The organism is Vibrio sp. 779(2023), from assembly GCF_033344285.1.
GTDB lineage: Bacteria > Pseudomonadota > Gammaproteobacteria > Enterobacterales > Vibrionaceae > Vibrio > Vibrio alginolyticus.
In genome coordinates this window covers 1-57,671 of sequence record NZ_JAWPOM010000016.1, presented here as the reverse complement: position 1 = coordinate 57,671, position 57,671 = coordinate 1, and the positions used below count along the sequence as shown (strand labels likewise).

The following is a 57,671-nucleotide window of genomic DNA, read 5'->3' as shown; positions in this document are numbered from 1 at the left end:
CTGGTGGTATGGCATTAACAACAGTGACGGATGTGATTGGTTTATCTGTCTTCTTAGGGCTTGCCACAATACTGATTACCTAACAGAAAAAACGAAAAAGCCTGATGAACACATCAGGCTTTTTTGATTCTGAATTGCTAGAAAAGCTTATTCACCCGCCACTTTCATGCTATCCAGTAGGATAGAGCCCGTTTGGATTTGTGAGCGCGTTTCAATATCACTACCAACCGCCACAATCTTGGTGAACATGTCTTTTAGATTACCTGCGATGGTAATTTCTGATACTGGGTATTGGATTTCGCCATTCTCAACCCAGAAGCCTGCGGCACCGCGAGAGTAATCACCCGTTACCACGTTCACACCTTGTCCCATGACTTCTGTCACTAGAAGACCAGTACCGAGCTCTTTAAGCATTTGCTCGAAGTTTTGGCCTGTCGACTTCACGTACCAGTTATGAATCCCACCAGCGTGACCTGTCGGCGTCATCTTCATTTTACGTGCGGCATAACTGGTTAACAGATAAGTTGCTAGCACACCGTCGGTAATGATCTCACGGTCTTGAGTGTACACACCTTCACTATCGAATGGACTTGATGCCAAACCACGCAATACATGCGGACGTTCTGAGATATTGAACCATTCAGGAAGCACTTGTTTGCCTAGATGGTCAAGTAAGAAAGAAGATTTTCGGTACAGGTTACCACCGCTGATCGCCATAACGAGATGGCCAATCAAGCCTGTCGCAACATCAGCCGCAAACATGATTGGGTATTGACCTGTTTTTAGACGCTGCGCATCTAGGCGGTTAACCGTATTCTCTGCCGCCTTACGACCCACCGTTTCTGGGGTCCATAAGTCATCACGATGACGTGCCACGGTGTAGCTGTAATCACGTTCCATCTCGCCGTTTTGACCAACGCCAATTACACAACAGCTAGTACTATGTCGGCTAGACGCATAACTAGCTAATAAGCCATGGCTATTGCCATACACTTTCACGCCGTAATGACTATCATAACTCGCGCCATCACTTTGTTTGATTGCACTATTATAATTTAGCGCCTCTTTTTCTGCTGCAATCGCCACATTGGCAGCATAGTCTGGATCGGGTGCGTCAGGGTGGAAAAGATCAAGCTCAGGGATCTCTTGCACCATGTATTCTTTCGCTGCAGGGCCTGCAAATGGGTCTTCAGATGTGTAATGTGCAATATCTAGCGCCGCTATAACGGTTTGCTCGATTGCAGCTTCACTTAAATCAGACGTGGAAGCACTGCCTTTGCGTTGACCTCGGTAAACGGTAATGCCCAGCGCACCATCGCTGTTGAACTCGACATTTTCTACTTCACCCATACGAGTTGAAACACTTAAACCAGTGCTTTTAGTAATTGCGACTTCGGCGGCGTCAGATTTTGCCGATGCAAGCTTTAAGGCTCTTGCGACGGCTTGCTCTAGCTCGGTACGTTGCTCAGCAACCTGCTGTTTAATATCCATTGTCTTTCACATCTTGTCTTTGATGAACAATAGGATAACAAGAATTTCGCTTTCTCCCCATGATTCTTGTTAAAATAGTCATAATATTAATCAAAACACAGGCAACTGAAATGGCACGTAAGAATCAAAAAGCGCCATGGGAACCAGAAGAAGAGATCATCTGGGTAAGTAAATCCGAGATGAAGCGAGACATGGAAGAACTGCAAAAGCTAGGTGAGGAGCTTGTCGGCCTCAAACCTTCAGTTCTAGAAAAGTTTCCATTGAGCGAAGATTTGCGAGAAGCAATTGCTGACGCGCAACGCTTTAAAAATGAAGCGCGTCGTCGCCAATTGCAACGTATCGGTAAATTGATGCGTTACGAAGATCCAGAGCCAATCCAAGCCGCACTGGATAAAATTCGTAATAAGCACTCTCAATTAACGGCTGTATTCCACAAACTTGAAGCGTTGCGTGATCGCGTAGTGGAAGAAGGTGACAAAGCCATTGATGACGTAATGGAAATGTACCCAGAAGCGGATCGTCAGCGTCTACGCCAACTTGCTCGCCAAGCAGCGAAAGAGAAAAAAGCTGGGAAACCAGCAAAAGCGTACCGCGAAATCTTTCAGATCCTTAAAGGTCTAAACGAAGAAGAGTTTTAATTCGAGGGCTCACGCAATGAGCATTCGATTTAAACGCAAAAAGCAGACGTCAATGTCTGCTTTTTTTATCTTTGGTTTTACAGTCAGCGTTACACTAAGCGATTAACGCGGTCTCCGCGCTCGAAAGCGTTAATGTTCTCAATCAGGATTTCCGCTAAACGTTGGATAGATGAGTCGCTGCCCCATGCAACATGCGGTGTCAGTAACAAATTAGGTAAACTCATATTGGCAATCAGCGGATTGCTCTCATCAGCCGGTTCTTGTGTAAAAACATCAAAACCAGCCGCTGCAATTTCTTGCTGTTTTAAGGCATCCACCAGTGCGCTCTCATCCACCAAACCTCCACGCCCTGTATTAATCAAAATGGCGTTGGACTTCATTTGTTGCAACTCTGCTTGACCAATTAAATTCTGAGTATGATCGTTGAGCGGGCAATGCAAAGTCAGCGCATCGGAGCGTTTTAATACTTCCTCAAACGACACATAACCTGGTCTACATTCTGCCGCCCCTTTACGCTCAGAAAACAAGACGGTCATTCCTAACGCTTGAGCCAGATTCGCCGTCGCTTGCCCTAGTGCCCCACTACCAACAACACCTAACGTGCTACCACCAATATCCCCGATTGGGTGAGTAAAAAAACAAAACTGCTGGTTACGCTGCCACTCACCTGCGGCAATATCTTGGTGGTACCCAAATAAATTCCGTCTTAAAGCGAATAACATTGCCATCACGTGCTCGGGCACCGAACGCGTCGCGTAACCACGTACATTAGCAACCGCAATATCATGATTAGCACAGTAGTTCACATCGACGTTGTTAAAACCAGTTGCGGCAACCGCGATCATCCGTAATTTTGGTAGTTGCTCTAATACATGTTGGTCAAGCAGGACTTTATTGCTAATCACGATATCGGCATCGGCTAACCTTTCTATTACCTGCCCAGGCGCAGTTAGGTCGTACTCACGCCAGTGGTGCGGAAAGCTAGGTCGTGGGATCTCAATATGTTCTGGGATGGTCGCTCGATCTAAAAATACGATGCTTGGCAAAGACATAACAACTCCTTGTTCACGGCTGAAAGACAGGATACATCAACCACAGTAACGAAATAGCCAAAAATAGCGAACTAGAAAGAACCGCTGTTAGTGCAATTGGCATTAAGGGTGTGGCAACGTTTTATAATCAGGCAATGTACGCTCTGGCGAAAAATAGTTAAAGATCATCGCCTCGGCTTCAGAATAAAAGTCACAGGGTACAAAAATACTGCTCAGCTGATCCGTAGCTGGATGATAAAAACTTAGCTCCGCAGCGTGCAACTCTAAACGTTCTGAAAACTGATACGCCTCTTCGCTTGCATAAAACTCATCACCCACAATCGCATGACCAATCGCCATCAAATGCACGCGTAACTGATGCGATCGACCAGTAATGGGGAGTAACCGCACAACGGTCGTATGGGCGCCATCTGGGTGCACTTCACGCTTCACCACTTGGAATAAAGTTTGAGATGGCTTGCCGTCGTCGAAGCATACTTTTTGTCGTGGACGATTTGGCCAATCACAAATTAATGGAAGATCAATATTCCCTTCTTGCGGCTCAACATGCCCCCAAACACGTGCGTAATACACCTTGTGAGTGAGGCGATATTGGAACTGCTTTTTTAATGCTCGCTCCGCGGGTTTGTTTTTCGCCAGCAACATCAACCCTGATGTCGACATATCCAAGCGATGCACAACTTGAATTTCTGGATGCAACTCTTTGAGGCGGCTCCACATGCTGTCGTAATGCTCTGCAAGGCGACCAGGGACAGACAGCAGCCCTGATGGCTTATTCACTGCCAGAATGTCGTCATCCTCAAAAACGATATCAACCCAAGGGTCGGTGGGAGGGGTATATTCAAGCATTGCCATGGGAGATCTCTACAAAATAAAAACGCCGCGATTATATACCCAAATAGCACCCAGATGCAGGATTCTGAAGAAAAGTTCAACCCAATAAAACAAAGTCAATCCTTTAGCATAAAAACTAAAAATAGCACGTTGTAAATTTAGTTTGACAACAAGACGCATAACTGAATAGAGTGCTAGATGCACACAGCATGATATTCGCAAAGAATACTTAAAATAAATACATCAAAACACAGCATTTAAAAGACATTACCGTTGCGCAGTATAGGGCGATCGCTCAGCTTGTCATGTACTGCGGTATGTATCTCTTTAGAAAGATACATAAGATAAAAAGGACAATAAGCAATGGACTCCGCCGTTATAGATAAACCCCAATCCAAACTTTCCTTATTTTTTCGTTCGCTAGGCCCCGGCATATTAATGGCATCTGCTGCGGTCGGTGGCTCTCACCTCGTGGCATCAACCAAGGCTGGTGCGATTTATGGTTGGCAATTGGCTGCACTGATTCTGCTCGTAAACCTGTTTAAATACCCTTTTTTCCGAGCGGGCGTACAGTACACCATGGGGACAGGGCTGACCTTGGTTGAGGGCTACGCGAAATTAGGTCGGCCTTATCTATGGCTATTTCTATTTCTGAGCGTGGTATCGGCCGTCATCAATACCGCCGCTTTGTTGATGTTTAGCGCTAGCTTGCTGGGCTACTTCATTCCGTTTTCACTATCAATGGCATCACTCAGCATCATTGTGATTGTCACCTGCCTGATCATATTATTTGCTGGCCATTACAAAGCGCTCGATACGCTATCTAAAGTGATAATGTCGGTGTTAACCATCGCGACTTTACTCGCTGTTTCTATCGCCGTTGGTAACCCTGTTGAGCAAGTAGCCAACTTCGAGCCGCCATCACCTTGGTCTATTGCGGCTATTGGTTTTATCGTCGTGACAATGGGGTGGATGCCTGCACCGATAGAGATCTCCTGTTTAACCTCAGCGTGGCTAAAACGCCAATCAAGCCAGCAAGAAGTAACATACCGCTCTGCTCTATTTGACTTTAATGTCGGTTATATTGGCACGGCGTTTCTTGCCATTATCTTTGTATCGCTAGGCTCTTTGATGCTTTATGGATCTGGCGTTGCGCTTGAAAGCTCTGGCGTTGGCTTCTCCCACCAATTGGTTGGCTTATATGCGGCAACGATTGGCGAATGGTCTCGTTACTTGATCGCGGTAATTGCGTTTTTCTGTATCTTTGGCAGCACGATTACCGTTATTGATGGCTACTCGCGCGTTATTTCGGATTCTCAACGCCTACTGCGCTCGCAACCAGACACTAACCCTAAAACCACTTCAGCGATCATGCTGGTAGTCTCCTTACTTGCATTGGGTATTGTGGTTTTCTGGGCTTCTGCGTTATTGCCTATGCTGAACTTTGCGATGATCCTCGCCTTTATGACCACGCCGTTCTTTGCTCTGCTAAATTACACCTTAGTGAGCAAAACTGAGTTACCTGAGCCTTTGGCTGTTGGACCTAAACTAAAGTGGTTGTCGATTGCAGGCCTGATTTACTTGTTTGGCTTCTTGGCTGTATTTATCTGGTGGAAGTGGTTGATGTAAATGAGATAGCTATCAGTGATTAATGCATTCCGCATAAAGAAACTAAACCGTAAATAAAGAAAAAGGTCTTCAACTGAAGACCTTTTTTTAATGAGCAATAAATACTTACTTAGTTGTGGCTCACCACAATCAAACGCAGCGAGTCGAGCTGAACCTGAGCTTGGTTGATATAACCAGTAAGCTCTTTAATTTGTGCGTCGATAGCTTCAATTTCTTCGTCACGAATATTTGGGTTCACCGCTTTCAGTGCTTGCAAACGCTCAAGCTCTGCATTCAAACTGTGCTGCATATCTTGATGAGCTTGTTTGCGTACTTCTTCAACCTTCTCTTCAATAAGAACATCACCGGCTTCAATTAAGCGGTGTACATCTTTCTGTACCGACGTAACCAACTTGCTACCTAAGTGACGGTTTACAGGGCTGAGCTGGCGGTTAAAGCTTTCAAACTCCACTTGAGCAGACAAATCATTACCACGCGAGTCCATCATTAAACGGATTGGCGTTTTCGGTAAGAAGCGCGCGATACCACTGCGTTTTGGCGCTTGCGCATCTACCGCGTAAATCAACTCAAGAAGAATAGTCCCGACTGGTAACGCTTTGTTTTTCAATAGAGATACCGCAGACGTCCCCACCCCTTCACTCATAAGAAGATCGATACCACCCTGGATCATTGGGTGTTCCCAACTGATAAAGTGCATATCTTCACGAGATAAAGCCGTATCACGATCAAACGTGATCGTCGCTCCTTCGTATGGCAGACCTGGGTAGCTTGGCACCATCATGTGCTCAGATGGGGTCACAATCAGGGCGTTTTCACCTTTATCGTCTTGATTCAAGCCAATCGTGTCAAAAAGAGAAAGTGCGAAGGTGACCAGATTGGTATCGCCGTCAGTTGATTCAATTTTCTCAACGATTTGTTGTGCTTTTTCCCCGCCATTTGAATGCATTTCTAATAGGCGATCACGGCCTTGCTCCAATTGGGATTTCAGCTCTTTATTCATTTTTGCTGACGCTTCAATGATCTCATCTAGCGTGCTGGTATCACCAGAGGCAAGAATTTCAATCAGATCATCGGAGTACTTATCGTAAACAGCACGGCCTGTTGGGCAGGTTTCCGCAAAAGCGTTCAGGCCTTCATCGAACCAACGTGCTAGGATCGCTTGCGATGTGCCTTTCAGGTAAGGAACATGAATGTCGATATCGCGATTTTGACCGATACGGTCCAAACGACCAATACGTTGCTCAAGCAAGTCTGGGTTGAATGGCAAGTCAAACATGACAAGTTGGTTGGCAAACTGGAAGTTACGACCTTCAGAGCCGATTTCGCTACAGATAAGAACTTGTGCTCCACCTTCTTCTTGCGCAAAGTAAGCCGCCGCTTTGTCACGTTCAAGAATCGACATACCTTCGTGGAAAACGGTGGCGCGGATACCTTCACGCTCACGCAGTGCTTGCTCCAATTGCAGTGCGGTACTCGCACGAGAAGCAATCACGAGGATTTTCTCGCTGCGCTTCTCTTTTACTTTTTCAAGCAACCAATTCACACGCGAGTCAAACTGCCACCAGCTCGCGTCATCGCCTTCAAATTCTTGGAAAATTTCTTCCGGGTAAAGGTTCTTCATCGCACGTGCTTCAGAACTCATCTTACCGCCAATCATTCCAGCAACACGCATTGATGTAGTGTATTGCGGTGGAATATCCATTGGCATCAGATGCACGTTACGCTTAGGGAAGCCTTTGATGGCCGCGCGCGTGTTACGGAACAGAACACGCCCTGTACCATGACGATCCATCAAGTTATCGATCAGCTCTTGGCGTGCCGACGCTTTAGCTTCTTCGTCCGCTTCACTTTCGATAATACGGAAAAGTGGTTCTACGTCTTGTTCAGACAACAACTCAGTGATCTGGTTTTTTGCTTGATTAGGTAGCTTTTCACCGGAAAAGAGTGAAGTAATCGCATCTGCTACGGGCGCGTATTGCTCTTCTTCCTCAACGAACGCTTCGTAATCATAGAAGCGGTCTGGATCCAACAAACGCAGACGAGCAAAGTGACTCTCACGACCAAGCTGCTCTGGCGTTGCAGTCAGTAGCAACACACCTGGAGTACGTTCAGCCAAGCCTTCTACCACTTGGTATTCACGGCTCGGTTTATCTTGGCTCCATTCAAGGTGATGCGCTTCATCGACAACCAGTAGGTCCCATTCACCTTCCAGTGCTTGTTCAAAACGCTTGCGGCTCTTGCGTAGGAAATCCAAAGAACACAGCACATATTGCTGAGTATCAAATGGGTTTTCTGCATCCGCAAACGCTTCGATACAGCGCTCTTCGTCAAAGATAGAGAAATGCAGATTGAAACGACGCATCATCTCAACCAGCCATTGATGCTGCAGTGTTTCAGGCACCACAATCAAAATGCGTTCGGCACGACCAGACAGAACTTGTTGGTGGATGATCATGCCCGCTTCGATGGTTTTACCCAAACCTACCTCATCCGCCAACAAGACGCGTGGCGCGTGACGACGGCCAACTTCGTGCGCGATGTAAAGCTGATGAGGGATCAAACCTGCACGCATACCACATAGGCCACGCATTGGGCTCTTATGCTGCTCAAACTGGTTGGTTAGCGCACGGTAACGCAGAACAAAGTTGTCCATACGGTCGATTTGACCGGCGTACAACTTATCTTGAGGTTTGTTAAAACGAATTTGGTTGCTAAGGAAAATCTCACGCAGAACAACAGCGGTTTCTTGCGTGTCTTCGCGAGTACCGAAATAGGTGTAAAGACCTTCATCTTCCAGTACTTCTTCTACTTTTAGAGACCAACCTTCTTGGCAATCGATGACATCCCCAACATTAAAGGTGACTCGGGTAACAGGTGCATCGTTACGTGCGTAAACTCGGTTTTCCTCTGACGCTGCAAACATCAATGTCACAGTACGAGCATCCATTGCTACAACGGTACCTAAACCTAAATCGCTTTCCGTATCGCTAATCCAGCGCTGCCCCAAAGCAAATGTCATGAATTGACTACCTCGTTATTAGTTCTTGATTCGTATTTCTTGTTGGTCTACTCATGCCCGTGGGCATGGATAATAGTTTAGATCTGATTCTGGCTTCTGCTATGCCGATAGCATTCGTCATTTCAGTATGAACTGAGTATTTTTTAAGCCAGCTCAACATGATAAATCGGACGTAGCCTATACGCAGAAAAAGGTCGCTAATCTTACTTGAAGCTGTGATTTAGGTCACGCCGAAACCGCACCAAGCAGAAACTTTTTTTCCCAAACTCTAAATGCAATCAAATTGTAAAATACTCATGCCAATTATTAAGTTGTAGAACGTAAATATTACGTATACTTCTAATGAGGGGCGTTTAAAACCATTGCATATGATTTAAGCGCGTTAGTACACGATTAGGATCAACACGGGTTTGCAGTAAGTTGTCTTGCTACTCGGTTGCACACTAGCCGACATCAGCCCGACAACCTCTATTGCAAGCAATCAGAGTTAGGTCACTTCACACCTATTTGGAAACGACCTAACAACTCGCATGCAGAGCCGTACTACGGCAAGGAGACGCTATGGGCGATACCGATCGGAAACTGTTTGTACTCGATACCAACATTCTTCTTCATGAACCCTTTGCCATCTTCTCTTTCCAAGAACACGATGTCGTTATCCCCATGACCGTGTTGGAAGAACTCGACCGAATCAAAGACAGTAAGCGCGACGTTGCAAGAGATGCGCGCGTGGCTATTCGCACCTTGGAAGATTTGTTTAAAGAAGCAACGCCAGATGAAATCTCTGAAGGCATTCCTGTTTCTAAAGACAACCCCGACCAGGGTACTATTTCCATTTTGGCGGATTTTGAACTGCAGGAAACCGTCAAAGCCTTCGCCGACAAAGCCGGTGACAACCGTATTCTCAACGCGGTGCTTTATCTGCAAAATAAACGTGCACCACGTGAAGTGGTACTGATCACGAAAGACATCAACATGCGTCTGCGAGCCAAAGGGGCTGGTGTACGCTTTGTTGAGGACTATAGAACCGACCAACTGATTGACGACATTCAATACCTAACCAAAGGCTTTCAATTACGTGAAGGTGATTTCTGGAGCGGTATTGAGGAAGTAGAAAGCTATGCACTGGGCGGAAAAACTTACCACAAACTCAGTCGCGAACCCTTCGACCCAACCTTTATCAACCAATACGTTATTGATGAAGACAGTGACTTTGCTGGTCGCGTAGAAACCATCAATGAAGACAAGCTAACGCTTCTCGACCTGAGCCGCGAACGTCTAATGCATCGTAAGGCTTGGGACATCACACCTAAAAATATCTACCAGGGAATGGCGTTAGATGCCTTACTCGATCCAGAAATTGACTTGGTGATTCTAACGGGTGCGGCGGGTAGTGGTAAGACATTACTGGCAATGGCAGCAGCATTGGAGCAAACAATTGAAAAAAGCATGTTCGATAAAATTATCGTAACACGTAACACGCCAGATATCGGTGAATCCATCGGCTTCTTACCCGGCTCCGAAGAGGAGAAAATGATGCCGTGGTTAGCGGCGGTGACCGATACCTTGGAAGCGCTACATAAACACGATCACTGCACTGAAGGCTCATTGAAGTACATCTGCGATAAAGCCAACATTCAATTTAAATCGATCAACTTTATGCGTGGCCGTTCGATTCAAAATGCGTTTGTACTGCTTGATGAGTGTCAAAACCTCACTGCATCACAAATCAAAACCATCATTACCCGCTGTGGCGAAGGAACCAAAATCGTCTGCTCCGGTAACTTGGCGCAGATTGACTCTCATTACCTCACCCCAGTGACATCAGGATTGACGTACATGGTTGAGCGCTTCAAGAACTTTGAAGGCAGCGCAAATATTCACCTCAACGGCGTGGTTCGTAGCCGCTTGGCGGAATTTGCTGAAGAAAACCTGTAATTGACACCGACTCACAAAGCAAAAGAGCGCCTAATGAGCGCTCTTTTTATAACGATTCGACTGAGTTACTCAGTGCCACCCACTGTCAGTGAGTCCAGCTTCAAGGTCGGCTGACCAACACCAACCGGCACACTTTGACCTGCTTTACCACATACGCCAACGCCCTTGTCGATACTTAAGTCGTTACCGACCATAGACACTTGCTGCATTGCTTCGATACCTGAGCCAATCAACGTCGCACCTTTAACAGGGCGCGTAATTTTACCGTTTTCAATCAAGTACGCTTCCGATGCAGAGAACACAAACTTACCCGAAGTAATGTCCACCTGGCCGCCACCAAAGTTTGGCGCATACAACCCTTTCTCGACCGTCGAGATAATTTCTTCTGGCGTATGTTCACCTGGAAGCATGTAGGTGTTGGTCATACGAGGCATTGGCAAGTGTGCATACGATTCACGACGACCATTACCTGTTGGGTTCACACCCATTAACCGCGCGTTTAGCTTGTCTTGCATGTAACCTTTCAGCACACCATTTTCGATAAGCGTGTTGTACTGGCCGTTTACCCCTTCATCATCCACATTCAATGAACCACGAAGGTCTTTTAACGTGCCATCATCGACGATGGTACATAGTGAAGACGTCACTTGTTGACCCATTTTTCCAGAGAACACTGACGACTCTTTGCGGTTAAAGTCACCTTCTAGGCCATGACCTACCGCTTCGTGTAGCAATACGCCAGGCCAGCCAGAACCCAATACCACTGGCATCATGCCAGCTGGTGCTGCTTCTGCTTCAAGGTTGATTAACGCCATGCGAATCGCTTCGTCTGCGTAATGAAAAGCTTGTTTCACACCATTGCTTTCCGTTAAAAAGAAATCGTAACCGAAACGGCCGCCACCACCAGCGCTACCGCGTTCACGTCGTTCACCTTTTTGTGCGAGCACGCTAATAGACAAACGCACCAAAGGACGAATATCGCCTGCATAAGTACCGTCTGTTGCCGCAACAAGCATCTGCTCATGCACACCGCTGATGCTGATCGAGACTTCTTTAATCAATGGTTCTTTAGTGCGGATGTAAGCATCTAGAGATTTGAGCAATTCTGTTTTTTGCTGCTTTTCCCATTCAGCTAGTGGATTCACAGCGGCGTAGTACGCTTGGTTTTCGGTGCGTTTAAACGCTTGGACTTTACCATTCTGCCCTTGCTGAGCAATACCGCGCGCCGCCATTGCACTCTGCTTCAGGCCTTCAGGCTGGATTTGATCAGAGTAGGCAAAGCCGGTTTTTTCGCCAGTTACGGCGCGGACACCAACACCACAATCAATGTTAAAAGAGCCATCTTTGATGATGCTGTCTTCTAGAACCAGAGACTCATGCCAGCTGGACTGAAAGTAAATGTCCGCATAATCGATCTGGCGCGTAGCAATGCTGGCAAGCGTGTCAGCAATGTCTTGTTCTGTCAGACCATTTGGGGCAAGGAGTGCCTGTTCTATTTGGTTTGTGCTCATAGTTAGCTCTTTTATTTCCGTCTCAATTCATTTTGAAAGCGACTGTGTTGAGTCAGCGGCATATTCTGCCTTACTTGTTGGCTTTGTGACAAATCTATCTCTGTCACCAATAAGCCTACTTCATCCTGAAGCTGTTTATGGATACGTCCCCAAGGGTCAACGACCATTGAGTGTCCCCATGTTTTTCGTCCACATGGATGCGTTCCAGTTTGTCCGCTTGCCAAAATCCAACATTGTGTCTCAATCGCTCTAGCTCGCAATAGTATTTCCCAGTGAGCTTGCCCCGTCACAGCGGTAAACGCAGCGGGCACCACAATGATATCCGACCCTTCTTGACGCAATACTTTATAAAGTTCTGGGAAACGTAAATCATAACAAATACTCAATCCAACACTGCCGATATCAGTTTCCGCAACGACTATTTGATTACCCGCCATAAACGTATCCGACTCACGATAACTACCATAACCATCGGCTACGTCGACATCAAACATATGCAGTTTGTCATAGTGAGCAATGCATTTACCGTGCGGCGGCAATACAAGTGTTGTTGTCGTGACACCTTTTGCGGTTTGAATGGGCATGCTTCCGACAATTAGCGTTAACTGGTTCTTTCTAGCGATTTCACAGAGCCGCTGTTGAATCATGCCACTGCCAAGTGGCTCTGCATGTTGATGATAAGCTTCGCGACTGGAAAATAGCACTGTATTTTCAGGAGTAAGAACAAGTTTGGCACCTTGCTTGCTCGCTAAAGCACACTGTTTTTCAATGAAGTCCAAATTCGCGTTAATATCCGGACCCGAAGTCATTTGAATAATGCCAACACGCTCCATGTGTTTCCTCCCTATTCCATTATATTCGGTGAGTTATTTGGCCTGTTCACGCAGTTTTTCTGGCAGCTTGTATTCACCTTTACTTCGCGAAATTTCTTTCACCGTTGGTGAATCTAGTGGGCCTTTCACTTCATAATTGACTTGAGTGAAGACCTCAACCACCGGAGATATCACCGTAGAGATGGCCAAGACATACAAAGCAGTTTGAGGCGCAACGGCAAACGCAGTCAGCATTGGTAAGCCTGATGTGATGTCTGGTGTGAATTTCACTTCCGCATCAACCATTCTGCTGTTCATATTAGCGATGCCGCGGATTTGCATTTCCCCTGCTAACGCATCCATTACGATATCATTGGTGATAAACACACCGTCTTGGATTTTGCCCGTTCCCGTGATCGAGTTGAATGCCATGCCTTTATCGAATACGTCGGTAAAGTCGAGCTGCATCTTACGGATGATAGAATCCAAGCTAAACAAGCCTAACAAGCGTGCCGCACCACTAACTTCACTGATCACGCCTTTACCAAATTCCGTTGAGACGTTTCCTTGCAAGGTTTGTGTCTTCATTGACCAAGGTGCGCCGTCCCATTCCATATTGGCATTGATCTCAAATGGTGCTTGTTGAATGCCTGATGTAATACCAAAGCGCTCCATAAGATCGGTGTTGTTATCACCTTTCATTTTCATGGTTAAGTTGGAATGACTACTCTCTTTCGTCAGGTCCCACCAACCACTCATATCAATGCGGTTTTTGCCGCTACTAAAGGTGATATTTTTCCACTCCAAGCGGTTCTCGCGACGCTGCAAATCAACATTAACTTTGCCCACTTTGTAGCCTTGCAGCCAAAAATCATCAATGTTCAAAGTTAAGTTTGGCATCTCAGCGTGAAACTTGCGGTCAAAATTGGTAATCAAAGGTGCGTTTTGATCTTCACTCGCAAAGATTGAGCTGCGCTCTTTGGTCATCTCTTCAAACCCTGGGATGTACAGATGCAAGTGCTCTAAAGAGACCGATAGATCATAGGGTTTCAGATAGTTAGCTTTCCCTTTAACCTCTTGACTGTCCACATCGAGTTGCCAACTCAAATTTTTCTTGCTTGCTGAAAAATCCACATCATGAAACTCAATCCCACCGAGCTGTAAGTTTGGCGTTTCAACTTCAATGCGTGTCGGCAATGGAATGGTCGGCGTTTTCATGCTTGCCAAAACAGACGATGAAGGCTTGCTCTCAGAGACCTGCGCAAGCTCCGCCCATTGGTCTAAATTCAGTTCTTCGACACGCACCGAAGCATCGTGCCCGACAATAGGACTAATCCGGAAGCCACCTTTGCCAACCATTAAATGAGTCGCAGTCAGAACCGGGACATCGCCAGCGATATCTATCTCAGTTTGATACTTCACATTTGGGATCTGTAGTCGTGCTGAAATACTCTCTTGGTTGCCGGATGCTTGCAGTTTCGCTTGCCCAGACTCACCAATTTTTTTCGCTAAAGGATAAGGATATTGACTAGCCAGACGATTTAGCTGCGCCAGCACTTCAAGCTGATAAGTGAAACCAACATCATTGAGTTGCAAGTCAATATCCATTTGCCACGGCGCATGGCCAGAAACAAGGTTTAACCAACGCTCACCGACATAGGGTTTGAGCGGCTCGACATCCCAATCTCCTAGTGTATTAATTGTCACGTTGTAGCCTTGCTCCGCACTCTCTCCATGGAAATCAAGAGAGATAGGCTGTTGTAATAATTCGGCCGACAAACCCGATGTGGTAACCACATCATTGTCGAAGGTGATACGTCCTGTGGCGTTTTCAAGCGTCATTGGCGGCGCTTCAATATCAACACGATTTTCTGTTAAATCGGCATAACCCCAAGCGCGAGACTCTTTTTCAAAATCAAACGGTATGTTGAGTTGAAACTCAGAGTAAACGGGCCCACTCACTTGCAGCGCTGTCAATGCGGCACCGACTGAATCCACTAATGGCGTCGCCATCATGTAGTCACGGACTTCATTACCCGGCGCGCTTGCTTTCGCTTCAATCTCGATGTGTCCACCTTCTGCCAACTCAGGGATTCGCCCAGTGATACGCTTGGCATGAACGCCATTTAGTGTGGCTGATTTTGAATCCAAATACATGGCATCATTTTCAAACAGCAAGTCTAGCTGCAAATCCGTGATGGTTGGCCATGCCGTATCAAAGCTAAATTTCGCGTCTTTTAATCCAACCCAAGCTTGGAACATGCCATTATGTTCTTTGTAAGGAAAATCACCTAACTCGCCATACCACAACAATTTCGCTGTATTCACTTTTCCGCCCTGAATCGCGGTCGAAAGATAGTCGGTCAAGTCTTGTCCAAGTGCCAGAGTCGGTAGATAGCGCCATGTTTCACCCGCGTTGTAGAGATCCGCTTCGGCATAGAACGATAAAAATGGGCTTTGTTCTTTTGGAAAATCAAGACGAAATGCCCCCAAAACTTGAAGATCAGGCGTTGCTGCCGTCACTTTATCCGACCACAAACGCCAGCCCGCATCATCTTGCTGCCAGATAATATCGACTTCACCTTGTTTGATATTCAGCGGAGCTTGGAATACATCGCCATACGGAAAGACATCATCAATGACGGTGACTTTTGCTTTAGCTTGATTCACATCCCCCGATACGCTGCCCTGTACGTGATGAAACCCGGGTAGGAGCTCCCATTGTGTCATCGCGAGTTCATCCAGTTCAGCCGAGTAGCGTAAGGTGTCTAAACCACCGTTCATTGACAATCGGACATCTTCGACCCGACCTTTCGGTGCTAGTTTGTTAATAAGGTCACTGGTCGACTCTGACTCTGGAGCCAGCTTAATGAGCGGAATGAGTGCTTCAATGTCGAGTTGAGAGAGATTAAGCATCCAGCCGTTTGGTTGCCAATCAAACGCGACGTCTAGCTCTGGCCAAGGGGTATTATCGGTTCTGATCTGAAGTGAGTGGCCATTTACTTTCCAGCCTTGTTTATCTGGTCGAAGATTGAAAATTCCAGACTCAATAAACAACTCATGATGTCCATCTTCATTCCACACCAACTCGGAAGGCAGCAATTCAACATAAGCATCATGCGGTTGGCTATGTTTGAGCGTTAGCCAAGTATTTAAGCTGACTTTACCCGACTCTGCTCCTGACTCTTCTTGCATGTAAGTGGTCAGCCAAGGTGTGACCGAGACATCTTGAGCACTCACGTAAAACTCACCAGATACATCGCGCAACGAGCCATGATCTTTAAAGTTAGCGCTTACTAACAATGAGTTCAGGCGAACATCGGCAATGCTAACCGTGCCTTCGGCTACGTGACGTTTCCCTTGATTACTCCAACGAAGCTGCTCAATATCTAAACGGCGAGTTTCACCTGACACAGACTTATACCAAATCCGTGAATCGCTAATAGTGAAGTCTTCGAACTGACGTAAAAGAAGTGAGTCGAGTTGGTCAATGAGTTTCACTTCGCTCTTATCCACTTCAGGCTTCGGATCTTGACGATTAGAAGTCGGCAGAATGTCTACCGTGTGAATGTCTAAAGCGAGGTTATGAATGGTAAGGTCTGCAACTACAGGTTTAAGTTGAAAAAGAGATTGAATAAGATCGAACTCAATCTGGACTTCTTCAACAGCGAAGCGTGCATCTTGCACGTTTGGTAGATTTGCCTCTAAGCCCAGTAACGCGATTGAGGGATGATTATTGCGCCACGTCCCTGCGACATTAGCAATAGAAACGTCAAAACCTGTGCCTTGCTTGACCCAGGTTTTGATCTCATCTTGGAAATGGTTAAGTTGCGGCAATGTGACGCGCAGCGTGGTCACTAATATGGCTAATAACACCAATACAGTAACTAAACTCCACGCACAAAAACGCCCAAAACGGTTAACACCAGAATTCACAAATGTTCCAAATTACATCATTACGACGTCAAACTGTTCCTGAATGTACAGGGGTTCAGCCTGAACTCGCACTTGCTTGCCAATAAATACTTCGAGCTCAGCTAACGCATGAGACTCATCGCCCAATAGCGCTTCAGCAACAAACGGCGATGCGTACACGACAAAATTATCGGCGTCGTAAGCACGGTTCACACGAGTAATCTCGCGTAATATCTCAAAGCATACGGTTTCGACCGTTTTCACGCTGCCACGGCCTTCACAAGTAGGACAGCCAGAACACAAGATATGTTCAATACTTTCTCGTGTGCGCTTACGCGTCATTTCAACTAAGCCAAGCTGGGTAAAGCCGTTGATGTTGGTTTTTACTCGGTCTTTCGCCAGCGCCGTTTCCAGTGAGGTAAGTACTCGCTGACGATGCTCTTCGGATGCCATATCGATAAAATCAATAATGATGATACCGCCGAGGTTACGTAAACGTAGCTGACGCGCAATAGCTTGCGTTGCCTCTATATTGGTATTGAAGATAGTCTCTTCGAGATTACGACGACCAACAAATGCACCCGTGTTGATATCGATGGTGGTCATGGCTTCGGTTTGATCGATGATCAAATAGCCGCCCGATTTTAGCTCGACCTTGCGCTCTAAAGAACGCTGAATTTCGTTTTCGGTGTCGTACATGTCAAAGATTGGCTTGTCACCTTCGTAAAGCTCAAGCTTATCTGTTAACTCCGGTACATACTCAGAAGTGAATTCTTTCAGGTTTTCATATTCAAGGCGGGAGTCGACCATGATCTTATCGAGCTCTGTGCCAACAAAATCACGCAGAATGCGTTGAGCTAAGCCGAGTTCACCGTAAAGTGTTGAACGCGTTTTGTATTTTGAGCGACGCTCCATGACTTTTAGCCACAAACGCTTTAGAAATGCCGCATCTTGAGAGAGCTCTTTTTCATCAGCGCCTTCTGCCGCGGTACGAATGATAAAACCACCGTGCTCATCACAGTAATGGTTCACCACCTTTTTCAAACGCTCGCGCTCTTTCTCACTTTCAATACGCTGCGAAACACCGACATGGCTGGCCCCCGGCATAAAAACAAGATAACGCGAAGGTAAGGTGATATCCGTCGTTAAACGCGCACCTTTCGTGCCGAGCGGATCTTTGACCACTTGCACTACAATGTCTTGTCCCTGGCGTACCAGCTCAGAGATATCACGGACTTGAAACTGCTGTTTTTCGTTTTCTGCCACACATTCGGTATGAGGAACAATATCTGACGCATGTAAAAACGCCGCTTTATCTAAACCAATGTCGACGAAAGCCGCCTGCATACCTGGTAACACTCGGCTTACTTTGCCTTTGTATATATTGCCCACAATACCGCGACGCGATTCGCGCTCGATATGTATTTCTTGTAGTACTCCACCTTCAATCATGGCCACACGAGTTTCACTCGGGGTCACGTTAAGCAGCAATTCTGCACTCATGTGCACACCTCAAAACAATTATAAAAATTCTTGAATTAGCTGATCGGTTTCGAACAAAGGTAAGCCTACTACAGCGTGATAACTGCCTTCGATTCGGGTGACAAATCGCCCTCCGAGTCCCTGAATACCATAACTTCCAGCTTTATCGCATGGCTCTCCTGACTGCCAATATTGTTCGATTTCTTCGTGAGTCAGTGGTTTGAACCACACGTCAGTGGTAACGACCACTGAATGTTGTTGTTCCGATGATACAACGCTCACCGCAGTCATCACTTGATGGCGATGACTCGATAAGTCAGTAAGCATACGCTTTGAATCTTCAAAACTTTTTGGTTTTTCTAGCACACGGTCATCGCATACGACGACCGTATCAGAGCCCAATACAACGGAATCAGGCTTAGCCAACGCTAAGCCTGCCTGAGCTTTTTCCAAAGAAAGACGCAACACGTAATCTCGTGCTTGCTCATGAGCCTGTTTGGCTTCCTCAATATCAGGCAATACGATCTCAAAATCATAACCCAGTTGAGCAAGCAGCTCTTTTCTTCTCGGAGAACCCGATGCGAGAACGAGAGATAAGCTTTTCTTCACCGCTTTACCTTACGTGCCATGCACGACGAACTCGTCGCATTAATAAAAACATCCATGGCCAAAGTATACAGTTTATTGCCGCCGTCCACAGAGATAATGGATTAAATACTACGTCCTGGTTCAAATATTCCCCACAGAATATCAAAACTTCCAATAACGCAGTAAAAAAGGCAATTAAAATCGACTGTTGCCACAAAGCCATGTTGCGAATCAACAGGAAATTCAGCGCCACGAGGTAGATAACGATCGACATCATCATGCCACGAATTCCAAGCGTTGAGCCGATCAAGATATCCCATAATAAGCCCAACACTAGCGCAGTTCCGACGTTCACTCGGTGCGGTAGTGCCAACACCCAATAACACGTAACAAGGAACAACCATGAAGGGCGTAACACATCTAACACACCTGGCCATGGAATGGTTTGCAGTACCAGCGCAACGAAGAAACTGACGCCAATCACTATTCGGCTACTCAATACATTATTGGCCATCGGTTACCTCTTGTTCTTGCTCTAATCCTTCATCTACATTGGACCGCAGTACTTTGTGTTGACGGTCTTCATTCGGCCAAATCAGCAGTAGGTAGCGTAAGCGATCAAATTCCACAACCGGCTCAGCCTTGATTGAGGCGAACTCTTGACGCGTATCGTGATCCACATTGGTAACCGTCGCGACTGGATATCCTTCAGGGTAAATACCACCTAAACCGGATGTCACCAATAAATCACCAACCTGAATGTCTGTGCTGGTTGGAATGTGCTCCAGTTGGATTTCATCCATTTCACCATTGCCCGATGCGATCACTCGGATATCATTGCGGATCACCTGGACAGGAATTGCATTTTTCGCGTCCGTTAGCAGCAGAACACGTGCGTTGTGCGCTGCGACAAACGTGACCTGACCAACGATGCCTTTCTCATTGATAACAGGCTGACCAACGTAAACACCATCAATACGGCCTTTATCGATCACCACTTGATGACGATAAGGTGAAGTATCCACCGCCATTACTTCTGTCACGACTTTCTTTTCATCACGGACAAATGAAGATCCTAACAACTTACGTAGGCGTTGGTTTTCTTCTTTATATTGGTCGAGCAAGATAAGCTCGCTTTTCAGGCGTAACACTTCTCGCTTTAAGCTGCGATTGCCTTCAACTAATGCCTGATGAGAATTAAAACGTTCAAATACGCCATCGAACATACTACGAGGCAAATTCGCTGCGTACTGAATCGGTGCAACCATACTGTTTAGTAGGTATCGAACGTTGGAAAACGTATCTAGACGACTATCGGCCAGCATTAAGCTCGCCGACACGATGACAGCAAAAAACAGACGTAATTGCAGAGACGGACCTCTGCCGAAAATCGGTTTCATCTTGTTTTTGACCTGATTGCTTCCATGGTTATTGAGCCTTACTTGGCAACCTAAAAATACTTAACTAAATACTTTTAGGTATGGAGCATGTTTGAATTACAGAGAGAGCAGAAATGAAGGTGAAGCCCGACATGAGCTTCACCTAAACCTTTATTCTTCAGAGAACAGATCGCCACCGTGCATGTCGATCATTTCTAGTGCTTTACCGCCACCACGCGCAACACACGTTAGTGGATCTTCCGCGATAACCACAGGAATACCAGTTTCTTCCATTAGTAAACGGTCTAGGTCTTTAAGTAGTGCACCACCACCGGTTAGTACCATACCGTTTTCAGAAATGTCTGAAGCAAGCTCTGGTGGACACTGTTCTAGTGCAACCATGACTGCTGATACGATGCCAGATAGCGGCTCTTGAAGCGCTTCTAGGATCTCGTTTGAGTTCAAGCTAAAGCTGCGTGGCACACCCTCTGCAAGGTTACGACCGCGAACTTCAATCTCTTGAACTTCATCACCAGGGTAAGCAGAACCGATTTCGTGTTTGATCTTTTCAGCCGTTGCTTCACCAATCAAGCTGCCGTAGTTACGACGTACGTAGTTGATCACAGCTTCATCAAAGCGGTCACCACCGATACGTACAGACGATGAGTAAACCACACCGTTTAGAGAGATAACGGCAACTTCAGTTGTACCACCACCGATATCGACCACCATTGAACCTGTCGGCTCAGATACGCGTAAACCAGCACCAATTGCCGCCGCCATTGGCTCGTCGATTAGGTAAACTTCACGCGCACCAGCACCAAGTGCTGATTCACGAATTGCGCGACGCTCAACTTGGGTAGAACCACAAGGAACACAAACAAGAACACGTGGGCTTGGCTTTAGGATGCTGTTATCGTGCACTTGCTTGATAAAGTGCTGAAGCATTTTTTCGGTTACATAGAAATCAGCAATTACGCCGTCTTTCATTGGGCGAATAGCGGAAATGTTGCCAGGTGTACGACCAAGCATCTGTTTTGCTGCGTGACCGACTGCAGCAACGCTTTTTGCAGAACCTACACGATCTTGACGAATAGCAACTACAGAAGGTTCATCAAGGACAATTCCTTGCCCTTTTACGTAAATTAGAGTGTTGGCTGTACCTAAATCGATAGATAGATCGTTAGAAAACATGCCACGAAGTTTCTTAAACATACTCTTCGCTCATCCTGCAAAAATATAGAAGACAAAAATTGCTCTAAATGTACCAATGCCTCGCTGTCACAGCAAGGTATTGGTACACAAACATGAGCAGAAAGCCTCAATTTCTTGCAGTTTCCTAACTTAAGGGCAAAAACCTAAGTTGTTACTGTCCGGTTAACCCTGGCTCACCACGGTAAATCACACGGTCATTACCACGGTGAATACCGAAGGTGACGACGGAGGATGGGTTTTCTTCTCCCGCTTTGTCATTATCCCAGTTGTACTTGAGCCAAGGTAAACCATTTTTTGAATCATCAAGGTCTAACCAAACGCGCGTTTGCTGACGGTATGGTTCAGCTTGAGTTGCAGTAACAGAGCGAGAAGAACCTGAAGAAACAGTCCCGCCATCGCCTAGAGTTACCTCTTTTGCACTATTATCTGTCGGCCAAATGTGCTCCTGAGAGTCATCCTCAATTTCTCCAAACACTTCAGTTTGGCTGTCATCAGAGTTAGCAATAAAACGGCTACCATTCCAGTATTCAACTCGAAGTGGTACATGCAATGTCGAACCTTGGTTACCACCTACATCATCTAGATCAACACGACCAAAGCGGATGTCGGGTTGAGCAGGTAACAATCCCTCACTACCATCGATAGATACTGGATCCTTATTATCATCCGCAGATTTGATTGATATCGCCGTATCTTTCGCGTTCTCGTTAAAGTTGAGCGGACCATCTGGGTAATTTGAGCCAGAACCTTTTAATAGCTCCAGCCCATCCGTCATTGAACCAGCAAACTTACCTAGACTTCTTGAAGTGACATAAGCAGCACCATTATTCACCCAAGTTCCCGCATAGGTTTTGTTCAAAATAAAACGAGGCTGATAAGAGCTAGTATCTTTCAAACCAAACTTTGCTTGTAAGCCACTAGAGAAGAAGGCGTAGTTTGTTAAAGCGCCTTTATCCGCATTTAATGCCTCAACGTAAAACTCCTTGACGCCAAAGCCTTGTCCCATGTAAGCAAAGTTTTCTTTATGTGGATAAGCCCATTGATTTCCTTTAGCTTCATCAATTCGGAAATACTTAGGGTAGAAACGACCAATATTTTCTTCTGCTGGTGTAATGGTGAAAGCTTTACTGCCGAGATACGTTTCAGGTGGTGTAATCGTAAAATTAAAAGCACCAACTTCGGACACAGTTTGTGTCACTGACCCCGTACCATTAGTTAGATTGATATGATCGTATGTGGTCGTCCCTAAAGTGCCAGGAATCGCACTATCAAACTGCGGGTAAGATACTTTATGACTAATCGTTAAACCTGATTGCTGATAGTTTTGTGCAGGCTTCTTGTCATCACCAAATTGGTAAGCCGTCACTTTCATCGTGAACTCTTCTCCAGCAGCAACAAGTTTCTGGCTACAAGAGCCTGAACCACATAGACCACCATCAACCGTCAATTTGAGATATTCTGGGAAACTCACAAAGCTATTCTGTCCTAACGAATCCTTTTCATCTTTTATTTTCGCCTTCAGCGCGACTTTACCTGCCTCTGGATACTTTAAGTTGAAGTAAGCTTTGCCTTGCTTATTAAAGTAGACATCGGCAACCTCAACAGTATTTGTCCCAACGGTAACCTCGTTACTGAAAGAACCATCTCTCTTTTTGAAAGAGACATAAGCAGGAACTGATACTGCATTGCTTGTCGGTTCGACTCTTTCAATGGATAACTGAACATCTCGATTTGCGCCATCACCGTCCTGTTGGCTTGGTGAGCTACAAAACTCCAAATAAGGCGAACTTTGATTGCTATATTGTGCCTGCCCTTTGTTATTGAAGAATGGCTTACCAGCAACCTTATCTGGAACCGTTACCCCCAATGCCGCAGAGTTAAATACGATATTACAGTTTTGCTCAGATAGCGGACCACCTGCGATACGACACTTAGCTCCTTCAAATCCGAACTGTGGAACTGAACTACTCGCAATGCCAAGTTTTGCAGAGCCAGATTGATAAGCCTGCAATTTTAACGAAATAGAGTCAGAGAATGTGACACTATCTCCTTCCTCCCACTTAACCAAAGAGGAAGATTGAGGCAACAACGATACCGTGACGGGATCAATACTCGCCCCAGGATTACTAGACAACACTGATGCTGGATATGTTTTCGAGCAAGAGTCATTCATACACGCTCGAAGCGTTACTTCCGATGCCTGACAAATGCTGCCAGTTCCAGCATAGTCAAACTCGAAGTGGTGAATGCCTTCCGTTATTTTTTGATACTTATCAGCACAAACTTGGAAGTTATCCATTTCGTGTATATTGGTAATGTCACCGGTCGAGGCGGTAATTGACACACGGAAGCTTTCTGGAGGCGTGGTTTGCCCAAAGCCTCTCATGACATCAAATTTCGAGATCAATGTTGTCCAAGAATTCGCGCTACCGATCTTACGCTGAATCGTAATGTAGACTTTACCTTGTTGTTTAGAATCAATGATAACTTTGTATCTATGGTTTTGATTGCTACGTCCATCTAAGTCACCAACATTGTGATTACCTTTGATATAGCGATAGCCTCCCATCCAATGCCCAGAGTCATTCTTAATCCCAGAGCCACGAATCGCGACTGTATTTGGCTTAAACCCTGGTCGGTAATTACTATCCTCAAAACTACCTTCTCTTGAGTAGTTGCCGTATTCATCGATACCAAACCCAAGCCAACCACCAGCAAAGCCTTGTATGTTGGGTTTCACGCCATAGCCAAGTGGACCACCAAATGCCCCAGTTTGTGGCGGAACATTTGCGTCAGATAAAACCAATGCCACACCATCAGCCCCAGAGCCGGAGTGTGCATAATGATCAAATTCCACTTCAAGGTAGTTATCTTTCGAAGGGAATAGATAGTTGTATGCCGATGCAGTTGCTTGATTTCTTTGAGACGAGTTTAAAACGAATCGACTACCAGACGGTTTAGGCTTGATACTTTGCCCAAAGCCAATAACAGACCAGTTACTAATATCATTAGCGTTGAAGTCTTCCATTGGAAGTAAACTACATTGTGTAGGCTCAGGCTTTGGCGGAGTAATTCCACAGTAGTCATAGAAATCTTTATATTGAGAGTTCTCACTTATATCAACTGGACATGTACCTAGCGTTTGAGAAGCTCTACATGACGGATCATTTAGACCGCAATAACCAACTAATTGACCACTGTAAGAGTATGAAGAGTTTGCGGTTCCGCAAAGCGTTGAGTTACTCTCAATACTTACGTATTTGTTGGTAGGGAAACCAATCGCTTTAGCGTCCGCAAGAATTTTAGCCGACGATAACGCCATTCCCTCATTTTTTACACTCGTGGTACCAAAAACAGAAGAGTTATTCACGTCTAAATATTTCTTGGTAGAGACGTCATCACCAACATATGAATTACTAATATTTGCCCCTTCATTTGAGCTGGAAGCGACACCACATACGTAGGAACTTTCGATCACATGAAGATATTTCTTAACATCAACATTACCTTTGACTTTTGAGTTCTTAACCTGACCACCTTCATTAGTGCTCGACACAACACCTGAAACTTGAGAATACTGAATGTCGACGTAGCCTTTCGCTGTAATGTTGCCTCCAACTCGACTGCTGACGATAGCCATGCTCTGGTTACTGCCCTGTGTATTATCAATATTTCCATCCACACTTGAATGAGAAACACTAACGTAGCCTTTAGTGAGAATATCACCAGAAATCGACGAGTTATTGGACACAGCAATCGAAGAACTTCCGTTGCTTTGAGAAGCCAGGCTTCCAGTGACGTTTGAGTTATTTAACTCAATATAGTCACCAGCAGAGATAGACTGGTTAACTTTATAGTTGGTCACCTTAACCGCATCTTTAGCGCTTATATAACCATCTATTAGTTTGGTAGCACCTGATGTTGTAATTTCCACACCACCATTAGAGGACAATATATGTCCTCCTATGGTTCCATCTGTAATTGTTATTTGATTCTTAGCCTCGATATATGAACCAACATTAACGGCACTAAATGTTACGCCGCCATTGTCACTTACAACATATCCGCTAATATTGCTTGCGCTGCCGCTTATTTGCGCTTTTGCTAAAACGTTCTGCCCAATGTTAGCATTTGTAAGTTTAATTCCATTGGTAGAACTTCTTAATGAGCCTAATATCGTTGATTGATTTAATTCAATATAACTGCCGTTATCTACGTGACCATAAACGTATAGTCCATTGGCAGTGAAAGAGTTCCTTTCCAGATCTAAAGAAAGGTTCCTACTAGCACTACCAATCGTATTATTTCCCTTAAACGTCGAGTAGCGTTCTAAATATAACGTTGACGTATAGGGACCAGCAATAATACTGTCGCCTTCATTCAACGTAACATTACTTGAACATTTATAAGAAGACAGTCCGTCAGTATAAAAGCCACTATTTGGACACGGACTATTGGTAGCGATCAAATCCCAATCTTCCCAGCTCCATTTCGGCGTAAGATCATATTCTTTAGCTAAGGCGCTCGCCGTACTCATCATACATATCAAGGCTAAGCAAATCAGTTTTTTCATTCTTGTTATTACTCCCGAACCCAAATCTCTTGCTGGCGCTCAACTTGCGATAAGCCCGAGCCACAAACGGCCGTAGCTTGCACCCTAAATAGTGACTCTGCTGCTGGTGTTCCTAAGTTTAAAGTGCCTAAATCTACACAACTCATTGGGCCAAGCCTGCATCCGGTCCCTTGTGTGACATTAGGCATTGCACCGCTTACCGTATTTGTGCAGATTGTCGCGACGCTATCACTCGTACCATTGATGGGATATAACCTTGTCAGTGCCCACTCATTTGCAGACTGAGCAACAAACCAAGCTTTTGTTCCCAAAAACTCTCTTGTTAATCCGCTTTGATTCGACCATGTCACTTTCATTAAAGAGGAAGCCAAATATCCCATTACAATAATGACGAATAACACGATGATTAGTACATTTCCGCTGGAGTTTCTTCTATGGGACATTGAGCACCTGCACATCTTGTTGATACACACTACGTTCACCATCCTGCTCAAACTCTAAATTGATATGAACTAAACCACCTCGTTGCAGAGTTGGCTCTAGATAACGCATACCACTTACGGACGAATCGACACTATCCGCAACCGTAATACCATTTCGCGTAACTCGCTTGGTATCAAAACAGTAGCGAACCTCCGACTTCTCTTGATAAATATAAAGACGGCTAGAAACAGAGGATCCCGTAATCGTACTTGCCCCCCCACTAACAACAAAAACCTTACCTGTTTTAGCTAAACCACCAATGGCTATATTTCGCGAAGAAGTTGATTGTAAATCTTCATATCGGCTCGGATTTATCACCATCCTGCGATTCGCAGGAATAGGATTAAGCGTTGAGTCATTACCTAGCAAAAACTCTAAGTCATTATTCTTAAACGTGTAAAAACCAGAATATTCAATCGGCACAAACTCTAGACAATTAGTTGTTCCTTTTGGCACATGAAAACTATTAGGTACAGCATGGCGGATTTCACGCGTCATCTTTTCTAAAACAAACTGAGCCTGTGTTTGTATTCGTTGGCGATCGATAGTATCAGCGTAACCTTTCATTCCTAACTGGACATACCCAGCTATCCCCAACATGATGAAGCTGCCGACCACAATCGTAACTATCATTTCCATTAAGGTGAAACCACGATCTTTCATCAGTAGTTCCCCTTAATAGCTGTTAAAGTAAGGGGCTGCGTGTTCCCCGCAAAAATCCTTAATGTTACTTTTTTGTATTCGGTTATTTCATCGGGAGCTTTATCCGTCAGATCATCATAGGCAACGCTAATTTCTAATCTAAAGTTTTTGTACTGCTCAGTACTGTCCGCACCAAGTACATCACTAATATTCCCTCTAGGGATACCATCACACTGAGAAGCCGTTGTAGATGTGCTCCAACACCCGATATAGTCATCGACATCATTGAAATCACTAGGCGTTGTTTCCAAGGAACCGTCTAGTTTTTTATCCGCACCTAATTTATTTACGTCAGTGCAGCTCACTCCATTCTCACCACACCGAACGGTGCCACCATCAAAGTCGCTGTTTTCATCGAAGCCTCGCGACAATATCTGAGACATGAAACCTTGGCCTAATGCGGCAGCGCGGGTTTGATAATGAGGGATGGCGGAATCTCGAATCTGAGGGACAAGAAAAGAAGTAAACGCCACCATCGCAATGCCCATCAAAACAATCGCGATGATCATTTCTATTAAAGTCATGCCACTAGATTTCTTCATGAGCATGTACCTTTAGAAACATAACCTTGAGAATTAATTTCAACTTGGCAGCGGCTTCGACCATGCTTATCTTCAATTAAGATGCTTACAGCACCACTTACAGGATTGCCGAGAAGGTTAAAATTAATTGTATTTGCGGCACCGCTGATAACGGAAAACCTTGCGGACTTATCGATAACCACGTCACTACGAGCATCTCGTGCACTGCCTGTTAGTGCACAGGCAGCAACCGAACCAACACATGAGCTAGAAACTTGTAAACGAAAGTTGTTATCAGGACTTGTAGCATTCGACTGCATACGATTCACCTGCACTTGGCGAATCACAGAAATCACGCGTTCTTGTAATGCATATGCAGAGAAATTGCCAGATCCCATAAAACGGCTGGCTGCAAAAAGTGAAAGGATAGAGAGGAGAACAATCATGAGGATTAACTCCATTAACGTGAACCCTAATGCAGAGCTGCGAATTTTCATAACCCAACCTTAGGCTTAGAACAAGCGAGATAAGTATACGATGAAATTATGAGATTAATGATAGGTTTATAATTTTTCGATTCGAAGTGTGAACAGACGAACAAATAACCAATGTCTAGTTATTTTGCCCTTTTGAACGACCAATTTCTTCTTCAATTCGATCGTATGTTTCTTTGTTGCTTAGCGTTTCAGAAACGTGCTCAGCGGTTTGCTTGGTTTGCTCCCACTTTGCTTCATAAATTTCTGGTTCAAAGCTTATGTATCGAGGTAGTACGATATACCCTGCGGTAGCGATAAAAACGAGTATTACGACAAATTCAATTCGGGATAGACCCTTTACTATTCTCACCTACGTATACCTTAGAGAAGGGGTCGTTATGACCCCTTTAAAATCAAACAAATGATTATTTGGTACAAGAATTTGTCATCACGGTTTTAGCAGGAATGAGCGCACCATCTGCATCATAGTATGATTCAGAGTACTGAACACACTCTGAAGCTTTGTCCTCAGATGCATAAATAACTGTGCCTGCAGTACCATTTTTCTTATCTGTAGCATCTTTACGAGCTGTTTTTTTAATTTGAACCCAATCATCACTCAAACCCTGCACAGCCTTACCTAAACCATTTTCGTCAGCCGTTGGGTAACCTAGGTAGATCGTAATATCTTCTACTTTCGTGCTTGCGTCAGCCAAAGATTCTTTGCCTTCTACCGCAGCTTTACCATAAGTAATACCTGCAGCACCATCAATTGCACCTTTAAGGCCTTGATTAGCAGCTGCACGAGCATCATCTTGCAGGTTAAGGAAACGTGGTGCTGCAGTTACCGCTAGAATACCTAGGATTACAATTACCACTACCAATTCGATAAGGGTGAAACCACCTTGTCTTTTCATTGTTTACTCTCTCTATGTAAGCATGCAGTACAACTGCAAAGTTTCGTTTAGGTCACGCGACCATTTTGGATATTGTCAAAACGGTTTGGGGCAGCAACCTTCACTAAAACTGACCGTGAAGTGGATACTGTATCTACCGCTTGAGCAGAATGACGATTCGCCATTATTCAGTTCATGCTGCAATGAGAAAAACACATTATTGTTTACCCACGATTACAGCCTGTTACTTATGGTAATGATTGCATTATACCGACTTTCATTACCAATTATAGTGATTAGGTGTCAAAAAATTCACTCCGCCGACATTTCGACGTCTATTTTCAGTTGATTAGCAGTTGAGATAACTACAATCGACTGACCATTTTCATAAGTGTAGTGACAGACATAACGATCAGTTTTGATGGCTCCACTGATATCTATTAACTTGTTGGTCATTATTTTACGTTGGGGGTAATGCACCGCTAGCCAATAACCACAATCTAATACACCTTGCTGAGTAAAGGGAGACACTAACCCGTCCTCAGTCATAGTAAGGTTAAAACCATCCATCAGCATATGTTCTGGCTCGCCTTGTACTAGCCAAGCTTGACGATAACGCTGAACACTGTCTTGCATCCAAACTCTCGCTAACTTCGCTCCAGTTACTTGTGCTTGCTCGGTAACAGGACGTAATTTGACCGCCAAACCCACCGCCATAATCGTAGCAATAACCCCAAACACAATAAGCGTTGCTCGGCTTTGATTTTCAACCACCTATTAGCCGCCTTTGATGATGTCGAGCATTCCCCACATTGGTAAGAAGATACCCAATGCCAGCACCATGACCATGCCTGCGACAATCACCAAAAGTAATGGTTCTATTCTTGCGGTCAGCGTTTTTAGATCGTAATCGACTTCTCGATCGTAAAAGTCCGACACCTCCAGCAGCAACTCATCAATACGACCAGTTTCTTCACCTACTGCAATCATCTGAATCACCAATGGGGTGAATATTTTACTGTTGATGGCCGTCACTGAAATGGTGCTACCCGCTTCAATTGCGGACTTCATCTCAAGAATTCGGTTTTCTAAAAAACGGTTCCCTAAGGCTTCCCCGGCCAAAGCCAAAGACTGGTTAAGTGGCACACCTGATTTCAGCATCAACGAAAAGGTTCTGGCAAAACGAGAAAGCTGCGCACGATTAACGATATCGCCTACAATTGGCAGCCGAAGCCGAAACTTATCGAACTTCTCCCGACCATCAGCCGTCGCCACCCACGCTCTGAACACCGTAAACGCGCCAATCATTGCCACAACCAGCAACACCCAATAATTAACAAAGAAATTAGAAGTCGCGATCAAAATACGCGTCGGCAATGGTAGCTCAACACCAAAGCGCGTGAACATCGATGCAAACTCAGGGATCACCAAGATATTCAATACAAACATGGCGATGGTGATAAAGATAATGACAAACGTTGGATAACGCATCGCCGCTTTAATGCGTTTGCGAGTCTCAAGTTCCTGTTCGTAGTAATTCGCCAGTTGCAATAGCGCTTGGTCAAGCCGACCCGTATTCTCACCGACGTTGATCATAGAAACGAACAGTGGGCTGAATACTTTACTGTGTTGCTGCATCGCAGAAGACAAACCTCGGCCATTACTCAGTTCAGAAACGACATCTTCTAGCGCCTCTTTGAGCTGTTTGTTTTCGCAATTTTGCAACAAGCCACGCATAGAGCGCAGCAAAGGTACGCCAGCTTTAGTCAAACTAAACAACTGACGAGAGAAAAGAATAATTACTTCCAACGGAATAGCAGGCACAAACAGCTTAGACAAGCTCACTTGGCTTTTTGCCGACTCTTTCTCTAACCGTACATTGAGCGGGATGACCCCTTTGTTCATCAATGCTTCCGCCGCAGCTTCTGAGTTCACTGCTTCGATTTTGCCGTTAGTGGATGAGCCGTCTAGCGTGCGACCTTGATAACGAAAAGTTGGCATTCACTTACCTATATGAAAATGGGATCAGTCTTACCAGAAGCATCACCCTCACCTAGGGTCATCACTTCATCCAAACTGACGGTGCCTTGTAGCGCCAGTTCCATTGCAGAAGCAAGCAGTGGCTTATAGTTTTCTGAGCGGCGCGCGGCTTGCGCAAAGCCAACCGCATCATTGGCGCGCAATTTATCCATCATCTCTTGCTCAAGTTCGAGCATTTCAAACACACCGATCCGGCCTCGATAACCAGTCAAGTTACAGTTTTGGCAACCTGCGCCTTTATAAAAAATGGTGCTAACTTGATTTGGGAAACGCCCAGCTAACCACTGCTGGCGAGACTCATCTAAGTGGTCTTCTGTTTTACAATCAGGGCAAACTCGGCGCACAAGACGCTGCGCCACCACGGCTCTGACTGCACTAGCAACCAAGTACCCCGGCGCACCCATATCGATCATACGTAACGCACTGTCGACAGCATCGTTGGTGTGGAGAGTACTCAATACTAAGTGACCCGTTAATGCAGCTCGCAGACCAATTTCTACCGTCTCTTGATCACGCATCTCACCAACAAGAATGATGTCTGGGTCTTGACGTAAAAAGGTTCTAAGAACACGCGAGAAAGTTAGATCGATCTTACTGTTAACCTGTACCTGAGTGATGCGAGGCAGACGATATTCAACCGGGTCCTCTGCTGTAATGATCTTTTTCCCAGGTTCGTTGAGCTCACTCAATGCACCGTAAAGCGTGGTGGTTTTACCGGAACCTGTCGGCCCGGTAACCAAAATCATGCCATGCGGACGCGCCAACTGTCGACGTAAGCGAGCAAGCAAGTCTGGCGGCAAGCCCGACTCTTCTAACGGACGCAAACCAGCGGACTGGTTAAGCAGACGCATTACTACAGATTCTCCGTACTGCGTTGGTAACGTCGACATACGAATATCAATTGATTGGCCACGAACTTTGATATTGAATCGGCCATCTTGCGGCAAGCGCTTTTCAGAAATATCTAGGTGTGCCATCAACTTCAGTCGAAGAACCAAAGCCGATGCAATATTCACTTCATTTAAGAGCGTTTCATGCAATACGCCATCAATACGCTGGCGCAAACGCAATACTTGATCGTCTGGCTCAATATGAATATCCGAAGCTCCAACCTGTACCGCATCTTCAAACATGGAATTAACCAGCTTTACAACGGTAACCTCTTCACTATCAGCTTCATCAATACCGTAGTCAAAGCTTTGTACATCTTTATGCTCTTCATGCAGCTGTTCAGCAAAGGAGGCTATCTCTTTAGTACGGCGGTAATAACGGTCAAAGCTTGAAATAAGCTGACGCTCTGAAGCAACAATGAACTCAAGGTTGTATTGACCTAACAAGTTCATCAATGATTCTTGGATGAACAAGTCCGCAGGGTCACTCATAGCAACGCGCAGTGTGTCCCCATTTCGAGCAACGACCATCGCACGTAAGCGACGTGCGTGTACCTCAGGTAAAATCTGCACGGCTTCGGCATCCACAGGCGCACGACCAAGATCGATCAGTGGCAAACCAAGCTGCTGAGACAAGAAGTCCAACATTTGCTTTTCGGTAATAAAGCCAAGGTCAATTAACGCATCCCCTAGCTTCTGCCCGGTACTGCGTTGTGCGTTTAGTGCTTGCTGGATTTGTTCTTCAGAGACGATACCTTCCTCAACCAGAAGATCGCCCAAGCGTTTTCTCAACTGAATTTTCATTGTGCGCTCTCCAACTCTTTCAAGATGCTCAAACGGTCACGGATAAATGCTTGCGATTGATTCGAAATGCCAACTTTACCCAGAGCTTGGTTGTAAGAGTTGATCGCGGCAGTAAAAGCCAGGGCGCGCTCTTGTTGAATAGCCAAACCTAACCACCAGCGCGCGTTTTCCGGCTCACGCTGAGTTAGGAGTTGATAGCTCTCAAGCGCAATGTCATTTTGCTTGTGTTTTTGTGCCAATGCCGCACGCATCGCCAAGTAATCTCGACTTGGTACTGGAGGCAAATGAACAAGCGGGCTCAGCGCCGCTTCAGGTTGATTAGCTTTCACTAACAACTTAGACAAGGCCAAGCGAAGTACTTGGTTGTTCGTATCTAGGTTAATGCCTTCTTGAATAATCTCATATGCTTTACGCGTGTCACCTTTACCAAAGTACAACGCTGATAACTTTTGACGCGTGTCTGCATTCATTGGCTCATAACGCAACGCCTCGGCATAAGCCGACAACGCTGTTTGCATATCGTTAGCATCGAGTGCCTTTTCCGCTCGACTAACAGCCTTAAGGGAAAGCTGACGATGTGTAAGCTCAACCTGCTCAATACGCATTGAGCTGTTTTCTGATGTCGTGCGGGTTACGTGATCGTATTGCTCCTCGCTCGGCATCGTTGCTAACTGCGCGAGTAAAACTTCATCTTCAGAGGCGATATTTATCTCAGATCTTAGCGTGAACCTATCAGTCTCTTGCATGTGAGGCTGTTGCGCTACCGGCTGTGTGGCTGGTTTGGTGTAAACCACTTGAGTTGTATCGGGCGTCATTTTACTCGTTGGCGAGTGAGTGCGCTCCGATGAAACAATTGGTGAGACATTCACAGACGACAGTGGCATAGCGTCGGTTTGAAACTGTGATAGCTCGCCTGAAGGGACAGGACCGCGAGAGACCGCCCAACTGCCAACCGCAAGGCTTAACGAAAAACCGGCGACAAGCCAAAGCCAAGGTTTACTGCGTGAGACACTTGGAATCTCCGCACGAGTAAGCTCTGACGGCGATGTTTTTTCAGCAAGTTCTGATAATGCTTTATTGATGGCACTCAAGGTTGACTCCATCCCCAAAATACGGGTGTTTTAAACTTAGGTTTACGGGCATCAAACGTATCGTGCATAGCGGCATAAACGTGATGATTTTTCAATAGTGTGCAACGATCATTAAATGCAGCAAGCAACGACTTGTGACTAATTTGGTTTATCAAGCGCGGAATCCCCATGGATGAACGCCAAATCGCTTTTTTCTGTTCAATAGAAAAAATGTGCGCCCCATTGCCTGCTTTATCTAAACGATTATTGATGTAAGCCACGCCTTCATCGATAGAGAGAGGACGTAACTGGCAACTAAACGTAATGCGTTGACGAAATTGCCTTAGCTCATGATTAGCTAATCTGTCATCCAACTCAGGTTGTCCGAATAACACCAATTGAATGAGCTTATCTTGTTCCGTTTCTAAGTTGCCAAATAGACGTAATGTTTCTAAAGCTTGTGGGGAAAGAGCTTGCGCTTCATCAACGATCAAGACGGTTTTCTTTCCCAAGGCATGTACTTGAATCAAGTGCTCTTGAATGAGGGAAACGATACGCAGCGGATCATCGTTCTCGATACCCAACTCTCTGGCGACAGCAAACTGCAACTGTTCCCCATTCAACACTGGATTGGGTAAGTAAATAAGCTCAACTTCAGATTCAATCTGCTCGATCAGCTTACGGCATACCATGGTTTTTCCAGTGCCGACTTCTCCCGTCACCTTAATCACCCCTTCTCCCATTTGCACGGCAGCTAGGATGGTTTGGATCGCCTCATAGTGAGGGACTAACCCCAAGAACATTTCTGTATTTGGGGTTAACGAAAAAGGCTGAACTCGGAATCCAAAGTGGGACAAGTACATACTCGAATCACAAACCTATTAAAAAACAGAACCTTTCCCAGCGCTTATTGCGCATCTGGGAACCACTCTTGCAGCAGATCACGAGAGCGCTCTAGCTCTTTCTGCCAAGAGTTCACGCCAACTACGGTCGGTTTTAGCAAGATGACCAATTCTGTTTTCTCAGTTACGTTATTCACGTTGCGGAACAAATGCCCCAGTGCTGGTACATCGCCCAAAAATGGGACTTTAGAAACAAGCTCACGATTTTGCTGTTTCATCAACCCGCCGATAACCACAACATCGCCATCTTTAGCACGAATAACCGAGTCTGATTCACGAATAGAGCTTTTCGCTAATGGCAGTTGGATGTTTTGGAAATCTCCGCCCAAGTTCAATTGCTTCACTTCTTCCGTGACTTCAATAACTGCGGGGTGAACATGCAGGAACACATTGCCTTTGTTATCAATTTGCGGAGTCACATCAAGGGAAATACCCGAGAAGAATGGCGTCAGTTCCACTTCAGGAACCGCATTTGAGTTTTCACCGTTGCCTGCATTGCTCGATAGCTCGGTAACAAAGTACTCATCGGTACCCACTTTGATAACAGATTTTTGGTTGTTGGCAGCGGTAATACGAGGGCTCGAAAGGACGTTCAAGTCACCTTGCGTAGACATGAAGCTCAATACAGCATTGAAGTTACCATCCGAAATAGTCACGTTAGTTTGACCGCCCAATAGCGTGCCAATCGCATCCAATGGTGGTAATGTCGACGCAGGGCGGTTGACTACGATACTACCCGAGTTACCAATTGATGCCGATAAGTTTGACCAGTTGATGCCTTGTTGGTAGCCATCATTCAACGTCACTTCTAGGATTTTAGCTTCAAGAATGACCTGGCGCTGCATGCGCTCCTGCGATACACCTAAGAACTCGCGTACTTCGCGAATATCATCTGGAAATGCTCGAACCGTAATAACTCCCGCTTGTGGCGTTACAACCACACTTTGCCCTTTGCCTGAACCAATTAGATTCGCAACGGCTTGCTGTAGCATAGGCCAGAAGTCACTTTCAGTGATGGTTTCGATGCGTGTACCACCCGTAGATGTGGTTGAGCTATCGTTGTTGTTTCCATTGTTAGAGTCTGACGAGTCAGAACTGTCTGAGCTACCACCAGAATTAGACGTACCAGCCGAGGTTACAGAGCCCGTAACAATGCTGGTTAACGAGCGACCAGAACGCTTGAACTGTAGGTAATCGACTGGAATGGTCACAGTACGCATACCTGCTGGGTAGATTTGAATAACTTTGCCAGACTTCACCACGTCATAGCCATACATATTCTGTACGACATTCAGAACTTCATCCAATGTCACATCTGACAAGTTGACGGTGATATTACCTTGTACCGATGGGTGAATCGCCACGCTGTACTCTGTGCCTTTCACCAACGAGGCGAAAAAGCTTCTTGCATCGACCGCATTCGCTTGAATACGAAAACGCTTCGAGGTGCCTTGCTCTGATGCAACGTTCGAGTCTAAATTTGGCATCAAGTCTGCCTCAACAGAAGAAGGGATTTCTTCCAATGTGCGGCTGTTCGCTTGATTGATCGATTCATTGAGCGCTTCTTTAACTTCCACTGGATTCCGATGACCCATTGAACATCCCATTAAAGAAGCAATCGTTATTCCTACAACTAATTTGCGCATATCTGATCGGGCTCTGGTTATTATTGTTTTACGTTTAAATCAAAAAGCTCTAGGTCCCACTGACGGTTACCACGCTTTAAAGTTACAAATTCACTATTAATGCTCGCGACGCGATAACCCTTAAATAGCTCGCCTTTTTCGACAAGTTTGTTATCCATAATCGCGATACAATCAGTACTTGGCTTACACACAATACTGTTGAGCTTAGGCAGTCGATACCGTTTAACTTTTGGTTTCGCTGACGTTTCAACCGCTGGCTTTTCCCAACCAAGTGGGGCCGTTGGGTCCTGGTTTGCCCAAGCGGTTCCTGCCGCTGCCATAACAAGCAATGAGATGATGAGTTTGTTAACCACCAATAAACTCCTCTCTAGATCCTAGTGTGTAGACTTCTAACACAAGCTTCGCTTTCGGGTACTCTTCGACTTTATAACTAAAGCTGCGCCAGTAATAACTCGCAGGAAGGCTCTCCAATTTATTCAGATAATTAGCAATAGAAAAATAGTCACCAGTCAGTTCCATACGAACAGGATGCACGTAGTAACCAGAGTATTGCGATGCTTCTTTATCTTCCGTTATTGGCTCAGATGGCAAGGTTTGCAGAGACAAAAGGTGAATGCCACTTTGCTGCTCCAACACATTTTCAAGCAGCTCAGCCATTTGCGAAGGTGTAATAAGATGCTCGATGATCTCCGCTAATTGCATCGAAAGATGCTGACTCTCAGCTAACAGATTAGATATCGCGCGATCAATCTCAGCATTTGGATCTTTCTTAAGTTGCGCCTGAATACGTAGCGTATCGATTTCAATCTTTTGATTGGCTTGCTTTAAATTACTTAGTTGCCTCTCATTACTGATGATCTCGTTAAGCTTTGGCTCCAATACCAGCGTAAAGAGCAACATGATCACGACAACTAAACCGCACAATGCGGTGAGCACTTTTTCACGCGTACTCATTTCGCCAAAGCGCCCTTCTAATGAGAGCCAGAATTCGTTCATTTCTCTTTATCCTCGCGCGTTTTTAGTTCAAACGTCACAATATCCTTATCATTTCGACCTATTTTGACGTCGTCAAACGTTCGACCAACCAAGCTAATTTCGTTTTTAAATTGGCTAACCCAATTTGGCACTGAGCTCGGTTTTTTCGCTAGCCCCTTCAGGTCTAAGGTATGGGTATTGATTCGAATTTCGGACAAAGAAATTTCTTGGTTTCCTAACTTCGCTAATGATTGCATCACGCCAGAGTAACCCGTGCGCTGCGAGTCATCGTATTTCCCGACAGCTTTAAGCGAGTCTCGCTTCGCCTTGACTTCACGCTCTAAGCGGGCTTTAGCTGCCAGCTTATTATTGTCAGGTTGATGTTTACGTAGCTTGACTTGATAACGTTCAAGCTCTGACTTCATGATATCGCCTTTACTTTTTACAATAGCAATCTCATCTTCCAAACCGCTGCTCTGCCAAGTGACATAACCGTAAGAAAATAGAATTGCAGCCGCCGCAACGCCCCAAGATAACGCGATATTTTTTAGCGTCAGGAGCTCTTTTTTCGGTTTTAAGTAATCGGGATATAAGTTGACGCGTCGAGTATTTGAAGTAGCCGCAGTGTCAGCCAAAACATGTCCTGATAGCTCATGTTCTGGTGGTAATAACGGTGAAACCTTAGTACTTAAACGGTAGTTCAGAGCCTGAACAAGCTCGCTCTCATCCTCTTCATCGCAGCACACTTTCAATTGATGTAATTGCACGTGGCGTAACTGAGATGAAAGATAATCAATCGAACGTTGCAGTTCTAACGACAGACTGTCCATCTGTAAATCGCTAGACGGAACCCCCGTTAACGGTGGCGTCACACTGCGAATAGAGCGGTGGAACGCAATAGTATTTTCGACAAAAGCGCTTATACGGAAATGACCACGCACACTGCGTTGTAATAATAGGAAGTTTCCTAGTTCACCAGCAGTCTCTCCCCAAATATCGTCTTCAGGAAGAATGGCTTCTAATGGTAACTGGGCTCGACTGGCCAGTAACACAATCTTATCCAATATTTTTCGCGATAAGACGTATGCTTGCACTTTGGTTGAATTCGGTAACTCGACCGCATCGGCAATAATGTCGATAGCACGCTCAGAGATCAGTTCTTTCAACAAAAACGGTAATGCGGCTGGCCATTCTTGACGCGGCATGACCGGTTTGTCGATTTGGTACATCTGGTAATAGTTATGAGAAAGAATAACCGTTAATGAATCATACGCACTCGCTGCAACGCTCAATGCTTGCTCAACGGCTTTTTCCCAATTGGACTCAGAAATATCAAATTGGTATGGACGACTACTTTTGATTGAAGATGATAAATAAACGGCGTCTGGCTGAATAACCAAAAAGCAGGAGCGATCACCACTAGATGATCGCTTAAGCTTGTCGAATAGTGCTTTGAAATCCATGATTATTATCTTTATTTTTTCCGCCAGCGATTTCGTCTTCCCAATTTAACTTGGGATTCTGATTGAGAATTCGGCAACGCTTGGGGACGAGGAAGAAACTGCTGCTCCGCAGAAAAGTAACGCCCTTGCCCACCATAAACCCCGAGCTCAATTAATGTGTTGAGCTCGTTCTGATTCTCAATTCCCACTGCTATAATTTTAGTTTTACTGTTTGCCGCCGCACCTAGCATACTGCGGACAAATAGCTGGTTTTCATGTCGTTGGTCGATTTTTGCTACTAAACTGCGATGAAGTTTAAGGTAACGAATGTCCACTTCTTTTAAATAGTGAGTGCTGACGATGGTACGCCCAGCCTGCCCAACCATTAAGTGGCACCCTAAACCGGCCAGCATTTTAGCGACTGGTCGCATAAAGTCTAAGTGTCTTACAAATTGTGCTTCAACAAACTCAAAACTGAGACACTTTCTCTGCTCACGTGACAACTGTAAGAGTTCATCACGAAACCATTTAAAGTACTCTCGGTTAGAAAATGGCGTTACATTCAAATTGAGCGCATACGATCTTGAGTTATCAAAATTATCCTTAAACTCTCTTAAGAATTTATTAATAACCGACTTATCCATTTGCGCTTCATAACCAACCTGTCTGATCGCAGAAATGAACCGAGACGCTTTAACAATCCCATTCTCAGGATCGCGAATCCGACATGTTAACTCTTCATATAATGATTTTTTATGCGTCGCGTCACTTATTGGGTGCACAGATTGTGCGTAGAGTATCACACTTTCAGGTGTAAGTGCTGTGTCAAATAACGTTCTCCACCTCACACTTCCGCGAGCTTCTTCATCGTGGTTCCATTTTTTGAAGCGACTCCAATTATTGTTATTTTGTAGTTGCGCACTACGCAAAGCAGTCTCGGCTTCATCAATGATTTGGCTGTGTCGCTCACCTTCTTTATAAGTGGTGATGCCAATATGGCACCAGTTGTCTGGATCAAGTGGCTCTGGCGGCATTAACTTTTCTAACTGGCGAATGCATTGCGAGGCGAGGTTAGCCACATCTTTCGCACTTTGGTGCGGTAGAAAAAGCGCAAAATCAGCATCGTAATAACGGGAAAATACAACATCTGGGTATCGTTGAACTAAATTGGACAATAAACTCCCAACTTCAACAATAAACTCATCCGTAATTTGCTTATCTTGCTCTTCTTCAACCAGTTTCCAGTCTTGAATACGAACTAGCAACACGGCGCCGCGAGCCCCACTTTCTAGTAACGCCGATTCCAACTTGCTATCAAATAACACTCGGTTAGCGGTACCGGTTAGCTTATCAAGGAAGGTTTGAGTTCGAATAAAGGTATCAAATCGGCTTCGCTCTTGACGCGCATCTTGTAACTCTTCGATTAATACATCGAGCGCTTCACTGGCGGTGTAAGGCCATTCTTTTTTGTCACCTTTGGCATACTGCTCCACCCTACCAGCCAGGATCATTCTGCCTCGCTCTTCGAGCATTTCGGAGCCTTCTAATTGTTCCTTAAGCCATGCCACGCCGCGCATTAAGCAGAAGATGATCAATATAACGGCAAGCGTGATCGACCAAAGCGCCTGCATTGAGTAGCTGTAACCTAAGTAAGGGGGAATTGCTTTAAAGTGAATCGTGTAATCTTGATTGTGAGTCAACTGGTACTCAGCCTCAAACAAGACTGACGCTTCCATTTGATGAGAAGTATCTTTGAAGCGATAAACAACGGCGTTGTTGGTCGACAACGTCATTTCGACAATATTGGAAGCCTGCAGCATTTTCGGCATCCAGCGCTGCATAGAATAAGCGGCGTCAGGATCTTCCATCTCCTTGTCGACCACCTCTACGATCCCTTCTAAATAATGGGTGAGATATTCCTGCCCAAGACGTTTAAAAGAGAGGGTGCCACCGACAAACAAGATAAACATGGCGCAGATAACGATCATGGTGACGAAGGCCACCAGCCGTGTGCTTAACTTAAGAGTTGGGGTATACCTCATGAATACCAAATTCCTTTTTTATTCATCATATACCTTATTGAAATATTTATACTTGATAAGAGTTCATCAAACAATCGGATTAGTCTGATAGTGAGAGGCTGGAGCATAAAGAAAATCACACTCATTGATAAGTTTTATTGTTACGCCTAACCTTGCCAAGATAAGCCTGTGAGATCATTAGATTGCGACAATAAAAAAGGCCGCGATATTCGCGGCCTTTTCGATTCAAGCATAAGCAGAATTTAGAACGGGATATCGTCGTCAAAATCCATTGGTGGCTCATTGTACTGCTGCTGTGATTGCTGCGGAGCCTGTTGTTGTGGTTGCTGTTGCTGAGGCGCATTGTACTGCTGCTGAGCTGGCTGTTGAGGCTGACCCCATCCACCTTGTTGCTGCTGTTGACCGCCCATAGGTGCGCCGCCACCTTGAGCACGACCGCCAAGCATTTGCATCACACCATTGAAGCCTTGAACAACGACTTCAGTTGAGTAGCGATCTTGACCACTTTGATCTTGCCATTTGCGAGTTTGCAGTTGCCCTTCAATGTAGACTTGAGAGCCTTTACGCAAGTACTCACCTGCTACTTCCGCAAGTTTGCCGAACAACACAACACGGTGCCATTCCGTTTTTTCGCGCTGTTCGCCAGTCGCTTTATCACGCCATGAATCAGAAGTCGCAATAGTAATGTTTGCTACTGCACCGCCATTCGGCATGTAACGAATTTCAGGGTCGTTACCTAGATTCCCCACCAAAATAACTTTGTTAATTCCACGGCTGGCCATGATGTGCTCCGTTTCACTCTGGATATATAAAATTTTAGCGCATTAGAATAGCACGCTTTAATGTTTTGATTAAAGTCTAATACCATTGTGATCTATTGAGTCACCCTCTAGAACCCAAATCGTATTTCAACTTACGTGTGTAGCATTTTTGATTCGCGTTGCAGACATCGTTTCGTGAAGCTTTGAATTCGAACGCATTTATTCAGTAAAGCGATGGTTATGGCCTCTCTTTAATGCCAGTTTATGGCTTCTATTGAACCCAGGGAGATTGGAACACGTGAGAAAGTCGGCTTACGCAAGAAAGCTATTTCTGATCAGTATGGAAGATAATGCGCAAAAAAAAGTGGCGGCACTCGAAAAGTACATTGATATGAGCATCCCGGTGATTTCAACCGAAGCACTCATGGAAGCCAAGCCACAACACCGTAATAAAATTCTACTGATAGACTTCAGTGAACATAAATCACTTGTTCAATCGATCAAAAACTTGCCTCTTGTATGGAAAAACTTTGAAACCGTTGTCTTCAACGTGCCTAAAAGACTAACCACGGATGAACTTCTTTCATTTGGTCAATTAAAAGGTGTGTTTTATTCTGAAGATACGCTAGAGCAAATTGGAGAAGGGTTAAAAGGCATTGTTAACGGTCAAAACTGGCTGCCGCGTAATGTAACCAGTCAACTTTTACACTATTACCGCAATGTCATTAATACTCATACTGCACCAGCTACGGTAGACCTAACCATTCGTGAGCTACAAGTACTGCGTTGCCTACAAGCTGGCGCCTCGAACAGTCAGATGGCCGAAGAGTTATTCGTCAGTGAATTCACCATCAAATCGCACTTGTATCAGATATTCAAAAAGCTATCCGTAAAGAACCGAGTACAGGCAATCGCCTGGGCAGACCAAAACTTAATGTCGTGATGCAATGTGAGCGGCTCTGATAACTGAAATGACGAGTCGCTCATCTTTTTTCCGCACCGAGTCTCACATTTTTTCCTACTTTATTCATGATTCATTGATACCTCTCGTGTTAAAGTTATGCGCAGATTCTTGATAAAAACGAGATAGGATATTCCCCCAATGATAAAAAAATGTCTGTTCCCTGCTGCAGGCTATGGCACACGCTTCCTACCGGCAACGAAATCTATGCCAAAAGAGATGATGCCAGTCGTGAACAAACCGCTTATTGAATACGGTGTCGAAGAAGCAATCCAAGCTGGTATGAACGGCATGTGTATTGTGACAGGTCGTGGCAAGCACTCGATCATGGACCACTTTGATAAGAACTACGAACTGGAACATCAGATTAGCGGTACCAACAAAGAAGAGCTGTTGGTAGATATCCGTGAAATCATTGAATCTGCAAACTTCACTTATATACGTCAACGCGAAATGAAAGGCTTGGGCCACGCGATTCTAACTGGACGAGAATTGGTAGGCGATGAGCCATTTGCTGTTGTTCTTGCTGATGACCTTTGTGTCAACGAGCAAGAGGGCGTACTGGCTCAGATGGTGGCACTATTTAAGCAGTTCCGCTGTTCTATCGTTGCAGTGCAAGAAGTACCAGCCGAAGAAACACACAAATACGGCGTTATCTCTGGTGAAATGATCAAAGACGACATCTACCGCGTAGACGACATGGTAGAAAAACCAGAGAAAGGCACGGCACCTAGCAACCTTGCTATCATTGGCCGCTACATCCTGACTCCCGATATTTTTGAACTGATCGAAAACACTGAACCAGGTAAAGGTGGTGAAATTCAAATCACGGACGCGCTGCTAAAACAAGCAAAAGCGGGCTGTGTATTGGCTTACAAATTCAAGGGCAAACGCTTTGACTGTGGTAGCGTTGAAGGTTACATCGAAGCAACTAACTATTGTTTTGAAAACCTGTATCTAAAAGATGAAAAAACCTCTGAGCTAGGTAAGCACGCAACACAAAAAGCAGTATAAAGCATCGTCTTAGTACGAAATTACTGTATCGAAAGCCCAGCACAACGCTGGGCTTTTTACTTTACTGTTTTTTTATCCAGTAATTTTCTTTGCACATTTCTCACACTATGTAATACTTGCCCCACTTGGTTATACATAGAGCAAAAACGATGGATAAAATAGAAGTTCGCGGTGCCCGAACCCATAACCTTAAAGACATTAATCTTACAATCCCTCGCGATAAACTGATTGTCATTACTGGACTAAGTGGCTCCGGTAAATCCTCTCTCGCTTTCGATACATTGTATGCAGAAGGCCAACGACGCTACGTAGAGTCTCTCTCTGCCTACGCTCGTCAGTTTTTGTCTCTGATGGAAAAACCCGATGTCGACCACATCGAAGGTTTATCTCCTGCGATCTCGATCGAGCAGAAATCAACATCACACAACCCTCGTTCTACCGTCGGTACAATTACCGAAGTCTACGACTACTTACGTCTATTGTATGCTCGTGTGGGCGAACCCCGCTGTCCAACGCACCATGCCCCTCTTGCTGCGCAAACCATCAGCCAAATGGTGGACAAAGTCATAGAGATGCCGGAAGGCAGCAAAATGATGCTATTGGCGCCTATTGTCAAAGAACGTAAAGGTGAGCATGTTAAAACGCTTGAGAACTTAGCGGCTCAAGGCTTTATTCGTGCGCGTATTGATGGAGAAACTTGCGATCTTTCCGATCCTCCAACCCTTGAGCTACATAAAAAGCACACCATTGAAGTCGTGGTAGACCGCTTTAAAGTTCGTCCAGACTTACAACAGCGCTTGGCCGAATCTTTCGAGACAACACTCGAATTATCAGGCGGAATTGCGGTTGTCGCGCCAATGGATGGCGACGGTGAAGAGATTATTTTCTCCGCCAACTTCGCTTGTCCACAATGTGGTTACAGCATGCAAGAGTTAGAGCCGCGACTTTTCTCATTCAACAACCCTGCTGGTGCATGTGGCACTTGTGATGGCTTGGGTGTTCAACAATACTTCGATCCAAGCCGAGTCATTCAAGATGATTCATTAAGCTTGGCACAAGGTGCGATTCGCGGTTGGGATCAAAAGAACTACTACTACTTCCAAATGCTCACCTCATTGGCCGATCATTATGGTTTTGACCTCCATGCCCCTTTTAATTCTCTGCCAAAGAAAACGCAAGATGTCATTCTAAAGGGCTCAGGTCGTACTGAGATTGAGTTTAAATACATCAACGATCGTGGCGATATTCGCGTTAAACGCCATCCATTCGAAGGTATTCTGAATACCCTAGAACGTCGCTATCGTGATACAGAATCCAACTCTGTCCGTGAAGAGCTTGCAAAATACATCTCCACTAAATCTTGTTCAAGCTGTGGCGGTACTCGTCTACGCCTCGAAGCACGTAACGTGTTTATTGCTGATACGACACTACCTGAGATTGTTGAACTCAGCATTGCTGATGCATTGGAGTTCTTCCATTCCTTGAAACTGGAAGGTCAACGAGCCCAAATCGCTGAAAAAGTGATGAAGGAAATCAACGACCGCCTGCAATTCTTAGTTAACGTCGGTTTGAACTACCTAAACTTATCACGCAGTGCAGAAACCTTATCAGGCGGTGAAGCTCAACGTATTCGTTTAGCAAGCCAAATTGGTGCAGGTCTTGTTGGTGTCATGTACGTCTTAGATGAACCGTCGATTGGCCTCCACCAGCGTGATAACGAACGACTCCTAAAAACACTGACTCATTTGCGCGATTTAGGTAATACCGTACTTGTGGTAGAACACGATGAAGATGCGATTCGCTGTGCAGATCATGTCATAGATATTGGTCCTGGTGCTGGCGTACATGGTGGTAATGTTGTTGCGGAAGGCACCATGGAAGAGATAGTCGCGAATCCGAATTCTCTGACAGGTCAGTACTTAAGTGGTGTTAAAGAAATCGCAGTACCGAAAGATCGCACGCCGCGAGATCCGAAAAAAACGGTTGAGCTATTAGGCGCAACAGGTAATAACCTTAAAAACGTTAACCTTTCAATTCCTGTTGGGTTATTCAGCTGTATTACAGGAGTATCTGGCTCAGGTAAATCAACGCTGATTAATGATACTTTCTTTAAAATTGCGCATACCCAACTTAACGGAGCGACAACGGCTCAGCCTTCACCTTATAAATCGATTAAAGGTCTAGAGCACTTCGATAAAGTCATCGATATTGATCAAAGCCCAATTGGCCGTACACCTCGCTCTAACCCTGCAACCTATACGGGGATCTTTACCCCAATCCGTGAACTGTTTGCAGGCACACAGGAGTCGCGTTCTCGCGGTTACAAACCGGGCCGTTTTAGTTTTAACGTACGCGGTGGTCGTTGTGAGGCCTGTCAGGGTGACGGTGTTATCAAAGTAGAAATGCACTTCCTACCAGATGTTTATGTGCCATGTGATGTGTGTAAAGGTAAACGCTACAACCGTGAAACGCTCGAAGTACGTTACAAAGGTAAAACTATTGATGAAGTGCTAGAAATGACGGTCGAAGATGCACGCACCTTCTTCGATCCAGTTCCTGCCATCGCTCGCAAACTACAAACACTGATGGATGTCGGTTTGTCGTACATACGATTGGGTCAAGCGGCAACAACACTCTCCGGTGGTGAAGCACAGCGTGTGAAACTGGCGCGAGAGCTATCCAAACGTGATACAGGAAAAACCTTGTACATTTTGGATGAACCAACAACCGGCTTGCACTTCCATGATATCCAGCAGTTGCTCACTGTACTGCACAGACTTCGCGACCACGGAAATACTGTCGTGGTGATCGAGCATAACCTGGACGTCATTAAGACTGCGGACTGGATTATCGATCTTGGTCCTGAAGGGGGTCAGGGTGGCGGCGAGATAATCGCTCAAGGCACACCGGAAGATGTGTCGCAAATCGAGGGATCGCACACAGCTCACTTCCTTAAGCCTATGTTGAAGTAGAAAAAACAGGTAAAGTACCGAGACCAGCAAGTGTTGGTCTTTTTTCATTCAAAACAACGCAATAACTATGGCTACTATACATGTAAGTGGAACAAAGCTTTCTCCCGAAAAAGTACAGGTTCCCCTCAATCGCAAGTTTCTCATTGCCTTGGCAACACTATTTGTGTTGGCAATGCACTTTTTCATGCCCAACCCCGGCGGTTCGGGGCTTTCACTTTCGTTCAATGCGACAACTTGGATTGCTTTTAGCTTTGCATTAGGCATTGGGTGTTACCAACTTGCGAATAATCGAGTACTACGTTACTCAAAACTAACCATCGGCTTGTTCATTAGTGCTCTTATAATGACGGTGCCCATTCTGTACCCAAATGCGAATAGCAGTTTGGCAGCCAATAAGCTCATTGGCCTGTGGTGTGGTGTCCTGTTCTTTATTGTTTTACAACAATTTCATTTCAGTAATAAACATCGCCAACGCCTATTATGGTTCATTGTCCTTGCGGTTGTTATCGAAGCCATTTTTGGTCTGACACAATATCTGTATCTCAAACCAGGCAATCCGTTTGGTTACGACACGGTGGCCAATCGTCCTTATGGTATTTTCCAACAGCCCAATGTAATGGCCAGTTTTCTTGCGACAGGGTTGGTGATTGCCAGCTATTTACTTGCACGTCAGCCCTACAAATACGATCGTAAGTTAAGCGATGTTTACCTTCTCTATGCCGTACCAGTTTTAACTTTACCACTAATTGTGGCGTTGGCTTCACGCACTGGTTGGTTAGCCTCGGTCATCGCCGTGTTGTTGGTCATTCCATACATGTACCGCTTTGCAACCAAAGGGCGCTTTATCCGCTGGGTTGTGTCACTTGTAAGTGGGCTCTTACTCTCAGTCGTTGTCATGCATCTTGCCTTTCCTGATGGAGGTGGGTTAGCCGCAGAAAAAGTAAATATGGAGTCTCCTCGAGCGTATACTTTTCCGCAAACATTAGACATGGTGATTGAAAAGCCTTTTACTGGTTATGGATATGGCAAGTTTGAATCTGAGTACATGCTGTATACGGCTCGTCAACATGCCCTAAATGAGAATTACCCAGCTGGTTTGCCAGCCATGGATCATCCGCATAATGAGCTACTTTACTGGGGAGTCGAAGGTGGCTTGCTGCCAATACTCGGCATCTTCTTAGCGATGGCACTGGTACTGTATCGAATCTATCAAGCCAAACGCGGAACTCGTCTTGCGTTGCTGGCCTTGTTTATACCTATCGTATTGCACTCGCAACTGGAATACCCTTTCTACCACTCTCTCGTGCATTGGTTGATCTTCGTTATCCTGCTGTACTGGGTCGATCAGCGCGTCTCTCGTTATCGACAAGTCGGCTTTAGTAATGTAACCAAAAGCTTGCTGCGTGTTTTTAGTTTGGTACTTCCCGTTGCGTTTACGTTTTACATGGTAAGCGCATTGCATACGAACTATGTATTGACGAAGTTTGAGACCACTAGGCCAACTAATCCTGATATTCTGAATCAAGTCAGTAACCCTGTGGTTTGGAAAGACAGATTTGATTGGGATGTTTATAGCACGTTTTTAAACATTGGGCTGTACCAACAAGACGCAACCTTGATTCAGCCTTATATCGATTGGTCGCTAAAAATCATCAAAGATAAGCCTCGCCCTGCATTTTATAATAATTTGATTTTGGCCTACCAAGGCTTAGATGACTCAAGTAAAGCGGAGCAAATTAGAGCTGAAGCGCAGTTTTTGTTCCCGAAGATTGATTTCAGTGACGTCAATTACCAACCACCTTCTCAAGCAATCTCTGCCTCACCAGCCCCCACTTCAGGTGAAGAGTAATAAGTACAAAAAAGCGAAGGGATGACCTTCGCTTTTCTTCATCTCATTGCTGTATGATTTTATTCAGTGAGTGACTCTTCTAACGCTTTTAAGCACAGCGCAACGTTTTCAGATCGAGCGCCGTAACCCATTAAGCCAATACGCCACGCTTTACCAGCTAATGCCCCAAGGCCTGCACCAATTTCTAGGTTATAGGTTTCTAGCAAGTGAGCACGAACTTTTGCTTCATCAATTCCTTCAGGCACGTAAATCGCATTTAATTGTGGCAACCGATGGGCTTCGTCCACAACAAATTCAAAGCCTAACTTTTGTAAGCCATTTTTGAGTTTTTCATGCATCAGTTGGTGACGAGCCCAAGCGTTTTCTAATCCTTCATTTTTCAGTATCAATAAAGCTTCATGAAGCGCATACAAGCTATTAACTGGCGCCGTATGATGATAACTACGCTTGCCTTCTCCACTCCAATACCCCAAAACTAAACTCTGATCGAGGAACCAACTCTGTACTGGTGTTGTTCTTGCTTGAATCTTTTCAATCGCGGCAGGAGAAAACGTCACTGGTGAGAGCCCAGGTACACATGACAAACATTTTTGACTACCAGAGTAAACCGCATCCAGTTGCCATTCATCCACTTTTAACGGCACACCACCAAGCGATGTCACCGCATCAACAATAGATAATGCATTATGCTGTTTCGCCAGCTTACCCAATGCTTGAGCATCACTGACTGCACCAGTTGAGGTTTCCGCATGCACAAAAGCAAGAACTTTTGTATCTGGGTGCTGTTCGAATGCTTGCTCGACTTTATCAATGGAAACAGGCGTCCCCCATTCATCATCGACGATAACAACTTCACCACCAGCACGGACGACATTTTCGCGCATGCGTTCACCAAATACACCATTACGGCAGACGATCACTTTATCGCCTTTCTCGATCAAGTTTACAAAGCAGGTTTCCATCCCTGCACTACCTGGCGCTGAAACCGCAATAGTGAACTCATTGTCAGTTTGAAAGACATACTTCAATAGCTGCTTGAGCTCATCCATCATACCGATAAACAGAGGATCAAGGTGACCTACAGTAGGACGGCTTAGTGCTTGTAACACTTGAGGATAAATATCAGAAGGACCAGGTCCCATTAAAATACGGTGAGGTGGAATAAAGCTTTGGATCGACATGTCAGCTCCTTGATTATCTTTTATCCTGAGCATTCTAAAAGTTCTATTCAATAACATGGCTCAGGTGTAGGGTTCTTCACCCTAATAGATTTTTCCTCTATCAGCAATTAGCCGTAAGTATGGAGGTCAAACCAGTGTCACAAAATCGTTAATAAAAAACACCATAAAGGTTGAAATATTGATTGACATTAAGGCCTCAAAACCGTTCAATGTTTGAGCTTTATGTAGAAGAGGAGCGCTACCCAGGTAGATGATTTGTGGAACCGCAATTCCAACACCAATCATTGAGGGGGAGTAGTGCCGAGGTAAGTCAAAGTTGCAGGATTTGACTTGTCGGTTGAATTGGGCTGAATCCCATCAACTGTCATCAGCGCAGTCTGATGAAGGGCTTCTGAGGGTAAATTTTTCAAATAGCATTCTAAATACCTCTCTTTTTGCTCTGTTCCTTTTCTCACTAAACATTGGATGTACAATTTTTTAGGAAGTCGTGGGAGAACGCAGTGAGCGCATTTAACGTAGCTAAATTCGGTGGAACCAGTGTTGCCAACTTTGAGGCAATGAGTCGTTGCGCCACCATTATCGAAAACAATCCAAATACTCGCCTGGTCGTGAGCAGCGCTTGCTCTGGCGTCACCAACCTATTGGTAGAACTCGCCAACGGTGTTCAGGATCAAACGCACCGTACTGAGCTGCTGCAAAATCTGGCCAACATTCATGACGCCATTTTAACTCAGCTCGAAGACAGCACGAAAACTGCTGCCGAGGTGTATGGCATATTAGATACCGTAACCAGACTGGCCGAGGCTGCATCTATCCAAGCTAGTGCGAAGTTAACCGATCATTTAGTCGCATGTGGCGAACTCATGTCGACGCATATTCTAACTCAGTTAATGTGTGAGCGAGGCATTCAAGCTGTGCGCTTTGATATCCGCGATGTGCTGCGTACTGATGACAACTTTGGTCGCGCGGAGCCAAACATTGAAGCAATTTCGACGCTTGCGCAAGATAAACTCGTACCACTTTGCCAACAATCCGTTGTTGTTACTCAAGGCTTCATAGGATCTGACGAAGCCGGTAATACAACAACATTAGGTCGAGGGGGCAGCGATTACAGCGCCGCCTTAATTGCTGAGAGCGTTAAAGCAGCAGGGCTAGAAATCTGGACTGATGTTCCGGGTATCTACACAACAGACCCGCGAATTGCACCAAAAGCCTCACCAATTCCCGAGATCAGCTTTAGTGAAGCTTCAGAAATGGCTAACTTTGGCGCTAAAATCCTTCACCCTTCTACGCTAGTACCCGCATTACGCCACGACATTCCGGTATTTGTAGGGTCATCGAAAGAGCCTGAAAAAGGGGGAACTTGGATTCGCCACCAAGTCGAAAGCTCACCGTTATTCCGTGCGCTAGCTTTGCGTTGTAACCAAACCATGGTAACGCTACGCAGCGCCAATATGTTCCACGCATACGGTTTCTTAGCAAAGGTCTTTGAGATCCTTGCAAAGCATAAGATCTCTGTCGATTTGATCACGACATCTGAAATCAGTGTATCGTTAACACTTGATCAAACTGATACCTCTGGTGGCGCGCCGCAGCTGCCGCAAGCTGCACGAGAAGAGTTAGAAGAGTTATGTAAGGTAGAAGTTGAACATGACCTATGCCTCGTTGCTCTCATTGGTAACAACATGAGTGAGAGTAAAGGCTACGCGAAACAGGTTTTTGGCACGCTAGAAGATTTTAACCTACGCATGATTTGTTATGGCGCTAGCCCTCACAACTTATGCTTCTTGCTCCATGAATCGGTATCGAAACAAGCCATACAAAAACTCCACACGGAGTTGTTTGAGAAGTAAGTTCAACTCAATAAAACAAAGGGCTGCGTATCTACAGCCCTTTGTTGTTTCAATAGTTGTTACATTTGGACGAGGTAAACATCAATTTAACCGTTAATGTTTGGCCCTAACCATTTTTCAGCCTCGATCCTATCCCACCCCTTACGATCGGCGTAACTCTCTAGCTGATCTTCTTGGATCTGTGCGATCGCAAAGTAACGTGAGTCAGGATGAGAGAAATACCAACCAGAGACTGACGCGCCCGGATACATTGCATAGCTGGAGGTTAGAGTCATGCCAATATTCTCTTCCACATTAAGTAGCTCCCAAAGCGGTCCTTTTTCAGTATGCTCAGGGCACGCTGGATAACCTGGTGCAGGGCGAATACCTTGGTATTTTTCACGAATGAGATCATCGTTAGATAAATCTTCATCCGCAGCATAACCCCAAATTTCTTTACGGACACGCTCATGCAAATACTCAGCAAACGCTTCGGCTAGGCGATCCGCCACCGCTTGAATCATAATTGCGTTGTAATCATCTCCCTGTGCTTTGTATTCATCAGCAAGCTCTCGTTCACCAATACCACCAGTGACAGCAAATGCCCCTATCCAATCATGCTTACCCGACTCTTTAGGTGCGATGTAGTCGGATAAACAATAGTTGAATCCTTTTGGTTTCTCGGTCTGTTGTCGCAAGTTACGTAATACTTTCACAACGTCGGTACGAGTTTCATCAGCATAAACTTCAATGTCGTCCCCCACGCTCGCAGCAGGGAATAAGCCACACATTCCACGCGCTTTTAACAGGCCTTCTCGCTCAACTCGATCAAGTATCTCGTTGGCATCTTCGAATAAACGTTTTGCTTCTTCACCAACTTCTTCATGTTGGAAAATTGTTGGATACTTACCCACAAGTGACCAAGTCATAAAGAATGGTGTCCAATCGATGTATTGACGTAATATAGCCACATCAAAATCATCGAAGATATGAATGCCAGGCTTAACAGGCACTGGAGGAGTATAAGCTTCCCAATCGATAGCAACTTTATTCGCTCGAGCAGCTTCTAATGTCACTGGTTTGGTTCTCGGTTTCTTTCGATTATGTTGATCACGTACTCGTTCGTAATCAGCTTCAAGTTTTTCAACAAATTCAGGGCGACGTTCATCTGACAGAAGAGAAGTACATACGCCCACTGCACGTGAGGCGTTGTTCACGTAAACCACTGGATGCTTGTAATTTTGCTCAATCTTAACTGCTGTATGGGCTTTTGACGTTGTTGCGCCACCGATGAGAAGAGGTAAGTTAAAGTCGAGACGCTCCATCTCTTTTGCAACATGCACCATTTCGTCTAATGAAGGCGTGATCAACCCTGATAAACCAATAATATCGACGTTTTCTTCTTGCGCTACTTTTAAGATCTTTTCGCAAGGAACCATGACACCAAGATCAATAATTTCATAATTATTGCACTGCAATACAACGCCAACGATATTTTTCCCGATATCATGTACATCACCTTTGACCGTCGCTAGCAAAATCTTACCGTTTGTTTGTCCCACCTGCTTTTCTGCATTGATGTAGGGCTCCAGATGCGCGACTGCTTGCTTCATCACTCGTGCAGATTTTACGACCTGAGGAAGGAACATTTTACCTTCACCAAACAAGTCTCCGACGACGTTCATCCCATCCATTAGTGGGCCTTCAATCACCTCTAATGGCTTTGAAGCGTTGACACGAGCCTCTTCGGTATCATCAACGATGAACTCAGTTATTCCTTTCACTAACGCGTGCTCTAAACGCTTTTCAACAGGCCAAGTTCTCCACTCAAGTGCAGAGGCATCCTCCTCTTTACCTACCCCTTTGCCTGCATATTCCGCCGCGATATCTAACAATCTCTCAGTGGCGTCATCACGACGGTTAAGAACGACATCTTCCACAGCCTCACGCAATTTTTCAGGCACGTTATCGTAGATTTCTAACTGACCCGCATTCACAATCCCCATATCCATACCATTTTTAAAACAGTGGTAGAGGAACACCGCGTGAATCGCTTCACGTACATAGTTATTGCCACGGAAAGAGAATGAGACGTTAGAAACACCACCAGATATCATCGCATGTGGTAAATCACGTTTGATATCGCCAACGGCTTCAATGAAATCCACCGCGTAGTTATTATGCTCCTCGATCCCCGTAGCAATGGCAAAAATGTTGGGGTCAAAAATGATGTCTTCTGGTGGAAAGCCCACTTCATCAACAAGAATTCGGTAAGCGTTGGTACAAATTTCTACTTTGCGCTCACGTGTATCTGCTTGCCCAATCTCATCAAACGCCATCACAATCACAGCCGCACCGTAACGGCGGATCAACTTAGCTTGTTCAACGAATTTCTCTTTGCCTTCTTTGAGAGAGATCGAGTTAACAATGCCTTTGCCTTGGATGCACTTAAGACCGGCTTCAATAACCTCCCACTTGGAAGAGTCAACCATGATTGGTACTTTTGAGATTTCAGGTTCTGACGCACAAAGGTTTAAAAAGCGAACCATACAAGCTTGTGCATCCAACATGCCTTCATCCATGTTGATATCGATAATTTGAGCGCCATTTTCAACTTGTTGACGAGCCACATCGAGCGCTTCATCGTACAGCTCTTCTTTAATTAAGCGCTTAAAACGCGCAGAACCGGTTACATTCGTACGCTCACCGACATTGATAAATAAAGAGTCTTTATCAATAGCGAGTGGCTCCAGGCCAGACAAGCGACAAGCAACGGGAAGTTCAGGTAATTGACGAGGGGCGATATTTTCAACCGCGAGTGCCATTTGGCGAATGTGCTCAGGAGTTGTACCACAACACCCACCAATCAAGTTTAAAAAGCCACTTTGAGCCCACTCTTTAACATGCTTAGCCATATCTTCTGGCGACAAATCGTATTCGCCGAATGCATTCGGAAGCCCAGCATTTGGGTGAGCGGAAACAAAAGATTCTGATATACGAGAGAGCTCTTCAACATAAGGACGCAGCTCATCTGGACCAAGTGCACAGTTCAAACCAAACGAAATCGGTTTAACATGACGTAATGAGTTGTAAAACGCTTCTGTGGTTTGACCGGATAATGTCCGACCGGAAGCATCAGTAATAGTCCCCGAGATCATCACAGGTAACTCAATCCCCATCTCTTCAAACACACTTTCAACAGCAAATGAACAAGCCTTAGCGTTAAGCGTATCGAAGATGGTCTCGATAAGAATAAGGTCTGAACCACCTTTAATAAGCGCTCGAGTCGATTCAGAGTAAGCCTCAACTAACTCGTCGAAAGAAACATTTCGATATCCAGGGTCGTTTACATCAGGAGAGATAGAACAAGTGCGGTTCGTCGGCCCTAAAACCCCTGCGACATAACGCGGTTTATCGGGTGTTTTTTCGGTCCATTCGTCTGCAACTTCACGTGCAAGCTTGGCAGCTGCAAAGTTAATTTCTTCACTTAGGCTTTCCATCTCGTAGTCAGCCATCGCAATGGTTGTTGCGTTAAACGTGTTGGTTTCGAGAATATCTGCACCCGCTTCTAAATATGCAGCGTGAATTTCCTTGATAAGTTGAGGCTGACTTAGAACCAACAGGTCGTTGTTACCTTTTAGATCACAATGCCAATCCGCAAAGCGCGTTCCTCGATAGTCTTGCTCTTCAAGTTTGTATCCCTGAATCATGGTTCCCATACCACCATCAATCAAAAGAATACGTTGCTTCAATTGAGCTTCAATCTGTTGTCTTACGTTACTTCCCACAGTACAGCCTCATTCCTTTAGTTATCTTTCCATCCTATCACACAAACTTCAGGAGTCTAGACGTCTAAACGTGGAATTAATGATTATTTTATCTCCTTCTTAACTTACAAAATAATCACGAAAAAATGTTTGCTATTTAAGCAGCATCAGCCGAGAATTCCATTCATAAAATGTTACAAATAGAGAGCTCTATGTCGGTCTATCATACTTTATGTTTTCTATCCGCAGCTGCGATGCTAATTGCTTTTGTAAACAGCAAGATAGGAAAGATGCAAACCACCATTGCGATTACCGCAGGTTCAATGGTGCTTTCACTTCTAATCTTAATTGCGGGTCAAAACAACTGGTTCCATCTCACCGAAATTGCAACGGAGACGGTCACAAGGATTAACTTCGAAGATTTCTTGCTCAAAGGCATTCTTGGCTTCTTACTATTTGCTGGTGGACTAGGCATCAAACTCCCGAACCTTAAAGATCAAAAGTGGGAGATCACTGTTTTAGCCCTTGGAGCTACACTGTTTTCTACGTTCTTTATTGGATTTGCGCTGTATGGGTTTTGTCAGTTAATTGGCATCCAATTTGATTTGGTCTACTGCTTACTATTTGGTGCTCTAATATCGCCAACTGACCCAATCGCTGTATTGGCTATTGTGAAAAAACTCGATGCTCCTAAACGTATCTCCACTCAGATTGAAGGAGAATCGCTCTTCAATGATGGCTTCGGTTTGGTTATCTTCGTCACTCTATTTACGATTGCATTTGGCACTGAGGCACCAACTGTAGGTAGTGTCACCTTACTCTTCATCCAAGAAGCTATCGGTGGTATCACATATGGTTTCGTCCTCGGTTTGCTATTCCACTACTTGATCAGTGCCACCGATGATCACTCAATGGAATTGTTACTTACCATTGGTGTCCCAACAGCAGGTTACGCATTTGCTGAATACATCCATGTATCAGGCCCACTAGCAATGGTTGTATCCGGTATTATGATTGGCAACTGGACACGCTTTATTGGCTTTTCAAAAGAGAGTGAAGATCACCTTGACCATTTTTGGGAGCTTGTTGATGAGTTCTTGAATGGCGTGTTATTCCTACTGATCGGCATGTCGATGCTGCTGTTTGAATTCCACAAAGAAGACTGGATCATGATGGCTATTTCAGTCCCTCTTGTACTAGCAGCTCGCTATTTAAGCGTATTTCTCTCGTACATTGGCTTTAAGCGTTACAGAAAATATAACCCGTGGTCAGTACGTATTTTGACGTGGGGCGGCTTACGCGGGGGCCTTGCATTGGCAATGGCACTTTCCATTCCATCTGGTATTTGGGTGATTCAAGATAAGTTAATCGATGTAAAAGAGATTATTCTTGTAATGACCTACTCCGTCGTTGTTTTCTCTATCCTCATTCAAGGCTCAACAATCACTCCAATGATTGAAAAAGCAAAAGCAGAAGAGAAGAAGATGGAAGAGAACAACCAAGCAATAACCACTCCGGAACATACGGAGACAGTGGACTCTTAAAGACACGTAACTTAATAAATAAAAAGCAGCTACCTAGCTGCTTTTTTCATAACTAATTTTCAGACTCCCCTTCAAGGACGAAGGCTCCTTATTCTTTGATATACCATCAAATATACGAAGAATCGCTACGCTACATTTTCATAGATACTAACTATTGCTGATAGATAGTATTCATAGACGAGCCTTTTAATTTACCCATTTTCATCTGTATCACTTCTCTTACCTTGGCAATATAGGCTCCTCGCAAACATCAAAGCTAAACTTCCACAATACTTAGCAATGAGCGAGTTTGTATTTTTATGAGAAAGAGGCATTTAGGGTAATTGCGTTCAGAACCCAAACAGGTTAGCAACCTCACCAAGATAAAACTGAGCTAGCATTCAGGTAGATCAAAGCCTTAACAGAAATGTAGCCCCCCTCCCTCTTGATCTCAGTGAGACTAAACTTGTATTCAAAGTCGTCCTGTTTTCAAATTAGAAACAAGCGACACTTCAAACAATTAAACTCTGTCACATAACTAGATTTTCTAATATCGAATAAAAGGAGCTTTGGTTAGAGCTTGGTATCGGAATAAGGCTAAGACTAAGGCACAGAGTTACATGCTAGCTCGTTCACGACGATATTAAAACCATGTGAAGAGGGTAGTGTAACTCTAGATGCAAGGTTTCAATATGAAAGTGAGTTTCAGGTAAGTCGGGGGAACCAGAACGAAAAAAGCCTCAGTCTTTCGACTGAGGCTTAATATAATTGGCGGAGTGGACGGGACTCGAACCCGCGACCCCCGGCGTGACAGGCCGGTATTCTAACCAACTGAACTACCACTCC

General features: G+C 45.0%; 42 protein-coding genes, 1 tRNA gene and 1 riboswitch (1 of these 44 running past the window's edge). Of the genes, 10 read left to right on the top strand and 33 right to left on the bottom strand.

The features are described 5' to 3' along the window. Positions 1-83 carry the 3' end of a magnesium transporter gene (gene mgtE, locus R8O70_RS18120; protein WP_005381121.1) on the top strand. It extends 1,276 nt beyond the left edge of the window, so only the last 83 of its 1,359 coding nucleotides appear in the window; its start codon lies off the left edge, out of view; it ends in the stop codon at positions 81-83. 64 nt (positions 84-147) lie between these two features. Here the strand turns inward: mgtE and pmbA are convergent, their stop codons facing one another. After that, positions 148-1,491, bottom strand: a complete 1,344-nt coding sequence (gene pmbA / locus R8O70_RS18115; RefSeq protein WP_047103623.1) for a metalloprotease PmbA — start codon at positions 1,489-1,491, stop codon at positions 148-150. 110 nt (positions 1,492-1,601) lie between these two features. On the opposite strand from pmbA, the gene yjgA reads away from it, so the two are divergent. Next, the gene (gene yjgA / locus R8O70_RS18110; protein ID WP_005381124.1) at positions 1,602-2,129 is read left to right on the top strand and encodes a ribosome biogenesis factor YjgA; all 528 of its coding nucleotides are present in this window, start codon (positions 1,602-1,604) and stop codon (positions 2,127-2,129) included. 89 nt (positions 2,130-2,218) lie between these two features. Here the strand turns inward: yjgA and R8O70_RS18105 are convergent, their stop codons facing one another. Both R8O70_RS18105 and R8O70_RS18100 read right to left on the bottom strand, forming a co-directional pair. Continuing rightward, on the bottom strand, positions 2,219-3,181 hold the full coding sequence (locus R8O70_RS18105; protein ID WP_258469960.1) for a D-2-hydroxyacid dehydrogenase: 963 nt from the start codon (positions 3,179-3,181) through the stop codon (positions 2,219-2,221). 102 nt (positions 3,182-3,283) lie between these two features. Next, a complete protein-coding gene (locus R8O70_RS18100) occupies positions 3,284-4,036 on the bottom strand; it encodes a pseudouridine synthase (RefSeq protein WP_170894149.1) in 753 nt (250 codons plus the stop codon). A 342-nt stretch (positions 4,037-4,378) separates the two neighbouring features. On the opposite strand from R8O70_RS18100, the gene R8O70_RS18095 reads away from it, so the two are divergent. After that, positions 4,379-5,644 carry an NRAMP family divalent metal transporter gene (locus tag R8O70_RS18095; RefSeq protein WP_054575321.1) on the top strand — a complete coding sequence of 422 codons (1,266 nt, stop codon included), beginning with the start codon at positions 4,379-4,381 and terminating at the stop codon, positions 5,642-5,644. Positions 5,645-5,753: 109 nt separating this feature from the next. Here the strand turns inward: R8O70_RS18095 and rapA are convergent, their stop codons facing one another. After that, positions 5,754-8,663, bottom strand: coding sequence for an RNA polymerase-associated protein RapA (gene rapA / locus R8O70_RS18090; RefSeq protein WP_258625488.1), 2,910 nt, complete (start codon positions 8,661-8,663; stop codon positions 5,754-5,756). 561 nt (positions 8,664-9,224) lie between these two features. Between rapA and R8O70_RS18085 the strand changes: the two genes are divergently transcribed. Beyond that, positions 9,225-10,601: a PhoH family protein gene (locus R8O70_RS18085; RefSeq protein ID WP_005381133.1), complete on the top strand. Its 1,377-nt coding sequence runs from the start codon at positions 9,225-9,227 to the stop codon at positions 10,599-10,601. A gap of 65 nt (positions 10,602-10,666) precedes the next feature. On the opposite strand, the gene tldD is transcribed toward R8O70_RS18085, so the two are convergent. The 26 genes from tldD to R8O70_RS17955 all read right to left on the bottom strand — a co-directional run bounded on the left by tldD (position 10,667) and on the right by R8O70_RS17955 (position 41,747). Next, positions 10,667-12,112 (bottom strand): metalloprotease TldD, encoded by a 1,446-nt coding sequence (tldD, locus tag R8O70_RS18080; protein WP_005381134.1) that lies wholly within the window; start codon positions 12,110-12,112, stop codon positions 10,667-10,669. A gap of 11 nt (positions 12,113-12,123) precedes the next feature. Next, on the bottom strand, positions 12,124-12,945 hold the full coding sequence (locus tag R8O70_RS18075; RefSeq protein ID WP_053350608.1) for a carbon-nitrogen hydrolase family protein: 822 nt from the start codon (positions 12,943-12,945) through the stop codon (positions 12,124-12,126). Between the two features lie 33 nt (positions 12,946-12,978). After that, on the bottom strand, positions 12,979-16,860 hold the full coding sequence (locus tag R8O70_RS18070; protein WP_258625485.1) for a YhdP family protein: 3,882 nt from the start codon (positions 16,858-16,860) through the stop codon (positions 12,979-12,981). A 12-nt stretch (positions 16,861-16,872) separates the two neighbouring features. Next, positions 16,873-18,342, bottom strand: a complete 1,470-nt coding sequence (rng, locus tag R8O70_RS18065; RefSeq protein WP_005381138.1) for a ribonuclease G — start codon at positions 18,340-18,342, stop codon at positions 16,873-16,875. Between the two features lie 18 nt (positions 18,343-18,360). Then, a complete protein-coding gene (locus R8O70_RS18060) occupies positions 18,361-18,930 on the bottom strand; it encodes a Maf family protein (protein ID WP_258625483.1) in 570 nt (189 codons plus the stop codon). A gap of 4 nt (positions 18,931-18,934) precedes the next feature. Continuing rightward, positions 18,935-19,423: a rod shape-determining protein MreD gene (gene mreD, locus R8O70_RS18055; RefSeq protein ID WP_258625480.1), complete on the bottom strand. Its 489-nt coding sequence runs from the start codon at positions 19,421-19,423 to the stop codon at positions 18,935-18,937. Further along, a complete protein-coding gene (gene mreC, locus R8O70_RS18050) occupies positions 19,413-20,309 on the bottom strand; it encodes a rod shape-determining protein MreC (RefSeq protein ID WP_005381142.1) in 897 nt (298 codons plus the stop codon). The genes mreD and mreC overlap by 11 nt, the downstream gene beginning before the upstream one ends. 150 nt (positions 20,310-20,459) lie before the next feature. Beyond that, positions 20,460-21,503: a rod shape-determining protein gene (locus tag R8O70_RS18045; RefSeq protein ID WP_005381144.1), complete on the bottom strand. Its 1,044-nt coding sequence runs from the start codon at positions 21,501-21,503 to the stop codon at positions 20,460-20,462. 151 nt (positions 21,504-21,654) lie between these two features. After that, positions 21,655-26,076: a DUF6701 domain-containing protein gene (locus tag R8O70_RS18040; RefSeq protein WP_258625478.1), complete on the bottom strand. Its 4,422-nt coding sequence runs from the start codon at positions 26,074-26,076 to the stop codon at positions 21,655-21,657. An 8-nt stretch (positions 26,077-26,084) separates the two neighbouring features. Continuing rightward, positions 26,085-26,519, bottom strand: a complete 435-nt coding sequence (locus R8O70_RS18035; protein ID WP_213965812.1) for an MSHA biogenesis protein MshP — start codon at positions 26,517-26,519, stop codon at positions 26,085-26,087. Beyond that, positions 26,509-27,222, bottom strand: coding sequence for a PilW family protein (locus R8O70_RS18030; RefSeq protein WP_104979757.1), 714 nt, complete (start codon positions 27,220-27,222; stop codon positions 26,509-26,511). The genes R8O70_RS18035 and R8O70_RS18030 overlap by 11 nt, the downstream gene beginning before the upstream one ends. Continuing rightward, positions 27,222-27,803, bottom strand: coding sequence for a type II secretion system protein (locus R8O70_RS18025; RefSeq protein WP_239932268.1), 582 nt, complete (start codon positions 27,801-27,803; stop codon positions 27,222-27,224). The genes R8O70_RS18030 and R8O70_RS18025 overlap by 1 nt, the downstream gene beginning before the upstream one ends. After that, entirely contained in the window at positions 27,800-28,279 is a 480-nt protein-coding gene (locus tag R8O70_RS18020; protein WP_203346136.1) for a type II secretion system protein, read from the bottom strand. Before R8O70_RS18020 ends, R8O70_RS18025 begins: the two co-directional genes overlap by 4 nt. A gap of 115 nt (positions 28,280-28,394) precedes the next feature. Continuing rightward, positions 28,395-28,628 (bottom strand): hypothetical protein, encoded by a 234-nt coding sequence (locus R8O70_RS18015; RefSeq protein WP_054575324.1) that lies wholly within the window; start codon positions 28,626-28,628, stop codon positions 28,395-28,397. A gap of 55 nt (positions 28,629-28,683) precedes the next feature. Then, entirely contained in the window at positions 28,684-29,175 is a 492-nt protein-coding gene (locus tag R8O70_RS18010) for a type II secretion system protein (RefSeq protein WP_005438123.1), read from the bottom strand. A 291-nt stretch (positions 29,176-29,466) separates the two neighbouring features. Beyond that, entirely contained in the window at positions 29,467-29,928 is a 462-nt protein-coding gene (locus tag R8O70_RS18005) for a hypothetical protein (protein ID WP_031781206.1), read from the bottom strand. A gap of 3 nt (positions 29,929-29,931) precedes the next feature. Next, positions 29,932-31,155, bottom strand: a complete 1,224-nt coding sequence (locus R8O70_RS18000; RefSeq protein ID WP_005381186.1) for a type II secretion system F family protein — start codon at positions 31,153-31,155, stop codon at positions 29,932-29,934. Between the two features lie 8 nt (positions 31,156-31,163). Continuing rightward, entirely contained in the window at positions 31,164-32,888 is a 1,725-nt protein-coding gene (locus tag R8O70_RS17995) for a GspE/PulE family protein (RefSeq protein ID WP_005381188.1), read from the bottom strand. Next, complete coding sequence (locus R8O70_RS17990; protein WP_182016890.1) at positions 32,885-33,979, bottom strand: tetratricopeptide repeat protein; 1,095 nt, start codon at positions 33,977-33,979, stop codon at positions 32,885-32,887. Before R8O70_RS17990 ends, R8O70_RS17995 begins: the two co-directional genes overlap by 4 nt. Next, positions 33,976-34,821, bottom strand: coding sequence for an ExeA family protein (locus R8O70_RS17985; protein WP_213896484.1), 846 nt, complete (start codon positions 34,819-34,821; stop codon positions 33,976-33,978). Before R8O70_RS17985 ends, R8O70_RS17990 begins: the two co-directional genes overlap by 4 nt. A 44-nt stretch (positions 34,822-34,865) precedes the next feature. Further along, on the bottom strand, positions 34,866-36,506 hold the full coding sequence (mshL, locus tag R8O70_RS17980) for a pilus (MSHA type) biogenesis protein MshL (RefSeq protein ID WP_005388471.1): 1,641 nt from the start codon (positions 36,504-36,506) through the stop codon (positions 34,866-34,868). A 20-nt stretch (positions 36,507-36,526) separates the two neighbouring features. Beyond that, complete coding sequence (locus R8O70_RS17975; RefSeq protein ID WP_005381196.1) at positions 36,527-36,859, bottom strand: hypothetical protein; 333 nt, start codon at positions 36,857-36,859, stop codon at positions 36,527-36,529. After that, positions 36,852-37,502 carry a type II secretion system protein GspM gene (gspM, locus tag R8O70_RS17970; protein ID WP_005381197.1) on the bottom strand — a complete coding sequence of 217 codons (651 nt, stop codon included), beginning with the start codon at positions 37,500-37,502 and terminating at the stop codon, positions 36,852-36,854. Before gspM ends, R8O70_RS17975 begins: the two co-directional genes overlap by 8 nt. After that, positions 37,499-38,944, bottom strand: coding sequence for a hypothetical protein (locus R8O70_RS17965; RefSeq protein WP_005387799.1), 1,446 nt, complete (start codon positions 38,942-38,944; stop codon positions 37,499-37,501). Before R8O70_RS17965 ends, gspM begins: the two co-directional genes overlap by 4 nt. Positions 38,945-38,955: 11 nt before the next feature. After that, positions 38,956-40,965 carry an RNase E specificity factor CsrD gene (gene csrD, locus R8O70_RS17960; RefSeq protein WP_005381201.1) on the bottom strand — a complete coding sequence of 670 codons (2,010 nt, stop codon included), beginning with the start codon at positions 40,963-40,965 and terminating at the stop codon, positions 38,956-38,958. A 242-nt stretch (positions 40,966-41,207) separates the two neighbouring features. Next, on the bottom strand, positions 41,208-41,747 hold the full coding sequence (locus R8O70_RS17955; RefSeq protein ID WP_005381235.1) for a single-stranded DNA-binding protein: 540 nt from the start codon (positions 41,745-41,747) through the stop codon (positions 41,208-41,210). Positions 41,748-42,024: 277 nt separating this feature from the next. Here R8O70_RS17955 and R8O70_RS17950 point away from each other — a divergent pair, with 277 nt between their 5' ends. From R8O70_RS17950 to R8O70_RS17935, 4 genes are all read left to right on the top strand, one after another. Next, a complete protein-coding gene (locus R8O70_RS17950) occupies positions 42,025-42,669 on the top strand; it encodes a LuxR C-terminal-related transcriptional regulator (RefSeq protein ID WP_033907423.1) in 645 nt (214 codons plus the stop codon). 159 nt (positions 42,670-42,828) lie between these two features. Next, a complete protein-coding gene (gene galU / locus R8O70_RS17945; protein ID WP_005381239.1) occupies positions 42,829-43,701 on the top strand; it encodes a UTP--glucose-1-phosphate uridylyltransferase GalU in 873 nt (290 codons plus the stop codon). Between the two features lie 149 nt (positions 43,702-43,850). After that, entirely contained in the window at positions 43,851-46,673 is a 2,823-nt protein-coding gene (gene uvrA / locus R8O70_RS17940; protein ID WP_318184293.1) for an excinuclease ABC subunit UvrA, read from the top strand. Between the two features lie 67 nt (positions 46,674-46,740). Next, entirely contained in the window at positions 46,741-48,522 is a 1,782-nt protein-coding gene (locus tag R8O70_RS17935) for a PglL family O-oligosaccharyltransferase (protein WP_054575330.1), read from the top strand. A 59-nt stretch (positions 48,523-48,581) separates the two neighbouring features. Here the strand turns inward: R8O70_RS17935 and R8O70_RS17930 are convergent, their stop codons facing one another. Continuing rightward, complete coding sequence (locus R8O70_RS17930) at positions 48,582-49,703, bottom strand: pyridoxal-phosphate-dependent aminotransferase family protein (RefSeq protein WP_054575331.1); 1,122 nt, start codon at positions 49,701-49,703, stop codon at positions 48,582-48,584. Positions 49,704-49,923: 220 nt separating this feature from the next. Beyond that, positions 49,924-50,102, top strand: a riboswitch (Lysine riboswitch). A 101-nt stretch (positions 50,103-50,203) separates the two neighbouring features. Between R8O70_RS17930 and lysC the strand changes: the two genes are divergently transcribed. Continuing rightward, positions 50,204-51,556 carry a lysine-sensitive aspartokinase 3 gene (gene lysC / locus R8O70_RS17925; RefSeq protein ID WP_086047066.1) on the top strand — a complete coding sequence of 451 codons (1,353 nt, stop codon included), beginning with the start codon at positions 50,204-50,206 and terminating at the stop codon, positions 51,554-51,556. Positions 51,557-51,642: 86 nt separating this feature from the next. On the opposite strand, the gene metH is transcribed toward lysC, so the two are convergent. Continuing rightward, positions 51,643-55,323: a methionine synthase gene (gene metH / locus R8O70_RS17920; protein ID WP_064368807.1), complete on the bottom strand. Its 3,681-nt coding sequence runs from the start codon at positions 55,321-55,323 to the stop codon at positions 51,643-51,645. Positions 55,324-55,514: 191 nt separating this feature from the next. On the opposite strand from metH, the gene R8O70_RS17915 reads away from it, so the two are divergent. Then, the gene (locus tag R8O70_RS17915) at positions 55,515-56,846 is read left to right on the top strand and encodes a cation:proton antiporter (protein WP_064354335.1); all 1,332 of its coding nucleotides are present in this window, start codon (positions 55,515-55,517) and stop codon (positions 56,844-56,846) included. Positions 56,847-57,594: 748 nt separating this feature from the next. On the opposite strand, the gene R8O70_RS17910 is transcribed toward R8O70_RS17915, so the two are convergent. Further along, positions 57,595-57,671, bottom strand: a tRNA-Asp gene (locus R8O70_RS17910).

Bases quoted from the DNA above. Each gene is read 5' to 3' on its own strand.
- pmbA (WP_047103623.1), bottom strand. From the start codon at position 1,491: ATGGATATTAAACAGCAGGTTGCTGAGCAACGTACCGAGCTAGAGCAA.
- rapA (WP_258625488.1), bottom strand. From the start codon at position 8,663: ATGACATTTGCTTTGGGGCAGCGCTGGATTAGCGATACGGAAAGCGAT.
- R8O70_RS17955 (WP_005381235.1), bottom strand. From the start codon at position 41,747: ATGGCCAGCCGTGGAATTAACAAAGTTATTTTGGTGGGGAATCTAGGT.
- uvrA (WP_318184293.1), top strand. From the start codon at position 43,851: ATGGATAAAATAGAAGTTCGCGGTGCCCGAACCCATAACCTTAAAGAC.
- mshL (WP_005388471.1), bottom strand. From the start codon at position 36,506: ATGCGCAAATTAGTTGTAGGAATAACGATTGCTTCTTTAATGGGATGT.
- R8O70_RS18000 (WP_005381186.1), bottom strand. From the start codon at position 31,155: ATGCCAACTTTTCGTTATCAAGGTCGCACGCTAGACGGCTCATCCACT.
- R8O70_RS18105 (WP_258469960.1), bottom strand. From the start codon at position 3,181: ATGTCTTTGCCAAGCATCGTATTTTTAGATCGAGCGACCATCCCAGAA.
- csrD (WP_005381201.1), bottom strand. From the start codon at position 40,965: ATGAGGTATACCCCAACTCTTAAGTTAAGCACACGGCTGGTGGCCTTC.
- R8O70_RS18040 (WP_258625478.1), bottom strand. From the start codon at position 26,076: ATGAAAAAACTGATTTGCTTAGCCTTGATATGTATGATGAGTACGGCG.
- R8O70_RS18010 (WP_005438123.1), bottom strand. From the start codon at position 29,175: ATGAAAAGACAAGGTGGTTTCACCCTTATCGAATTGGTAGTGGTAATT.
- rng (WP_005381138.1), bottom strand. From the start codon at position 18,342: ATGAGTGCAGAATTGCTGCTTAACGTGACCCCGAGTGAAACTCGTGTG.
- R8O70_RS18035 (WP_213965812.1), bottom strand. From the start codon at position 26,519: ATGTCCCATAGAAGAAACTCCAGCGGAAATGTACTAATCATCGTGTTA.
- R8O70_RS17915 (WP_064354335.1), top strand. From the start codon at position 55,515: ATGTCGGTCTATCATACTTTATGTTTTCTATCCGCAGCTGCGATGCTA.
- R8O70_RS18100 (WP_170894149.1), bottom strand. From the start codon at position 4,036: ATGGCAATGCTTGAATATACCCCTCCCACCGACCCTTGGGTTGATATC.
- R8O70_RS17930 (WP_054575331.1), bottom strand. From the start codon at position 49,703: ATGTCGATCCAAAGCTTTATTCCACCTCACCGTATTTTAATGGGACCT.
- tldD (WP_005381134.1), bottom strand. From the start codon at position 12,112: ATGAGCACAAACCAAATAGAACAGGCACTCCTTGCCCCAAATGGTCTG.
- R8O70_RS18095 (WP_054575321.1), top strand. From the start codon at position 4,379: ATGGACTCCGCCGTTATAGATAAACCCCAATCCAAACTTTCCTTATTT.
- R8O70_RS18020 (WP_203346136.1), bottom strand. From the start codon at position 28,279: ATGAAAATTCGCAGCTCTGCATTAGGGTTCACGTTAATGGAGTTAATC.
- R8O70_RS18075 (WP_053350608.1), bottom strand. From the start codon at position 12,945: ATGGAGCGTGTTGGCATTATTCAAATGACTTCGGGTCCGGATATTAAC.
- R8O70_RS17935 (WP_054575330.1), top strand. From the start codon at position 46,741: ATGGCTACTATACATGTAAGTGGAACAAAGCTTTCTCCCGAAAAAGTA.
- yjgA (WP_005381124.1), top strand. From the start codon at position 1,602: ATGGCACGTAAGAATCAAAAAGCGCCATGGGAACCAGAAGAAGAGATC.
- R8O70_RS18030 (WP_104979757.1), bottom strand. From the start codon at position 27,222: ATGAAAGATCGTGGTTTCACCTTAATGGAAATGATAGTTACGATTGTG.
- R8O70_RS18025 (WP_239932268.1), bottom strand. From the start codon at position 27,803: ATGAAGAAATCTAGTGGCATGACTTTAATAGAAATGATCATCGCGATT.
- R8O70_RS18045 (WP_005381144.1), bottom strand. From the start codon at position 21,503: ATGTTTAAGAAACTTCGTGGCATGTTTTCTAACGATCTATCTATCGAT.
- galU (WP_005381239.1), top strand. From the start codon at position 42,829: ATGATAAAAAAATGTCTGTTCCCTGCTGCAGGCTATGGCACACGCTTC.
- R8O70_RS17995 (WP_005381188.1), bottom strand. From the start codon at position 32,888: ATGAAAATTCAGTTGAGAAAACGCTTGGGCGATCTTCTGGTTGAGGAA.
- mreC (WP_005381142.1), bottom strand. From the start codon at position 20,309: ATGAAACCGATTTTCGGCAGAGGTCCGTCTCTGCAATTACGTCTGTTT.
- R8O70_RS17965 (WP_005387799.1), bottom strand. From the start codon at position 38,944: ATGGATTTCAAAGCACTATTCGACAAGCTTAAGCGATCATCTAGTGGT.
- mreD (WP_258625480.1), bottom strand. From the start codon at position 19,423: ATGGCCAATAATGTATTGAGTAGCCGAATAGTGATTGGCGTCAGTTTC.
- gspM (WP_005381197.1), bottom strand. From the start codon at position 37,502: ATGAACGAATTCTGGCTCTCATTAGAAGGGCGCTTTGGCGAAATGAGT.
- R8O70_RS17985 (WP_213896484.1), bottom strand. From the start codon at position 34,821: ATGTACTTGTCCCACTTTGGATTCCGAGTTCAGCCTTTTTCGTTAACC.
- R8O70_RS18085 (WP_005381133.1), top strand. From the start codon at position 9,225: ATGGGCGATACCGATCGGAAACTGTTTGTACTCGATACCAACATTCTT.